The sequence below is a fragment of the Exiguobacterium sp. genome, from assembly GCF_020832205.1.
Lineage (GTDB): Bacteria > Bacillota > Bacilli > Exiguobacteriales > Exiguobacteriaceae > Exiguobacterium.
In genome coordinates this window covers 1-57,671 of record NZ_JAFIFD010000033.1, presented here as the reverse complement: position 1 = coordinate 57,671, position 57,671 = coordinate 1, and the positions used below count along the sequence as shown (strand labels likewise).

57 protein-coding genes (1 of these 57 running past the window's edge) are annotated in these 57,671 nt (G+C 53.2%); 16 read left to right on the top strand and 41 right to left on the bottom strand.

The genetic code is table 11. From position 1 onward, the window contains the following. Together odhB and JJU47_RS07745 are read right to left on the bottom strand one after the other, a co-directional pair. On the bottom strand, positions 1 to 501 hold the 5' end (the start) of the coding sequence (gene odhB / locus JJU47_RS07750; protein WP_228617894.1) for a 2-oxoglutarate dehydrogenase complex dihydrolipoyllysine-residue succinyltransferase. It extends 771 nt beyond the left edge of the window; 501 of the gene's 1,272 nt are visible here — the first part of the coding sequence; it begins with the start codon at positions 499 to 501; the stop codon falls past the left edge of the window. A gap of 18 nt (positions 502 to 519) precedes the next feature. Next, positions 520 to 3,366: a 2-oxoglutarate dehydrogenase E1 component gene (locus JJU47_RS07745; protein ID WP_228617891.1), complete on the bottom strand. Its 2,847-nt coding sequence runs from the start codon at positions 3,364 to 3,366 to the stop codon at positions 520 to 522. Positions 3,367 to 3,703: 337 nt separating this feature from the next. Here JJU47_RS07745 and JJU47_RS07740 point away from each other — a divergent pair, with 337 nt between their 5' ends. The 4 genes from JJU47_RS07740 to JJU47_RS07725 all read left to right on the top strand — a co-directional run bounded on the left by JJU47_RS07740 (position 3,704) and on the right by JJU47_RS07725 (position 6,272). Next, on the top strand, positions 3,704 to 4,642 hold the full coding sequence (locus JJU47_RS07740) for an ABC transporter ATP-binding protein (RefSeq protein WP_228617888.1): 939 nt from the start codon (positions 3,704 to 3,706) through the stop codon (positions 4,640 to 4,642). After that, positions 4,620 to 5,357: an ABC transporter permease gene (locus JJU47_RS07735; RefSeq protein ID WP_228617886.1), complete on the top strand. Its 738-nt coding sequence runs from the start codon at positions 4,620 to 4,622 to the stop codon at positions 5,355 to 5,357. Before JJU47_RS07740 ends, JJU47_RS07735 begins: the two co-directional genes overlap by 23 nt. Before the next feature lie 65 nt (positions 5,358 to 5,422). After that, positions 5,423 to 5,965 (top strand): cysteine hydrolase family protein, encoded by a 543-nt coding sequence (locus JJU47_RS07730; protein ID WP_228617884.1) that lies wholly within the window; start codon positions 5,423 to 5,425, stop codon positions 5,963 to 5,965. A 112-nt stretch (positions 5,966 to 6,077) separates the two neighbouring features. After that, positions 6,078 to 6,272: a hypothetical protein gene (locus JJU47_RS07725; protein WP_228617881.1), complete on the top strand. Its 195-nt coding sequence runs from the start codon at positions 6,078 to 6,080 to the stop codon at positions 6,270 to 6,272. Between the two features lie 24 nt (positions 6,273 to 6,296). Here the strand turns inward: JJU47_RS07725 and JJU47_RS07720 are convergent, their stop codons facing one another. The 5 genes from JJU47_RS07720 to JJU47_RS07695 form a co-directional block, all read right to left on the bottom strand. Further along, positions 6,297 to 6,491 carry a hypothetical protein gene (locus tag JJU47_RS07720; RefSeq protein ID WP_228618251.1) on the bottom strand — a complete coding sequence of 65 codons (195 nt, stop codon included), beginning with the start codon at positions 6,489 to 6,491 and terminating at the stop codon, positions 6,297 to 6,299. 130 nt (positions 6,492 to 6,621) lie between these two features. Next, entirely contained in the window at positions 6,622 to 7,230 is a 609-nt protein-coding gene (locus JJU47_RS07710) for a class I SAM-dependent methyltransferase (RefSeq protein WP_228617878.1), read from the bottom strand. A gap of 101 nt (positions 7,231 to 7,331) precedes the next feature. Next, entirely contained in the window at positions 7,332 to 9,242 is a 1,911-nt protein-coding gene (locus tag JJU47_RS07705) for an LTA synthase family protein (RefSeq protein WP_228617876.1), read from the bottom strand. A 191-nt stretch (positions 9,243 to 9,433) separates the two neighbouring features. Then, entirely contained in the window at positions 9,434 to 10,213 is a 780-nt protein-coding gene (locus JJU47_RS07700; RefSeq protein ID WP_228617873.1) for a sulfite exporter TauE/SafE family protein, read from the bottom strand. Positions 10,214 to 10,251: 38 nt separating this feature from the next. Next, complete coding sequence (locus JJU47_RS07695) at positions 10,252 to 10,623, bottom strand: rhodanese-like domain-containing protein (RefSeq protein ID WP_228617871.1); 372 nt, start codon at positions 10,621 to 10,623, stop codon at positions 10,252 to 10,254. Positions 10,624 to 10,737: 114 nt separating this feature from the next. On the opposite strand from JJU47_RS07695, the gene JJU47_RS07690 reads away from it, so the two are divergent. The 3 genes from JJU47_RS07690 to JJU47_RS07680 all read left to right on the top strand — a co-directional run bounded on the left by JJU47_RS07690 (position 10,738) and on the right by JJU47_RS07680 (position 13,692). Continuing rightward, the gene (locus JJU47_RS07690) at positions 10,738 to 11,034 is read left to right on the top strand and encodes a rhodanese-like domain-containing protein (protein ID WP_228617869.1); all 297 of its coding nucleotides are present in this window, start codon (positions 10,738 to 10,740) and stop codon (positions 11,032 to 11,034) included. Positions 11,035 to 11,103: 69 nt separating this feature from the next. Further along, positions 11,104 to 12,504: an MBL fold metallo-hydrolase gene (locus JJU47_RS07685; protein WP_228617867.1), complete on the top strand. Its 1,401-nt coding sequence runs from the start codon at positions 11,104 to 11,106 to the stop codon at positions 12,502 to 12,504. Between the two features lie 63 nt (positions 12,505 to 12,567). Then, positions 12,568 to 13,692 (top strand): redoxin domain-containing protein, encoded by a 1,125-nt coding sequence (locus JJU47_RS07680; protein WP_228617865.1) that lies wholly within the window; start codon positions 12,568 to 12,570, stop codon positions 13,690 to 13,692. A 24-nt stretch (positions 13,693 to 13,716) separates the two neighbouring features. Here JJU47_RS07680 and nfsA read toward each other — a convergent pair whose 3' ends face one another. The 15 genes from nfsA to JJU47_RS07605 all read right to left on the bottom strand — a co-directional run bounded on the left by nfsA (position 13,717) and on the right by JJU47_RS07605 (position 24,336). After that, the gene (gene nfsA, locus JJU47_RS07675; protein WP_228617862.1) at positions 13,717 to 14,469 is read right to left on the bottom strand and encodes an oxygen-insensitive NADPH nitroreductase; all 753 of its coding nucleotides are present in this window, start codon (positions 14,467 to 14,469) and stop codon (positions 13,717 to 13,719) included. 62 nt (positions 14,470 to 14,531) lie between these two features. After that, positions 14,532 to 15,218, bottom strand: a complete 687-nt coding sequence (locus JJU47_RS07670; RefSeq protein WP_228617860.1) for a hypothetical protein — start codon at positions 15,216 to 15,218, stop codon at positions 14,532 to 14,534. Between the two features lie 65 nt (positions 15,219 to 15,283). Beyond that, positions 15,284 to 16,753 carry a catalase gene (locus JJU47_RS07665; protein ID WP_228617858.1) on the bottom strand — a complete coding sequence of 490 codons (1,470 nt, stop codon included), beginning with the start codon at positions 16,751 to 16,753 and terminating at the stop codon, positions 15,284 to 15,286. Between the two features lie 109 nt (positions 16,754 to 16,862). Beyond that, positions 16,863 to 17,441, bottom strand: a complete 579-nt coding sequence (locus JJU47_RS07660) for a DUF2238 domain-containing protein (RefSeq protein WP_228617856.1) — start codon at positions 17,439 to 17,441, stop codon at positions 16,863 to 16,865. Between the two features lie 154 nt (positions 17,442 to 17,595). Then, on the bottom strand, positions 17,596 to 18,321 hold the full coding sequence (locus tag JJU47_RS07655; RefSeq protein WP_228617853.1) for a class I SAM-dependent DNA methyltransferase: 726 nt from the start codon (positions 18,319 to 18,321) through the stop codon (positions 17,596 to 17,598). After that, positions 18,321 to 18,668: a ribosome silencing factor gene (gene rsfS / locus JJU47_RS07650; RefSeq protein WP_024371856.1), complete on the bottom strand. Its 348-nt coding sequence runs from the start codon at positions 18,666 to 18,668 to the stop codon at positions 18,321 to 18,323. The genes JJU47_RS07655 and rsfS overlap by 1 nt, the downstream gene beginning before the upstream one ends. A 10-nt stretch (positions 18,669 to 18,678) precedes the next feature. Continuing rightward, the gene (yqeK, locus tag JJU47_RS07645) at positions 18,679 to 19,236 is read right to left on the bottom strand and encodes a bis(5'-nucleosyl)-tetraphosphatase (symmetrical) YqeK (RefSeq protein WP_228617851.1); all 558 of its coding nucleotides are present in this window, start codon (positions 19,234 to 19,236) and stop codon (positions 18,679 to 18,681) included. Continuing rightward, positions 19,226 to 19,795, bottom strand: coding sequence for a nicotinate-nucleotide adenylyltransferase (locus JJU47_RS07640; RefSeq protein ID WP_228617849.1), 570 nt, complete (start codon positions 19,793 to 19,795; stop codon positions 19,226 to 19,228). The genes yqeK and JJU47_RS07640 overlap by 11 nt, the downstream gene beginning before the upstream one ends. Beyond that, positions 19,792 to 20,088, bottom strand: coding sequence for a ribosome assembly RNA-binding protein YhbY (yhbY, locus tag JJU47_RS07635; protein WP_228617846.1), 297 nt, complete (start codon positions 20,086 to 20,088; stop codon positions 19,792 to 19,794). The genes JJU47_RS07640 and yhbY overlap by 4 nt, the downstream gene beginning before the upstream one ends. 5 nt (positions 20,089 to 20,093) lie before the next feature. Then, positions 20,094 to 20,879 carry a shikimate dehydrogenase gene (gene aroE, locus JJU47_RS07630; RefSeq protein ID WP_228617843.1) on the bottom strand — a complete coding sequence of 262 codons (786 nt, stop codon included), beginning with the start codon at positions 20,877 to 20,879 and terminating at the stop codon, positions 20,094 to 20,096. Further along, a complete protein-coding gene (gene yqeH / locus JJU47_RS07625) occupies positions 20,876 to 21,988 on the bottom strand; it encodes a ribosome biogenesis GTPase YqeH (protein WP_228618238.1) in 1,113 nt (370 codons plus the stop codon). Before yqeH ends, aroE begins: the two co-directional genes overlap by 4 nt. Before the next feature lie 134 nt (positions 21,989 to 22,122). Further along, the gene (locus JJU47_RS07620; RefSeq protein ID WP_024371850.1) at positions 22,123 to 22,749 is read right to left on the bottom strand and encodes a YqeG family HAD IIIA-type phosphatase; all 627 of its coding nucleotides are present in this window, start codon (positions 22,747 to 22,749) and stop codon (positions 22,123 to 22,125) included. 127 nt (positions 22,750 to 22,876) lie between these two features. Further along, positions 22,877 to 23,659 carry a phosphatidylserine decarboxylase gene (locus tag JJU47_RS07615; RefSeq protein ID WP_228617841.1) on the bottom strand — a complete coding sequence of 261 codons (783 nt, stop codon included), beginning with the start codon at positions 23,657 to 23,659 and terminating at the stop codon, positions 22,877 to 22,879. Continuing rightward, positions 23,656 to 24,075, bottom strand: coding sequence for a thioredoxin family protein (locus JJU47_RS07610; RefSeq protein WP_228617838.1), 420 nt, complete (start codon positions 24,073 to 24,075; stop codon positions 23,656 to 23,658). The genes JJU47_RS07615 and JJU47_RS07610 overlap by 4 nt, the downstream gene beginning before the upstream one ends. A 66-nt stretch (positions 24,076 to 24,141) precedes the next feature. Beyond that, positions 24,142 to 24,336 carry a YjzD family protein gene (locus JJU47_RS07605; RefSeq protein WP_228617836.1) on the bottom strand — a complete coding sequence of 65 codons (195 nt, stop codon included), beginning with the start codon at positions 24,334 to 24,336 and terminating at the stop codon, positions 24,142 to 24,144. Positions 24,337 to 24,499: 163 nt separating this feature from the next. Between JJU47_RS07605 and JJU47_RS07600 the strand changes: the two genes are divergently transcribed. Then, a complete protein-coding gene (locus JJU47_RS07600) occupies positions 24,500 to 25,312 on the top strand; it encodes a Cof-type HAD-IIB family hydrolase (protein WP_228617834.1) in 813 nt (270 codons plus the stop codon). A gap of 35 nt (positions 25,313 to 25,347) precedes the next feature. On the opposite strand, the gene JJU47_RS07595 is transcribed toward JJU47_RS07600, so the two are convergent. The 10 genes from JJU47_RS07595 to JJU47_RS07550 form a co-directional block, all read right to left on the bottom strand. After that, entirely contained in the window at positions 25,348 to 26,196 is an 849-nt protein-coding gene (locus JJU47_RS07595; protein ID WP_228617832.1) for a YitT family protein, read from the bottom strand. Positions 26,197 to 26,342: 146 nt separating this feature from the next. Then, complete coding sequence (locus tag JJU47_RS07590; protein WP_228617830.1) at positions 26,343 to 28,640, bottom strand: glycoside hydrolase family 65 protein; 2,298 nt, start codon at positions 28,638 to 28,640, stop codon at positions 26,343 to 26,345. Between the two features lie 217 nt (positions 28,641 to 28,857). Then, a complete protein-coding gene (locus JJU47_RS07585) occupies positions 28,858 to 29,265 on the bottom strand; it encodes a YflT domain-containing protein (RefSeq protein WP_228617827.1) in 408 nt (135 codons plus the stop codon). Continuing rightward, positions 29,262 to 30,074: a YsnF/AvaK domain-containing protein gene (locus JJU47_RS07580; RefSeq protein ID WP_228617825.1), complete on the bottom strand. Its 813-nt coding sequence runs from the start codon at positions 30,072 to 30,074 to the stop codon at positions 29,262 to 29,264. The genes JJU47_RS07585 and JJU47_RS07580 overlap by 4 nt, the downstream gene beginning before the upstream one ends. Positions 30,075 to 30,155: 81 nt before the next feature. Then, the gene (locus JJU47_RS07575) at positions 30,156 to 31,100 is read right to left on the bottom strand and encodes a YsnF/AvaK domain-containing protein (protein WP_228617823.1); all 945 of its coding nucleotides are present in this window, start codon (positions 31,098 to 31,100) and stop codon (positions 30,156 to 30,158) included. A gap of 224 nt (positions 31,101 to 31,324) precedes the next feature. Next, a complete protein-coding gene (locus JJU47_RS07570) occupies positions 31,325 to 32,368 on the bottom strand; it encodes a LacI family DNA-binding transcriptional regulator (RefSeq protein WP_228617820.1) in 1,044 nt (347 codons plus the stop codon). A gap of 45 nt (positions 32,369 to 32,413) precedes the next feature. After that, entirely contained in the window at positions 32,414 to 33,925 is a 1,512-nt protein-coding gene (locus tag JJU47_RS07565; protein WP_228617817.1) for an alpha-amylase family glycosyl hydrolase, read from the bottom strand. A gap of 23 nt (positions 33,926 to 33,948) precedes the next feature. Next, positions 33,949 to 34,782: a sugar ABC transporter permease gene (locus tag JJU47_RS07560; protein ID WP_228617814.1), complete on the bottom strand. Its 834-nt coding sequence runs from the start codon at positions 34,780 to 34,782 to the stop codon at positions 33,949 to 33,951. Between the two features lies 1 nt (position 34,783). After that, positions 34,784 to 36,136, bottom strand: coding sequence for a carbohydrate ABC transporter permease (locus JJU47_RS07555; RefSeq protein WP_228617811.1), 1,353 nt, complete (start codon positions 36,134 to 36,136; stop codon positions 34,784 to 34,786). Positions 36,137 to 36,241: 105 nt separating this feature from the next. Further along, positions 36,242 to 37,507, bottom strand: coding sequence for an extracellular solute-binding protein (locus JJU47_RS07550; protein WP_228617808.1), 1,266 nt, complete (start codon positions 37,505 to 37,507; stop codon positions 36,242 to 36,244). 372 nt (positions 37,508 to 37,879) lie between these two features. Between JJU47_RS07550 and JJU47_RS07545 the strand changes: the two genes are divergently transcribed. Both JJU47_RS07545 and JJU47_RS07540 read left to right on the top strand, forming a co-directional pair. Then, positions 37,880 to 39,664, top strand: a complete 1,785-nt coding sequence (locus tag JJU47_RS07545) for a glycoside hydrolase family 13 protein (RefSeq protein WP_228617806.1) — start codon at positions 37,880 to 37,882, stop codon at positions 39,662 to 39,664. Between the two features lie 156 nt (positions 39,665 to 39,820). Next, complete coding sequence (locus tag JJU47_RS07540; RefSeq protein WP_228617803.1) at positions 39,821 to 41,179, top strand: MATE family efflux transporter; 1,359 nt, start codon at positions 39,821 to 39,823, stop codon at positions 41,177 to 41,179. Between the two features lie 36 nt (positions 41,180 to 41,215). Here JJU47_RS07540 and JJU47_RS07535 read toward each other — a convergent pair whose 3' ends face one another. Further along, positions 41,216 to 41,953: an enoyl-CoA hydratase/isomerase family protein gene (locus JJU47_RS07535; RefSeq protein WP_228617801.1), complete on the bottom strand. Its 738-nt coding sequence runs from the start codon at positions 41,951 to 41,953 to the stop codon at positions 41,216 to 41,218. Positions 41,954 to 42,106: 153 nt separating this feature from the next. Between JJU47_RS07535 and ybaK the strand changes: the two genes are divergently transcribed. The 6 genes from ybaK (at position 42,107) to JJU47_RS07505 (ending at position 47,348) form a co-directional block, all read left to right on the top strand. After that, on the top strand, positions 42,107 to 42,571 hold the full coding sequence (ybaK, locus tag JJU47_RS07530; protein WP_228617799.1) for a Cys-tRNA(Pro) deacylase: 465 nt from the start codon (positions 42,107 to 42,109) through the stop codon (positions 42,569 to 42,571). A 19-nt stretch (positions 42,572 to 42,590) separates the two neighbouring features. After that, positions 42,591 to 43,289 carry a CDP-diacylglycerol--serine O-phosphatidyltransferase gene (pssA, locus tag JJU47_RS07525; protein ID WP_029335775.1) on the top strand — a complete coding sequence of 233 codons (699 nt, stop codon included), beginning with the start codon at positions 42,591 to 42,593 and terminating at the stop codon, positions 43,287 to 43,289. A 90-nt stretch (positions 43,290 to 43,379) separates the two neighbouring features. Continuing rightward, positions 43,380 to 44,129 (top strand): carotenoid biosynthesis protein, encoded by a 750-nt coding sequence (locus tag JJU47_RS07520; RefSeq protein ID WP_228617797.1) that lies wholly within the window; start codon positions 43,380 to 43,382, stop codon positions 44,127 to 44,129. Next, on the top strand, positions 44,095 to 44,793 hold the full coding sequence (locus JJU47_RS07515; protein WP_228617794.1) for a lysophospholipid acyltransferase family protein: 699 nt from the start codon (positions 44,095 to 44,097) through the stop codon (positions 44,791 to 44,793). The genes JJU47_RS07520 and JJU47_RS07515 overlap by 35 nt, the downstream gene beginning before the upstream one ends. Further along, positions 44,790 to 45,857 carry a glycosyltransferase family 2 protein gene (locus JJU47_RS07510; protein ID WP_228617792.1) on the top strand — a complete coding sequence of 356 codons (1,068 nt, stop codon included), beginning with the start codon at positions 44,790 to 44,792 and terminating at the stop codon, positions 45,855 to 45,857. Before JJU47_RS07515 ends, JJU47_RS07510 begins: the two co-directional genes overlap by 4 nt. A 24-nt stretch (positions 45,858 to 45,881) precedes the next feature. Then, positions 45,882 to 47,348, top strand: a complete 1,467-nt coding sequence (locus tag JJU47_RS07505) for a phytoene desaturase family protein (protein WP_228617790.1) — start codon at positions 45,882 to 45,884, stop codon at positions 47,346 to 47,348. 432 nt (positions 47,349 to 47,780) lie between these two features. Here the strand turns inward: JJU47_RS07505 and JJU47_RS07500 are convergent, their stop codons facing one another. From JJU47_RS07500 to JJU47_RS07465, 8 genes are all read right to left on the bottom strand, one after another. Beyond that, positions 47,781 to 48,620 (bottom strand): phytoene/squalene synthase family protein, encoded by an 840-nt coding sequence (locus JJU47_RS07500; protein ID WP_228617787.1) that lies wholly within the window; start codon positions 48,618 to 48,620, stop codon positions 47,781 to 47,783. After that, entirely contained in the window at positions 48,589 to 50,067 is a 1,479-nt protein-coding gene (locus tag JJU47_RS07495; protein ID WP_228617785.1) for a phytoene desaturase family protein, read from the bottom strand. Before JJU47_RS07495 ends, JJU47_RS07500 begins: the two co-directional genes overlap by 32 nt. Next, positions 50,064 to 51,557, bottom strand: coding sequence for a phytoene desaturase family protein (locus JJU47_RS07490; protein ID WP_228617783.1), 1,494 nt, complete (start codon positions 51,555 to 51,557; stop codon positions 50,064 to 50,066). The genes JJU47_RS07495 and JJU47_RS07490 overlap by 4 nt, the downstream gene beginning before the upstream one ends. A 106-nt stretch (positions 51,558 to 51,663) precedes the next feature. Further along, on the bottom strand, positions 51,664 to 52,665 hold the full coding sequence (locus tag JJU47_RS07485) for a class I SAM-dependent methyltransferase (protein WP_228617781.1): 1,002 nt from the start codon (positions 52,663 to 52,665) through the stop codon (positions 51,664 to 51,666). Positions 52,666 to 52,767: 102 nt separating this feature from the next. After that, complete coding sequence (locus JJU47_RS07480) at positions 52,768 to 53,148, bottom strand: YisL family protein (RefSeq protein ID WP_228617777.1); 381 nt, start codon at positions 53,146 to 53,148, stop codon at positions 52,768 to 52,770. A 118-nt stretch (positions 53,149 to 53,266) separates the two neighbouring features. After that, positions 53,267 to 55,825 (bottom strand): HAMP domain-containing sensor histidine kinase, encoded by a 2,559-nt coding sequence (locus JJU47_RS07475; protein ID WP_228617775.1) that lies wholly within the window; start codon positions 55,823 to 55,825, stop codon positions 53,267 to 53,269. Further along, positions 55,822 to 56,184, bottom strand: a complete 363-nt coding sequence (locus JJU47_RS07470; RefSeq protein WP_021066686.1) for a response regulator — start codon at positions 56,182 to 56,184, stop codon at positions 55,822 to 55,824. Before JJU47_RS07470 ends, JJU47_RS07475 begins: the two co-directional genes overlap by 4 nt. A gap of 113 nt (positions 56,185 to 56,297) precedes the next feature. Continuing rightward, positions 56,298 to 57,671 (bottom strand): 3'-5' exonuclease (locus tag JJU47_RS07465; RefSeq protein ID WP_228617772.1); only part of this gene is annotated, 1,374 nt, incomplete at its 5' end.

Genomic DNA, 57,671 nt, shown 5'->3' with positions numbered 1-57,671 from the left:
GTCGTGGCTTGTCACGTCGTGGACGTTGATGCGGCCGATCGGATCGCTCGTTTGAACGGCCGAGAGGTCGATGCCTTTCTCACGCGCGAGTTTACGGGCGGCCGGTGTCGCGATCGGACCTTTGCCCGGGCTTGCGACGTGTTCTTCCCGACGCTCGACTTTCTTCGCTTCTCCGACCGCCTCGACTTTCGTCTCAGCCGGGGCCGGAGCCGTCTCGGCAGGCGCTTCCGTCTTCGTCTTCGTAGCGACGGCCGTGCCACCGCCTGAACCTGAACTGAGGCGAGCGATGACTTGTCCGACTTGGACCGTATCCCCTTCGGCCGCGAGCTGTTCATCGAGCGTGCCCGACTCATCGGCCGGTACCTCGATATTGACTTTGTCTGTCTCGAGCTCGACGATGGCTTCCCCTTTTTCAACGTGGTCGCCTGGCTGTTTGAGCCACGAGGCGACCGTTCCTTCCGTAATGGACTCTGCTAACTCCGGTACTTTGATTTCGATCACAATGAGTTCCCCCTTAACTTATTTACGATCTTTTTGGTATGTGCTCGTGCCGGCCGCACTTGAGACGGCGTCACGCGATAATGCGTCACGGATGATGCGTGCTTGTTCTTGTTTATGGGCTGTCGGATTTCCTTCAGCCGGGCTTGAACGACGGCGACGGCCGACGTAGCGGACGTTCAGACGGTTCGATACGACCGCTTCGAGGCGAGGCTCGATGTACGTCCACGCACCCATGTTCTTCGGTTCTTCTTGTACCCAGACGATTTCTTTCGCGTTCGGATAACGGCTGATGACGTCGCGAATCTCACGCACCGGGAACGGATAAATCTCTTCGACGCGGATGATGTGCAAGAAGTCGAGTGACTCTTCGGACTTCATCGTCGCCTCTTGGAGATCGATCGCCATCTTCCCTGAACAGAAGACGAGTCGTTCGACTTTATCTGGCGTCTCCCCGAGACCTGGCTGTTCGACGATCGGGCAGAAAGTGCCGTCTGCCAATTCTTCGACCGGCGAGGCTGCGAGCGGATGACGTAGCAGGCTCTTCGGTGTCATGATGATCATCGGACGAATTTGTTCTGTCCCGAGCATCTTCGCTTGGCGGCGTAAGATGTGGAAGTACTGTGCGGCCGTCGAAAGGTTCGCGACCGTCCAGTTTTTCTCTCCGGCGAGCGTCAAATAGCGCTCCATCCGGGCGCTCGAGTGCTCTGGCCCTTGCCCTTCATAACCGTGCGGCAAGAGCATGACGAGACCAGACTTTTGTCCCCACTTGGCACGCCCGGCCGAGATGAACTGGTCGAACATGACTTGTGCGGAGTTGGCGAAGTCACCGTACTGCGCTTCCCATAGGACGAGCGTGTCCTGGGCGAAAACGTTGTACCCGTACTCGAAGCCGAGTACCGATCCTTCTGACAGCGGGCTGTTGAACACCGAGAACGATGCGTTCGCCGTCGACAAGTGGTGGAGCGGCGAGAACTTCTTGCCGGTCTCGACGTCGTTCAACATGATGTTGCGCTGGGCGAACGTGCCGCGCTCCGAGTCTTGGCCGCTCAAACGGATCGGCGTGCCGTCCGAGATAATAGACGCATAGGCGAGCGTCTCGGCATGGCCCCAGTCGACTTTTCCATTTTCCCCGAACGCGTCACGACGACGGTCGAGTACTTTTTGAAGTTTGTGGAACACGCCGAACCCTTCCGGCCATTCGAGGAGATCATCGTTCAATCGTTTGAGCACGTCACGGTCGACGGCCGTCTCGACAGACGGGAATCCTTTATGGACCGCTTCCGGCAAGACGATGTCCGCATCTTCTTCTTCGGCCGGGACGAGGTCGCGGGCCGACTTGAGCCGCTCCTCGATCGACTGCTCGATTTTCGCTTTGTCTTCTTTCGTCATGACGCCCTCGGATTCAAGACGGTCAGCGTAGACGTGACGGACCGATTGGTGGCCTTTGATCGCTTTGTAGAGCACCGGGTTCGTGTTCATCGGTTCGTCCATCTCGTTATGGCCGTAACGGCGGTAGCCGACCAAGTCGACGAGGATGTCTTTATGGAATTTGGCGCGGTATTCGCTGCACAGCTTGGCGACGGCGATGCACGCTTCCGGGTCATCGGCGTTGACGTGGAACACTGGAATCTCATACCCTTTGGCGATGTCACTCGCATATCGTGTCGAGCGCGAATCACTCGGGTCGGTCGTGAAGCCAATCGTATTGTTGGCGATGACGTGAACCGTTCCGGCCGTGCGATACCCTTTCAAGTTCGTCATGTTCAGTGTCTCCGCGACGATGCCTTGGCCTGGGAAGGCAGCGTCCCCGTGAATCAAAATCGAGGCGGCTTTGTCGTCGTGCTGGACGGCCATCCCTTTTTCAGAGCGGTCGTCTTGCGCGGCGCGTGTATACCCTTCGACGACGGCACCGACGAACTCGAGGTGACTCGGGTTGTTGGCGAGGTTCAAACGGACTTCTTTCTTCTCCTCGAGCACTCTCCGGTCGAGACCGAGGTGATACTTGACGTCTCCTGACCAACCGAAGTTGATGCCGATCGAGCCTTCGGATGGGATGAGTTCTTTGTTCGGTGCATGCTGGAACTCAGCAAAGATCATTTCGTACGGTTTCCCGAGCACATGCGCGAGGACGTTCAAGCGTCCCCGGTGCGCCATCCCGATGTTGATATGTTCCGATCCGCTCGAGATGAGTCTTCCGACCATCGCGTCAAGGAGCGGGACCATCGAGTCGAGCCCTTCAATCGAGAATCGTTTCTGACCGACGTACGTTTTATGAAGGAACGACTCGAACAGTTCCGTCTCAGCAAGACGTTCGAACAATTCGATTTTCTCGTTCTTCGACAGTTTCGCTTTGAGCGCCCCTTGCTCGATGCGACGACGAATCCAGCGTTTCTCTTCCATGTCATCTAAATGACGGAGTTCGATGGCGACCGTGTCTGTGTAGACGTCGAGCAAGTGACGGACGAGCTCGAGCGCGTTCGCACCTGGTTTCGGCACGTCTTCTGACAATAAATGGGCCGGCACTTGCTCGAGGTCGGCCTCACTCAATCCGTAGCGGTCAAACGCAAACAAGCCGTGTTCGCGCGGATGGTCTTTGAGCGGATAAATATCGGCCGCTTTGTGGCCGAGTGCCCGAATGTCATTGACCAGCCGTGTCGCTGCCACGACTTTCTCTAAATCAAATGAGGCGACCGGCGCTTCTGGCAATGCCGTTTCCGGTGCACCATGCTCGTCAAAGTAACGACGCGTCTCCACATCGACCGATTCTGGGTCTTCCAAATATTGCTCGTACAATTCAACGATGTAGCCTAAGTTTGGACCATAAAATGATTGCAACGCTTCGTGACCGTTCGACGACTCTCCCATTGAATAAATCCCCCTATCCGTTCCTGTGCGCTCCGATGTGTGAACGCTTTCATTTTAACATTACACACGAAACAGTTCATCCTTCTGATTCATGCCTTGAAAAGAGCCAAATCTTGCCTCTTACTCTCCCCTTCATACTACACCTTTCCAGCTCGAAAGACCCTTTCAAATTCACAATTCGTCCATACTATTTCAATAAGTTTTCCTTATCGGTAAATTGTGAACCGACGGCTCCGTTTCAACAATTTCAAAAAAAGGTGAAACCTTGTTTCAAAACCGTCCGTATGAGAGGTGTAGGCAAGTTGGAACATACACTTTATGAAAGTTAGGTGACACGATGTTAACCGTACAAAACGTACACAAAAAGATGGGCAAGACGAACGTATTAACTAACGTCAGCTTTGAAGTCGTGCCGGGTGAAATCTTCGGGTTCCTCGGTCCGAACGGCGCCGGGAAGACGACGACGATCCGCATCATTACCGGCCTCATGCCGGCGACACATGGCTCCGTGACCGTCGATGGGTTCGACGTCGCGACCGAGCGCCAAGAGGCGCTTAGCCGCATCGGGGCAATCGTTGAGAATCCGGCTTTCTATCCGTACTTGACGGGACGTGAAAACTTGATTCATGCGATGAACTTGATCCCGGGTCTGAAAAAAGTGGACTTGAACGCTCTCGGTGCTTTAGTCGGGCTCGAAACGAAGCTCGATATGAAAGTGAAACAATATTCACTTGGAATGAAACAACGGCTCGGGATCGCCCGGGCGCTCTTACACAATCCGAAAGTGCTTATTTTGGATGAACCGACGAACGGGCTCGACCCGGCCGGCATCGCCGACCTGCGTCAGTACTTACGGCACCTCGCCGACCACCGCGGCATCGCCATCTTGATCTCGAGCCATCTGCTCAGCGAGATGGAAATGATCACGGACCGTTTCGCCATCATCGACCATGGCCAAATCAAATCCGTTCAGGGCGGCGAAGGCGAACCGAAAACGGAAAGCGTCATCCTTTGTAAAGTCGACCGGGCCGATATGTCCGAGGCGCTCGACGTGGCGGCGCTCACTTTCGATGACGTCAAAATCGTCCAACAGTCGGCCGAGACGTTCATCATCCCACGTCCGGAAGCCGATATCCCCCACTTACTGAAACATCTTGTCGACCGGGACATCGGGGTATATCAGATCGGGATGAAGCACGAGACGCTCGAAGAACAGTTCTTGAAATTGACGAAGAAAGAAGGAGGCACGAACCATGCGTTCATTACTAGCCAATGAGTTCATGAAGTGGCGGCGAACGATTAAGCCGCTCATCGCCCTCGGGATGTATACCGGGATTATCATCTTGACGTACTTCATCGTCCGAAGCGGAAATGAACCGGGGGATGCCGCCACGTTCGTCAACTATGCGACGATGGCCGCGATGACGTTCCTCGGCATCTTCACCATCGTGTTCACGGCCGAGATGATCGGGAACGAGTTAAAGTTCGACACGTTGAAGCACCTGCTCATGAGCCCTTACTCACGCGACCGCATCCTGTTGTCAAAACTGATTGCCGCGCTTCTCATCATGCTCGTCCAATTCGTGTTCATCCTCGCCGTTTCGTATGGCTTCGCTTTCACGCTAGACGGGAGCTTGACGTTCGAACAGTTCCGCAACATTCTGCTCAGCGTCTCAAGCGGTGTGTTCGTGATCTTCTTGACGCTCATGTTCTCGGTCGTCTTCAAGTCGACCGGCGTCGTCATCGGTTTTACCGTGCTCGCGAACTTCCTCTCGACGATGATCGGCGGGCTCCTCATCACGTGGAAGCCGGCCATCGCCAAATGGATCGTCTTCTTGCACACGGATTTGTCCGTCTATTACCAGAGCCCCGGGTTCATGGAGACGATGGACGTGACGATTTGGTTCTCGGCGCTATACGTGCTGATCCACATCATCGCGTTTTACGTCATCACGGCGTTCATGTTCCGAAGCAAAACGTTCGCGGAATGACGATTATCGAGCAGTAGAAAGTGGTACCTCCCTAAAGAGAGCATCTTTGTATGGGAGGGATATGTATGCCAAAGACGGCACTGCTCATCATCGACATGTTCAACGACTTTGATTTTGTCGGCGGGGACGACCTGTTGCGTAACACGGAACCGATTGTCGAGCCGATTTTGAAGCTGAAGCGTCACTTTAAAGACGCGGACTTGCCGGTCATTTACTGCAACGACAACTTCGGCCAATGGAAAGACAGTACGGAAGACATCATCCGTCACGTCGACGCTTCGAAAGGCAGCGCCATCGCCGAACGAATCGCGCCGGAAGACAAGGAGTATTTCATCATCAAGCCACGACATTCGACGTTTTACGGGACGCAGCTCGACATCTTGCTGCGGCAACTCGACGTCACGTCACTCGTTTTGACCGGCGTCGCCTCGGACATCTGCATCTTGTTCTCGGCGAACGACGGCTATATGCGGGAGTATGAGCTCCACGTCCCGCGCGACTGTGTCGCCGCCGAGACGGACAAACGCAACGAGAGCGCCTTGACCGTCATCCACGAAGCGCTCGGGATTCCGATTGACGATGCCGACACGTATCTCAAGGATAAATAGGTGTGATAAAAGCCTCTGACCGTTGGACACACAATCCCAACATTTCAGAGGCTTTTTTGTTTGGTTTTCAGCTATGCTAAATATATGAAGAAACAATGAAGGATGTGACAGAATGTACCTCACGATCGGATTATCGTTACTCGTCTGTTTGATTGCCCTCGTCTTCACGATCATGGTCGGCCTCGGCAAAGACAAATCTGAGTATAGCCAGAAGAAGAGTTGGTCGATGGTTTCCTGGATTTATATCATCTTGCTCCCGCTCTCGTTCCTCGGGCTCGGATTACTTTATTATTTCATCACCCGGTGACGTGTTCATCGGGCTTTTTTTGATTTAACTTGCAAGTGTCGGCTTCACCGCCAATGATGCGGCAAGGATGCCAATGACCGGGAAGACGAGCGAGTACCAAATGATCGACTCATAGTTCCCGAACAAGTCGTAGGCGATCCCGAACGGAAGCGGACCGACCGCCGAAACGAGCACCATGACGGACGTCGCGAGCCCGCTGATGCTGCCGAGCGCGACCATCCGAAGTCGGTTATGTACTGATCGATGAACACTGAGATGAAATACGTCTGACCGGGGCCGGAAAAAAATACTCCGAGGCCCGCAATCATCACCATATACCATCCGTAGTAGGATGGTTTTTTCATCTTGTTCATTTCACCGCTACCGCGATCCCGAACGGATAGTGCCGGTTCGGTCGTTTAGGCTCTACGAGGACACCTCGTTGATAGTAGTAGTCGACCGACGTGAAGCGATCGAACAGCGCCTCAAATTCCGTTTCTGTGAACTGGTGGGCGTGGAACGGCTCATTCGTCGGCTGCCCGACCCCTTGCCCGAACGGGGTCGACAAGACGAGCGTCCCGCCAGGTTTCAACATCGCCCAGACGTTATCCATAAAGCACTCGAAATCTACGACGTGCTCAATCGTCTCAAAACTGACGATGCAGTCGAATTGACCGAGTCGTTCCGGTAACGTCCGGTCGAGCACGTCCCCGACGAGGTAGCTGACGCTTGGGTGATGATATCTTCCTTTCGCGTATGCAATCGTGGTCTCGGACACGTCGACCCCAACGACTTCCGTCACAGTGCCTTTCAACGTTTTCGCAATCAACTGTCCTCCATAGCCGCTCCCGGTCGCAAAATCGAGCACGCGACCGTTCAAATACAATAATGAAAACTGATAGCGGGCAATGTGTTCGAGCAACATCCCGTTCATCGGATTCATCTGATCCGGGATGACCCGTTCTCCCGTATACTCCATTCGCTTCACTCTCTCCTGTTATGACTCCTGTCATCTTACCACGTTCGTTCACATCTTGATTCAAGACCACAAAAAAAGAGAGATGGAACTCTCTCTTTTTATCATTCATTCTGTTCTCTGAATCGAAGCAAATCGGAGTAGATGATCGAGTCATTCATCTCGAGCACGCGATTCGCCTCTTCTTCGAGCGGGTTACATGCTTCCGTATCGTCTGCGACTTCACCCGTCTCTGCTTCATAGCACATCGACTGCGTGAAGACGTAATCTTTCGTGATCATCGTCCCGTCCCGGAAGATGGCGCGGTCGTTCCGCTCCGGTGCGAACAAATCGTTCCCGAACCCGATTTGATCCGACGTATCAATTCCGAGGAGATGCTGAATCGTCGGATTCATGTCGATTTGGCTACCGATTCCGTCATGGACGACACCTTCCTCTTGCCCCGGCAAGTGAATCGCGAATGGCACTTGTTGTAGCTTCGCGACGTCATACGGTGTGATTTCATCTTTGCCGAGCAAGTCGGCCATCGCGGCGTTATGGTTCGTCGAGATGCCGTTATGGTCACCATAGACGATAAAGATCGTGTCTTCCCACATGCCGTTCGCCTTCAACTCGTCGATGAACAAGCCGAGCGCATAGTCTTGATAAGCGAGTGCCTGCGGGAAGTTGTTGAGCGTCGTCGAATTCGTCTCGAACTTCGGTACGAGCTCATGCTCCTCGCTCGGCATCGTGAACGGGAAATGGTTCGTGAGCGTGATGAATTTCGCAAAGTACGGTTCCGGGAGCTCCTCGAGCATCGGCACCGATTGCAAGAAGAACTCATCGTCGAGCAGTCCCCACTCCGTCATATCGGCCGGGTCGCCTAAGTCGTAGTAGTCTTGGTCATAGAACGAGTCGACACCGATGTTGGCGTACATTTGGTCACGGTTCCAGAACGACTTGTTGTTGGCATGGAACACAGCTGAATGGTAATCGGCCTGTTTGATTCGCTCAGTCAACGCATCGTACTCGTTATCGGCGTTCGTGAAGTATACCCCACCACGCGGCAAGCCGAAGAGCGAGTTGTCGAGGGCGAACTCAGAGTCCGACGTCTTCCCTTGGCCGGTCGTATGGTAGAAGTTCGGCCAGAAGTGCGACTCTTCAATCAGTTTGTTCAAGTTCGGCGTGATGTACTCGCCGTTCGGCGCTTTCATATGATTCGTGAAGTTTTGGGCCGACTCGAACGATACGGCGATGACGTTTTTGCCTTTATACTTACCGAACATCTCCGGGTCCGGTGCCGCATAGTTCTGACGCGTATACGATTCAATCTCTGCGAGCTCTGACCCGTCCGCCATCGCTTTTTGCGCCGACGTCTTCGTCTGGAGCATCGCGTCATAAATGTGGAAATTGAACGGTCCTAAGTTTTTGACGAGCAGTTCACGATCGAACGAGCGCGTAAGTAGCTCTGGACGTTCTGTCTCGGCGAGCGCCAAATTGAAACCGAACATGGCTGCAGCCGCAACGAACGTGGCGATGACGCGTTTGCGTGACGCCTTGCCCGTCTCGTTCATCTTCCAAAGCAGGAACGGCAAAACGATCAAGTCACCGACGATGAGCAAGTCCTTCCATTGAAGCAGTGAGAAGAACGAAGACGACAACGTCTCCATGTTCGACGATTGGAACAAGACCGGCACGGTCAAGAAATCCGTGAATTCACGATAATACGTCGTATCAGCGAACAAGATGAGCGACGAGACCGCATACAAGATGTAGAGGGCCCATTTACGCTTATTTCCACTGAAGAAAAAGCTGAACGCGAATAAGAACAGCGTCGAGCTAATCGGGTTGATCAACAAAATGAACGACTGCATCGCGTTGTCAATCGGGATGTTGAAAAAGAACTGATACGCAATCGTCGACTTCGTCCACAACAGCAGCGTGAACAGCCAGAACAGACGATGCGTCCGGAACGAGTTCGCCGCCGTCTGACGGAACCGTTCCATCTTTCCTTTCGGTTGATTCAAGTGATTCATTGTCTCAAACACTCCTTACCACTCAATAAATTCATATCAAATCGTGCAAGCACGATGAAACGGACAAACGTATGAATCGTATTTTAACGTTCTTGTGAACGTAAATCAACCGAGGGACTGTGTGAAATCGTTGTACACTGCCGACGCGTATGCAAAAAGGCTACCGAACGGAATCGGTAGCCTGACTTCTTTTATCCGATGATATCCATCCAAATCTTGACCGTGCTCGCTAAAATTAACAGCGCCAAGATGAGTTGGAGCGACTTCGTCTTCATGTTTTTCCCGACGCTCGCTCCGATCGGTGCCGCGATCAAGCTGGCGATAATCATGATGAAGGCCGGCTCCCACACGATTTGGTCGGTGATGATTTTCCCGGCCGTCGATCCGATCGATGAGATGAATGTGATGGCGAGAGAACTCGCAATCGCCATTTTCGTCGGGATGCGTAAGACGACGAGCATGATCGGCATCAAGATGAACGCCCCCGCTGCTCCGACGATCCCTGAGGCGATTCCGACGACAAACGCCGACCCGGCGGCGATGACTTTGTTGAACGTCACTTGATCGAGCGGGACGTTCTCGACGTTCGCTTTCGGCAAGAACATCATGACCGTCGCGATTGTGGCCAGTACGGCGTACACGACGTTAATCAAGTTCTCCGACAAGAGCGTCGATCCGTAACCGCCGAGGAAGCTCCCGATCAACACTGCGACACCCATATAAAGGATGAGCTGTTTGTTCAAGTAGCCGCCTTTCCGGTAAGCGTAGATCCCCCCGATTGTCGCGAAGAACACTTGGATCGCACTGATTCCGGATACCTCGTGCGCGCTGAACGCCGCAAACCCAAGGAGCGGCGGAATGTACAACAACATCGGATATTTGATGATCGAACCACCGATGCCGACCATCCCCGAGATGAACGACCCGATGAATCCGATTAAAAAGATGGTAATGATGAACCCTAACTCCATAAACAATCCTCCAGTTCCCTACTTGCGATAAGTAAGTTCTATTTCTGTTCCCAGGCGATCATGCCGCCGGTCACGTCATAAATTTCAGTATACCCCCGGTCGTTCAACAAGCTTGCAGCTTGGGCGCTCCGGTTTCCGCTTCGGCAGATAATATAGAGAGGTTCGTCTTTCGCATAAGGCAATTCGGTTTCATTTAATGTAGAAAGTGGTGCGTTCACCGCTCCCTCGATATGCCCCCCCTCGTATTCATCCACTTCACGGACATCAATCAAGGTAATATCTTCGTTTTCCAATCTGTTTTGTAATGTTTCAACATCAATTTTAGTAATTTCTCCCTTACTAGATGTGAATAGTACGATTAAAAGGGTACCAACTACTAAAAATGACAACAACATCACGATTTTACGCATTTTATTCGCCTCCAATCTTTCTGCTTGCATCGAGTATACCTTAGGGGGTATATTAAAGCCAACGAAAGATTCTCGTTGCCAAAACTTGATTCAGGAAAAGGAGATTATGACCACATGAAAACCATTTCTACGACTGAACTTGAAACGTTGCTTAACGCTGATGACTCGATCAACTTGATTGACGTTCGTGAAACGGACGAATATGCGGGCGGCCATATTAAACAAGCGAAAAACGTACCGCTCTCTGAATTCGGGGCGAAAGTCGATGAGCTCGACCGTTCAAAACCGATTCACGTCATTTGCGCGGCAGGTGGACGCAGCATGAACGCGTCGGCTTACCTTGACTCGCTCGGCTTCGACGTTGTCAATGTCGATGGTGGCATGATGAGCTGGACGGGTGAAACCGTTTAATCATTTCTTTATATACATTTCAACGAACCAACTGATGTTTACAGTCAACTATTCTAGGGGGTACTTCACATGTTATTACGTTATTTCTATGATGAAAAATTAGCACAAGCTTCATATATGGTCGGTTGCCAAATGACAGGCGAGGCCGTCGTCATCGACCCGGCCCGCAACATCACACCTTACTTGCAAGAAGCTGAAAAAGAAGGCATGACGATCGTCGCGACTGCCGAGACGCACATTCACGCCGACTTCGTCTCAGGATCACTCGAGCTCGCCAAGCGCACGGGTTCAAAAGCGTATTTGTCAGATGAAGGCGACGCTTCATGGAAGTACGCGTTCGCAAAAGACATCGACTCACAACTCGTCAAAGAAGGCGACACGTTCAAAGTCGGTAACGTCACGCTCGAAGTCATGCACACACCAGGTCACACGCCAGAACATATCTCGTTCTTGCTCTACGACCGCAACCAAACGCAACCGATGGGCATCTTCACAGGCGACTTCGTCTTCGTCGGCGACATCGGTCGTCCTGACCTACTCGAAGAAGCAGCCGGTGTGAAAGGCACGACAGCGATCGGCGCCGAGCAAATGTTCGATTCGCTTAAAAAGTTCAAAGCTCTTCCTGACTTCGTCCAAGTTTGGCCTGGCCACGGTGCCGGCAGTGCTTGCGGAAAAGCGCTCGGCGCGATTCCGACATCGACGGTCGGTTACGAGAAAGCGACGAACTGGGCGCTTCAAATGACAGACAAAGATGCGTTCATCAAAGAGTTGACGACGGACCAACCGGAGCCGCCGAACTACTTCGCGATGATGAAGAAAGTGAACAAAGAAGGCATTCAAGTGACGAACGAGATCGCTCGTCCAGAAGTCGTCGGTGCTGAGCGCCTTGACACTCTCGTCGAAGCGACACAAGTGATCGATACGCGTAAAGGCGAAGAGTTTGCCAAAGGCCACGTCCCTGGCACAATCAACATCCCATACAACACGAAGTTCGTCTCATGGGCCGGCTGGCTCGTCAACTTCGACCAAGACATCACGCTCATCGCGAGCGCTGACGATGTCGAGCAAGTCCAAACCGACCTTCAATCGATCGGCATGGACAAGCTTCGCTACATCGTTCCGATTGAAGAGCTCGGTCAAGAGCTGTTGACGGAGACGTACACGGATGTGACGGCCGAACAAGCGATCGATTCAGCTGAAAAAGGCGACGTGTTCGTACTTGACGTCCGCAACGCGACAGAATGGAACGCGAGCCACTATGAGAAAGCCGAACGCATCTTGCTCGGAAAACTCGCACGCGACCATAAAGGTCTCCCGACAGACCAAACGATTGCTGTCCACTGTGCGTCTGGCGTCCGTTCACGCATGGCAGCGAGCGTCCTTCAATCGCTCGGCTACAAGGATATTCAAAACATCCTCGGTGGCTATGGCGCGATGAAGACGGTCCTCAATGCAGAACAGATTCGCTAATGCTATACTAAAAACAAAGAAAGCGCCCACTCGTTTGGGCGCTTTTTCTCTAGGAGGGATTACGTGATCGCCATCGGTCCACTGAACATCCGACTCGACTTGCTCGTTTTCATGGTCAGTCTGCTCATTCTCTACATTGGCTTCAAAAAAATCGGTTTGACGGAAAAAGAGCGTGATGCCGTCCTCGGCACGTGGTTTATTGGCTTCCTCGCATGGAAAGGGAGCGCCATCGTGATCGGTCTGATCACGACCGGCAGTTTATCGCTCGCTTTGTATGCGACCGGCGGAAATTGGTCTGTCGCCATCGCTGTGCTCGCCATCTTCCTATTCGTCTTTCGGCTCAATCAGCAGCTATATGGCTACTGGGCGTTGTCCGGTCTCGTCCTTTGGCTCGGAGTGACGCTCGCCGTCCCGCGTTATGCCTCGCTCCCGCTCATCGCTTCACCCCAGCCGCTCCACTTTTACATGGCCGGGCTCATCGTCTTATTGATCATCACGACGTGGCGTTGGATGCGGACGCCGTCGCTCGGCTTATTGATTTGGACGATGGCCGGGGCATTGGCCATCTGGCTCGCGAGCACGTACGTGACGACGACTCTGAACCTCGCGTGGCTCGTTCTTTTCGCAGGTCTGGTCGGCTTTGCTGTTTACTTCGCTAGACCGTCGCGCCGTGTCGTGCAGTACGGCCTAGGCGTCCTCGTCTTCCTCGCTGTCGTCAATGCGAGTTTGCCGGACGAGACGAAAACGCTCGACTCGAATGCGACAGAGGCGACCGGACTGAATATCGGACAAGTCCCGCCGAACTTTGAGTTGAGACGGACGGACGGCAGTACGTTCCGCTTAGAAGAGTTACGGGGGCAGCGTGTCGTCATCAACTTCTGGGCATCGTGGTGCCCGCCGTGCCGCGCCGAGATGCCCGATATGGCCGCCTTCGCCCGGTCGACGGACGAAGTGACGATTGTCGCTGTGAATACGACGACGAGTGAGCGTGACGTGAACGATGCGCGCGACTTTGTCGCCCCGTACGAAGATGCGTTCGAAGTCGTCTATGATGAGGATGGCGCCGTCGCGAACGGCTATCGCATCCAAGCGATGCCGACGACGTACGTCCTCGACGAGAACGGCGTCATTTTAGCGAAACAGTTCGGTGCCATCGACAAGGCATGGCTCGATGCCCGGACAAAATAAAAACCGCCGAAGTTTTGGCGGTTTTTATTTTTGCTTCAAGTATCCTTGCGTCTTCAAAAAGTCTTTCACGTCGAGCCGTGTCGGTTTCGACAACATCCGTCCCATTTGTCCCGTCCATGTATCATCACGGCGGTTCGAACCTCGTGCCGCATAGTAGTCATGAATTGTCTCGTCGTACCGTGACAGTTGGCGCTTCAGTTCGTCCGGGTCGAGCTCATATGTATTCTCGTGATAAACATGACCGAACGGCAGACGCGGTTTTTGGTCTTCGACGTGGGCTGGCACCCCGACCGCGAGACCGAACAGCGGCAACACCCGCTCCGGCAGACCGAGCAGTTCTTTCACGGCGAACATATCGTTCCGAATCCCGCCGATATAACAAATGCCAAGTCCCATCGATTCAGCGGCGACGACCGCGTTTTGTGAGGCGAGGGCTGCATCGATGACGGCGACGAGCAGTTTTTCATCCGTCTCGAGCGTTTTCGTGACGGCCGCTTCGTGAAGTTCACCGATCAACTCGTGACGGTAAAAATCGGCACAGAAGACGAAGAAGTGCCCGTTCTCGGCAACGTACGCCTGGTTCCCGGCAATCTCGGCAAGTCGCGTCTTCTTCTCGAAATCGGTGACCCCGATGATCGAGTAGGCTTGGATGAAGCTCGATGTCGAAGCACGTTGGGCGCTCTCGACGATGAGCCGGATTTGTTCGGCGGTCAAGCGCTCGTCCGAGAACGAACGGACGGAGCGGTGGTTCAATAACGTTTCGATGACTTGATTCATGAAGCTTCCCCCTTTTCTCTAATCTTGACATAGAGGGAAGACTTCCGACAATTGTAGAGACTTCACTCCACTTTCGAGATGACCCATGGCAACCATAAGACAGGCTCCGTCCCCACGTCTTCTTGATTACTGTATGTACAATAATGTTCCACTTCTGCGAGCGTCGGAATGAAACCGTGCTCGTTCAACTGAAACGTGAATCGTTCGGCGAAATCTCTTTCTAACCCATTACATAAATATGAGTGAAACGTGCCGTACTCATAACCGAGCACTTCGTAACCGAGAAGCTTCCCCATCGGCTCGTCGCGTTCGTGTCGCAAAATGAACCGCTCGACTCCGTATCGCTCAGGGCTGTCTCCGTCTTCCCCTTCTACTAAAAAGTCAGAAACATAAGACTCAGGTAGGCCGATCTCAATGATGTCGAGTTCGATGTGAGAGAAGAAACGGTCCCGAAATTTCTTTGCGAGTTCAATCGTCTGAAACGTTTGAGGGTATCCGAGTTCTCCGCTCTCCTGATAGAACTCCACCCATTCTATGAGGATGAGAAACTCTTCTTCGCTGAGTCGCAGCCGTTCTCGATACTGATTCTTACTACGGTTTGACGTCCCCCAAAGCACATCAAGCGTTGGGTGTTGCTCACAAATGCATGCACTCGCTGACTGGATGAACTCCGGAATCAGGCGCTCGTCCATATAGTCGGCTCGTTCGGTACGTTCGATCAGCAAGTAACCTCCACTTCGCACCTTCAATCTCACCACCTCCACTCTCTAGTATACGAAAAAAGCAGAGCGCAAACGCACTCTGCTTCAACCGGTTATTCTGTCACTTGGCTCAAAAACGGTGTGATGTCGACATTGAGCTCTTTTGAAAGACGCTCGCCGAGGTCACGGTCCGCACGGTAGAAGTTGCAAATCAACAGAAGCACTGTGTTCTCGTGACGGACTTCTTTAATGTGCGCCACCAAGTTGTTCACGAGGGCTGTCTTCTCTTCTTCCGAGTAGCGGCGGTACACTTCACCCGCTTGACCGAAGTCGTTCGTTTTCTCGATCTTTTGACGACCGGCTACGCCTGTGAGCGGCTGTTCCGTCTCGATATAAGCCGCATCCGGTTTCGGTGCGTCCTCATAGCGGTTCGGCTCATAGTTGACCGGGCTCGTCTGTTGCTTGAACGGCATCGCGCCGTCACGCTGGTTGTTCGACACTTGGGCGAACGGGCAGTTGATCGGGAGCTGCAAGTAGTTCGCCCCGATGCGGTAACGTTGCGTGTCCGAGTACGAGAACAAGCGGCCTTGGAGCATCTTGTCTTCAGACGGTTGAATACCAGGCACGAGCACGCCCGGGTTGAAACCGACCGATTCCGTCTCAGCGAAGTAGTTGTCGACGTTTTTGTTCAATGTCATCGTTCCGACGAGTTGATACGGGATGACGTCCTCGAACCAATCTTTCGTCGCGTCGAGCGGATCGAAATCGAAGTTGTCCATATCGGCCGGGTCGAGGATTTGGACGTATAGATCCCACTCTGGGAAGTCGCCTTCTTCGATGGCATTGAACAAGTCACGCGTCGCATGGTTGAAGTCTTCCGCTTGCACTTTAGCCGCTTCGTCCATCGATAAGTTTTTAATCCCTTGTTTCGGAACCCAACGGAGTTTTACGTACACCGTGTTGCCGAATTCGTTGACCCATTTGAACGAGTGGACCGAAGAACCGCGCATATGACGGTATGACGCTGGGATGCCTTCGTCACTGAACAAGTGGATGAGCATGCTCGTCGACTCCGGTGTGAGCGACATGAAGTCGAAGAAACGGTCCGGGTCTTGGAGGTTCGTCCGTGGGTCCGGCTTGAGTGAATGAATCACGTCCGGGAATTTGATGGCATCACGGATGAAGAAGACCGGCAAGTTGTTTCCGACGAAGTCATAGTTGCCTTCCTCTGTGTAGAACTTGACCGAGAATCCGCGCGGGTCACGAAGCGTTTCCGGCGAGCCGAGGCCGTGGATAACTGTCGAGAAGCGAGCAAAAATTGGTGTTTCTTTTCCTTCTTCTTGCAAGAAATTGGCTTTTGTATAACGTTTCATGCTATTTTTAACTTTGAAGACCCCGTGTGCCCCGGCACCACGGGCGTGGACGACCCGCTCCGGTACGCGCTCACGGTCAAAGTGGGCGAGTTTCTCAATTAGCTGATAATCTTCGAGAAGCGTTGGGCCGCGGCGGCCCGCAGTGATGGAGTTGGCGTTATCCCCGATCGGGACGCCTTGGTTAGTAGTTAGACGACGATGTTGATCCATATTGTTGCCTCCTCTTTATAATCATTCTTACAAAGTTAATGATATTAAAAGATAATAATTATTACAAACAAAAGAGCTCGAGATTCTCCAGCTCTTTTTGTAATCGCTATCATTCCCCTTTTTTTTGTTGTTCTTTCCGATGGATCTCTGTCACTAGCAGGGCCGCGATGATCCCGCCGAGTGACCCGGCGACGATGTCGACCATCGTATCGTCGTTGCCGTTCCCTTGCATCGTCGTATTCAAAACGAGATCGGACGTGAACTCATACATTTCCCAAAGCGCAGCCCCCGCCATCGAAAAGACGACGATGTAGACGAAGACGAACCGTTTCGGCATCTCAAGCCGAATGTCGTCATCGAGGCGGCTGAAAAAGTCGTAACCGAGAAATGCTAAAAACACCCCGCTCAAGACGTGTAAAAACGTGTCCCACCATCCGTTCGAGTAAAGTCCGACAATCGACCCTAAATATTGAGAAGCAAATAAAAATAAGATATAGGCGACTTTCATCTTCGCATCGAACTCGGTCTTGAACGCTTTCTCCAATACGAACGGGATCAATCCGGACACCATGCCGGCACCGGCGACGCTCGCATCGAACCACGCCCCTTCGATGACCGACGTGATGAGAATAATCCCCATGAACAAAACGAACCCGAATTCTAACATCCGTCCTCGTGTCAGTTTCATCCCGCATTCCTTCCTTCCGTCCCATGTCTCTTGTTCTCATTCCCGATTCGGACAAGAATGGAACGATTTCTACTAAAAATTCACGCTTTTGTCGGATCACGACACGTCCCGGCATGACAAAAAGACCCCGTCGCTTCCGCGATGGGGTCTCGTCTTATTTCTCGGCGACGAAGAAGATTCGTTCGGCGTCCGGACCCGGTGCTTGATCCGTAAAGTCGGCCGTGACCGATTTCACATGAAAACCCGCACCGATGAGCCACTGCATATACTGACCTGGCTCAAACGTCCGTTGCTCATGTGTCTCTTCGACCCGCTCGTACGTGCCATCTTCCAAGACGACGAAAAACGTCAAATCATGGACGACTGAGAGCGGGGCCTCGCCTGGGTCGGCGAACCAAATGTATGAGCAGTCCTCTTCATTCGACGCGTACGTCTTTGAATTGAACAACGTCTGCATCTTATTTGGCGAGTGCACGTCAAAGATGAACGTGCCGCCCGGTTTGAGCTGCTCATAGACGGCTTCGAACGTATCGATGACGTCGGCCTCGTCCGTTAGATAACATAGCGAATCGCAAAGGATCGTCACGGCGTCAACCGGGTGCGGCAACTCGAGCTCACGCATGTCCTGTTGCCAGAGCGGCAAGTCGACACCTGCCTCGAGCGCCTTCTCTTGCGCGACTTCAAGCATCGACTCTGACAAGTCGAGCCCAATCGTGTCATAGTGCGCGGCGAGTTGAATCGTCGCAGAACCCGTCCCGCATCCGACGTCGGCGAGCGATGCCCCGTCCGGCACATGACGTCGCACGAAGGCGACCCACTCCCCGTACGGCGCACCTTTCATCAACTCATCGTATACGTAGGCGAACCCTTCGTACGCCATTAGCCGACTTCCACTTCGATGTGCGGCGCATCAGCCCACAGCCGCTCAAGGTTGTAGTAGTCGCGGTCGTCGCGATGGAAGATGTGGACGACGACGTTCTCGAGGTCAGCAAGCACCCAACGAGCCGTGTCCATGCCTTCAAACTTGTGAAGCGGGAGATCGTTCTCTCCTGCGACGTCTTTAATCTCGCGAGCGATCGCTTCGACTTGCTTCTCCGAGTTACCGTGGCAGATGACGAAGTAATCGGCGATCGGTGAAATGCCTTCCATGTCGAGGACGACGATATCTTCGGCGCGCTTATCATCCGCAGCCTTCACAATCAATTCAAGTTGTTCTTTTACAGTCATATTGACCCTCCTAAGGTGTGTTCACAAAATAGTTATACGTCTCAATCGTCAGCGGGAAAATCCGCACTGACTTGTTCAATAAATGATGGATCGTCTGGCGCAGTGTGGCGACGACGGCTTCCTCAAGTGAGGCGTCGGCCGTCTCGCGCAACCGTTCAACGCCAGGATAGTTCCGATTCGGTTCAATCGCATCGGCCACGAATATAATCTGGTCGAGCCGCGACATCCCCGGTTCACCCGTCGTGTGATTTTTGATGGCGGATACGACGGCTGCGTCCAGGTCATAAGCGCGGTCCAACAAGACCGCCCCGACCGGCGCATGCAACAACTCGTCATCAAACTCGAGCAACAATGGGTCGAGCGGCTCGTCTACGACGACTCGCCGCATCTCTTCACGGTCAATATATTTCGCATAGTCGTGCAACATCGCTGCCAGACGTGCCTGTTCCACGTTTTCTCCATACTTCAACGCGAGGCGTTCGGCCGTCTCGACGACGCCGAGCGTATGGATGAACCGTTTTTCGGGCAACGTCTGTTCAATCAACGTTCTCGCTTCTTCATACGTCATACAGTCCATGCTCCTTGATATAAGTTTCGACAGCAGCCGGCACGAGGTAGGCGACCGAGCGCTTCCGCTTCGCGCGTTCCCGGATGTCGGTCGATGAGATCTCAAGCTGCGGCATATCGATCGTCCGGACGTCGGCCTGCTTCGGGATGCGGTATCGGCTTCCCGGACGAGCGACGGCACCGAACGTGACGAGCGTCACGAGCGTCTCATAATCGTACCATTTCTCGAGCGATTCAAGCGAATCGGCACCGATCAAGAAAAAGAACGTGTCGTCGGGATAGCGTTCACGCAACCGTTTCATCGTCTCGACCGTGTACGACGGTTCAACACGTTCGAACTCGATCAAACTGAGTTTGAAGACAGGGTTGTCCGCGATCGCCCGTCGTGTCATCTCGATCCGGTCGTCTGCCGGACTGAACCCGGCCTTATGGGGCGGGATGGCCGCTGGCAAAAACCAGATCTCGTCAAGGTCGAGTTGTTCTCGCGCCTGTTCGGCGATGAGCAGATGCCCGACGTGCGGCGGGTCGAACGTCCCTCCCATCAAGCCGATGCGGCTCATGGAAGTTTGATTTGGCGATTTTCTTTCTCCGTCGCCTGTTTATACAAGACGATGACTTTCCCGATGACTTGAACGACTTCGGCTTTCGTACCTTCAGCGAGTTCTCCGGCCACGTCTTTCGGCGTGTCGGCGCAGTTTTGGAGCACTTGCACTTTCAACAGTTCTCGCTTCTCGAGCGCGTCACTAATATCTTTGCACATCGTTTCGCTGACACCATTTTTACCGACTTGATAAATCGGCGAGAGGTGATGGGCCTCTGAACGTAAAAAACGTTTTTGTTTACCTGATAACATTATTTCTATTCCTCCAATAAGCTCTCAATTAACTTCATTCCAACAAGTTGATCCGGTTTCACACCTGTAAAACGTTCAAACGCCAAGGCGCCTTGTCCGACGAACATGGCGATTCCGTTGACGGTTTTTCCACCGCGCTCAGCGGCTTCGCTTAAAAATGGTGTGACGAGTGGACGATATATGATATCACAAACGACGGTGTTTTGTCGTAATCGATTTAATGATAATGGGGATGACACCCCGTCCATCCCGACCGATGTCGTCTGGATGATGACGTCATAGCGTGAGACGTCGACGTCGGAAAGAGCTTTCGCTTCAACGTCGAAACGTTGTGCGAGACGCTCCGCCCGCGCGATCGTCCGGTTCGTGACCGTTACGTTTCGTGTCGGCAGCGCACTGATGATGCCACGCGCCGCGCCGCCTGCTCCGACGACGAGCACATGTCCAGACCAGTCTGTCTCTAGAGAAAGTGCGGTGACGAGACCCGCGCCATCCGTATTCGTCCCGATCATCTTGCCGTCTCGTCTATAAACCGTGTTGACGGCACCTGCTTCACGTGCCGGGTCGTCGAGTTCGTCTAAAAATGGGATGACCGCTTCTTTATACGGGATTGTCACGTTGAACCCGTCCCATACACCGTCCCGCATCGATTGAAACAGCGGTCCGATCTCGTCTTCTAGGACGTCTAGCGCCTCATAGCGCCCGAAAAGCCCAGACGCCCTCAGCCACTGCTCGTGCAGGACGGGAGAGAGCGAATGAGCAATCGGGTGACCGATGACGGCCAGTCTCATACGAGCGCCTCACGCAACGTGACGGCAACTCCTTTTGGGGCCCAAGCGGCGATCCGGCCGCCCTTGCCGTGAATAGCGACCCAACCGAGTCCGCTGAAGACGATGTCCGTCTTGACGCCGTCACGGAGACTGAACTCGTGACGAACGAGCGGCGGCAATTTTTCGAGCGTCTTCTCGTTCGGCGGGTTGAGCATCTTGCCGATATGGTTCTCGTACAACTCGTCCGCTTTGTCGAGTTTCGTACGGTGTGTCTTCAATTCGTTCGACATGTACACGACGAACGATCGTTTGTTGCCTTCCATGTAGTCGAGACGGGCGAGTCCGCCGAAGAAGAGCGTCTGCTGCGGGTTCAATTGGAACACGTGCGGCTTGATCTCTTTTTTCGGGGTGATCGTCTTCAAGTCTTTCGCATCGACGTAATGGGCCATCTGGTGGCGGTTGATGATCCCCGGCGTATCGTACAGGTTCGCATCATCATCGAGCGGGACGTCAATCAAATCGAGCGTCGTTCCCGGGAAATGGCTGACTGTGATGATCGCCTCATCTTCTTCGCCGAAGCGCTTGATGATTTGGTTGATGAGCGTCGACTTTCCGACGTTCGTGCAACCGACGACGTAAACGTCTTTGCCTTTACGGTAATACTCGATCTTCTCGGCGAGTTCATCGATGCCGTGCCCTTTTTTGGCACTGATCAAATGAACGTCGACCGGGTTCAAGCCGAGTTCTTTCGCCTCGCTCTTCATCCAGTTGGCCATCCGGTTCGGGTTGACCGATTTCGGCAACAAGTCGACTTTGTTCCCGACCAAGAGGACCGGGTTCGATCCGACCGACCGTTGAAGTCCCGGGAGCCAGCTCCCGTTGAAGTCGAAAATGTCGACGATTTTGATGACGAGCGCCTCGCGCGAGCCAATCCCGTTCAAGATGCGCAAGAAGTCGTCATCCGTCAGTTCGACGTCTTGAATTTGGTTGTAATGTTTCAATTTGAAGCATCGTTGGCAAATGACGATCTCGCGATCGAGTGCCGATTTTGGGGCATATCCGACACCAGCCGGGTCTTCCGTTTGAATGAGAACGCCGCAACCGGCGCAATAACGTTTTGTTTCTTCCATAGCGTTGTCTGCTGTCATTTAAGTTTCCTCTTCTTCACTCTTCGTAGCGCCTCGCCGCTACTCCTGAAGCGTTAATTCCGACGCCTTGCGCGCCGTACAAGGACAGCCTCCTTCTTCCTGTGCGTTCGAGGTCCTTATTCATCTTTTTTATGTGAATCTTCGGAACGCGAGTGCATCGCTTCCCCGATCTTCTCAGCGACAGCCACTTTGGCGCGCTTCGCATCGACGGCGATTTCCTCGACTTTCTTCGTGATCAATACGTACTTCCCGCGGCGTTTCATATGCGCGAACACGACTTTCTCGAGCATACGGTTGAACTTCGTGACGAGACCGTCCGTCTTGACGACAGGTTCGACGTGGATGACGTGGATGCCGGCCATGTTGGCCCCAAGCACGTCCGTGAACAGTTGGTCCCCTAGGAAGATCGCTTCTTTCGTCGAGTAGCCATATTTGGCGAGCGCTTGCTTGAAGCCCGACGGCAATGGTTTTTTCGCGCGTGACACGTAGTGAAGACCGAGCGGTTCCGTGAACGTACGTACGCGGTTCTCGTTATTATTCGACACGACGATGACATCGAGTCCGTGTGATTTCACTTTTTCTAACCACAGCAAAAGAAGCTCCGGTGCGTGCGGGACGTCCCAGGCCACGAGTGTATTATCAAGGTCCGTCAAGATGACGCGGACACCACGGTCTTTCAATTCTTCAAGGTCGATGTCAAATACTGACGCGACGAACTGTTTCGGATAAAGTCGATTAAACACGTTTGAATTCCTCCAATTATCTAAAGCGATTCAACTACTTATACAAGTATTGATATCCCTTCTATGGTAAACGAAAACCGACCAAACGACTAGTGTATCGTTTGGCCGGAATGAAAAAGTTTGTGAATTAGCCGTTTTGAATCGTTCCGATGGCTTCACCGAGCCGGACTGGACCGATTTTTGACGAGTCGATGGCGACGCGTCCTTTCTCGAAACAAAGGACGACCGTCGAGCCGAACGAGAAGTACCCGACTTCCTCACCTTTCGCCACTTCAGAACCGTCATGCGTCCACTCGATCGTGTTGACGTTCAAGGCGCCGACCATGACGTGCTCATACACTCCGGCTGCACTGTCAAAGCGCGTGACCCGGCGATAGTTGCGCGAGAGCGGACGTACCGTCTCCGTCAAGCCGATCTCGTTGACCGGTGCCGAGCGGTCGCCGAGTTCATAATGGCTGAGCACACGTCCAGCGAGCGGCACGTGGACGCGGTGATAGTCACGCGGGCTCAAGTAGAGCACACATACCGTACCGCCTGCGTAGCGACGCGCCTCTTGCTGAGAGCCAAGCAACTCAGCGAGCGTATACGACTGGCCCTTCACCTCGAAGCGGCTATCGTCCGTGATGTCCGTGACGATCGACAGCTTCCCGTCGCACGGGGAAACGATACGGTCGGCACGTTCATCGATGGGACGGACACCGTCTTTCAAATGACGCGTGAAGAAGGCGTGCAAACTCGGATACGTCGCGATCGGGTCTTTCGCTTCCTCGAGATTGATCGCGTACAGTTTCGCGAACGATGGGACGAGCGGACGGCTCATCGGTGACTCAGCGAACGACCGGAGCCGTTTGGCGATGAACGGCGAGGCGTTCAGTTCAAACAACGTCTGGTAGAAACGACTTTTGATCACTGTTCGCCCTCCTCATTTTTGAAGAACGTCTCGTATTGTTGCTCAGAGACGGCCCCTTCGATGCGTCCTGTCTCTTGCCCGTCCTCGAATCGAATGACGGTCGGCGTACCGTTGATGCCGTATGCCGTCCAGACGTTATGGTCGGCCAAGTTGATCGAGACGGCATCGTACTCTTCGACGAGCGGCTCGACGTATGGTTTCACTTGCTCACAATATTCACAACCGGTCTGCCAGAAGTAAACGACGACTTCTTCTTCTTCCGAAATCTTCGTCTCCAGCTCTTCTGCCGATACGGCGTTGACGCCTTCTTCTTCATTCGCATTGTTCAAAAAGAACAACAGCCCGATCCCGATAACGATGATGGCACCGATGATGGCGAACGTGATAAAATTCGCGCGTTTTGCATCATTTTTCATAGTTGATTCCTCCTTCAGATATAAAAAGAACTGACTCAGATGTGAGTCAGTTTGATTGTGAACGTCTTACTTCTCTTGAGCGACGTCGCTGATCCCCATATCACGGTTAAGCGTATCCAAGAGCACGATAAAGATTGTGATGACCACGCCAAAACCTGTCGCGAGCATCGCATTGAATGGCACGCCATCGACAGCAGAAATGATAAAGATCGCTGTGTTCGAAAGCAAGATTGCCCAGAACAATGTGACTAAATAACGCATCGAAAGTCCCCTCCATCTCACAGATGATTCATGAAAAATCCATACGACCTTAGTATAGCACTGTTACCGTAGAATGTGCGACCTCGATTGTATATTCTTTCCGTTGAAACCGGAAATATGATACCGTCAGAGAAACAGCACATCGAAGAAAAGAGGATGACTTATGTCACGTTATTTAATCGCAGTTGATTTAGACGGTACGTTGTTACGAGACGACAAGACGATCAGCGACCGGAACATCCGCGCGCTACAGGCAGCACGGGAAGCGGGTCATGAAGTCATGATCGCGACGGGACGTCCCCATCGCCACTCGATCATGTATTACGAACAGCTCGGCTTGACGACGCCTTTGATCAACTTCAACGGAGCGCTCGTCCACCATCCAAAAGATACATCTTACGCCGTGACGCACCGGCCGATCCCGCTCAAGACGGCGCACGACATCATCGAAGAAGTGTCGGAGACGAAAGCGCATAACATCGTCGTCGAAGTGACCGACCACGTCTATTTCCATAAAGACCCGCAAGAGTTTTACAGCCCTTATGCCGAACGGGCACTCAGCGTCACTTCCGGCGACTTGCTCAAACATTTACAGGATGAGCCGACATCGCTCCTCATCCATGCGACGAAAGAGCACGTCGACCACGTCCGTTCGCGCTTGAACAAAGTTCACGCCGAGGCCGTGTTGAACCGTCAATGGCGGATGCCGGAGCACATGATTGAAGTCATGAGCCAAAACACATCGAAAGCACTCGGCCTTCGCGAAGTGTCCAAACTCTTGAACATCAACCGGAAGAACATTATCGCCTTCGGTGACGAGGAGAACGACCTCGAGATGCTCGACTACGTCGGCACCGGTGTCGCGATGGGCAACGCCATCAGCCAGTTGAAAGCTGTCGCGAACGAAGTGACCGCCTCGAACATGGACGACGGGATCGCCATCTACCTTGAAGAAAAACTTGGCATTAAAGCATAAACAAACCCCCGCTGAACGCTCAGCGGGGGTTTTATTTAGCGCCGAAACGCGCCTTCGACATCTTCAGTTGGAACATTGTTTATAAAGACGGCCGGGTCGGCATCTTTACAAATCCGTGTGATTTCACGCACCTCGTGGCGTTGGGCGACCATCATGAGCGTCGCTTTCTCGACTTTTGAGTATGTGCCGATCGCCGGCATGAGCGTGATGCCGCGGAAGACGTGCTGATGCAACTCTTTCGTCACTTCGTCCGGGTGGCTCGTGACGATGAAGAGCGTCTGCCGCTGCGTGTTCGTGTAAATCTCATCGATGACTTTCGACGTCACATACAAGAAGACGATCGTATACAGCGCCGTCTGCCATCCGAACAATGCGCCGGCCCATAGCGCGATCATCATGTTCATCAAGAACAAGTAGACGCCGACCGAGTTGTTCGTGAACTTCGCCAAAATGAGGGCGACGATATCAAATCCGCCCGTCGAGGCCCCGAAGCGAATCGTGATCCCTGATCCGATGGCGAGCAATACCCCGCCGAACACGGCGTTCAAGAGCGGATCGTCCGAGAGGAGCTGCGATTGCGGAAGCACGCGAATGAACACGGTGACCGCGGCGACGCTGATCAACGTATGGATCATCATGTTACGCCCGAGCATGAAATAACTGACGACGAGGAGCGGCGCGTTCAAGATGAAGAACCACAGCCCTTCCCCGAGTTCGAACGGCGTATCCGCAAACAACTGAGTGAAGATTTGGGCAAGCCCCGTGAAGCCGGTCGAATAGACCCCGGCTGGAATTAAAAATAATGTCATGGATAACGCGACGAACAGTCCCCCGATAATCGAGACGACGCCAATACGCGCATGTTCTTTTACGACTTCCGTCAAGTGATGGTCTCTCCCCCCTGAAATTTCTAAGAATCAAGATAACATAGTTTTCTGGCGGTGCCTATCATTAAAATAAGCCAATCTGCAAACACCGCCGAATAAAAAACAAGCCGGCCGGAGCCGACTTGTTGCGAACACACATTTGATTACGCTTTCACCGTTTCAACAGTCACCGCTTCGTTCGCCGGTACCGTGACGACATTTCCGTAGACGCGGATGTCGACGGCCGACCCGCCGTTCTGCTTGATCGTCACATGGTCACGTGTCGACGAGATCGTCAAATGATGGCCGCGCCAGAGCATGTTGAACGAGTAGCCGTTCCAGTCTTTCGGGATCATCGGGCTGAACGTGAGCTCGTTTTCGAGCGCGCGCATTCCGGCGAAGCCATGGACGATTGACATCCACGAACCGACCATCGACGTGATGTGTAACCCGTCTTCTGTGTCGTTGTTGTAGTTGTCGAGGTCCAGTCGGGCTGAACGTTGGTAAAGTTCGACCGCCTTGTCCTCATAACCGACTTCTGCCGCGATGATCGAGTAGACACAAGGCGAGAGGCTCGATTCGTGCACCGTGCGCGGTTCGTAGAAGTCGAAGTTCGCCTGCTTCTGTTCGAGCGTGAAGCGGTCGCTGAACGTGTAGAGACCTTGAAGCACGTCCGCCTGCTTGATAAAGTTTGAACGCAGGATGCGGTCCCACGACCAATTTTGGTTGAGCGGCAAGTGTTTCGGATCAAGGTCTTTCACTAAGATCTGCTCTTTGTCCATGAAGCCGTCCTGTTGCATGAACACGTCAGGAACGAGATCGTCTTTTGGATAGTACATCTTCGTTTGGATGTCGTTCCACTTCGCGATCTCTTCATCCGAGAGACCAAGCGTCGCCACGAGTTCGTCAAGACGAGCCGGCTCCGCTTCTTTCAAGTAGTTGTATACTTCTTGCGTGTATTCGAGCGTCCACGCGGCGATCAAGTTCGTGTACCAGTTGTTGTTGACGTTGTTGTCGTATTCGTTCGGACCTGTGACGCCTAGGATCATATACACGTCTTTGTGCGGCACAAAGTTGACGCGACTCGCCCAGTAACGCGAGATCTCGACCAATACTTCAAGCCCGTATTTTCCTAAGTAAGACTTGTCGCCGGTGAAGTTCGTATAGTTGAAGATGGCATGGGCGATCGCACCGTTCCGGTGAATCTCTTCGTGCGTGATTTCCCACTCGTTGTGACACTCTTCCCCGTTCATCGTCACCATCGGGTAGAGGGCACCTTCCATCCCGACGTTTTTGACCGAGTTCTCTTTCGCTTGCGGCAATTGGTTGTGGCGGTATTTCAATAAGTTCCACGACACTTCCGGTTTAGCTGTCGCCAAATAGAAGTGGAGGCAATACGCTTCCGTGTCCCAATACGTCGCACCGCCATATTTTTCACCGGTGAACCCTTTCGGTCCGATGTTGAGGCGTGAGTCTTCACCCGTATACGTTTGGTACATGTTGAAAATGTTGAAGCGGATCCCTTGCTGCGCTTCCGCGTCGCCGTCGATGCGGACGTCAGCATCTTCCCAACGAGCGAGCCATGCTTCGGTCTGCTCGGCGAGGAGTGTCTCGAATCCTTTTTCAAACGCCGTCTCGACACGTTGCATCCCTGCCGATTGGAGTCCGTCGATCTCGTAGTCACGGTTCGTGACGACCGAGACGTACTTGTACGCCGTTGCCGTTTCACCGGCCGGCGCCGTCACCGTGAACTTGTTGGCAACAAACAAATCGGTCGCTTCGAGCACTTCACAACGCGCCCCTTCAACGTCCGCGATCATCGAAGCCGTCACGTGCCAATCGAGCTTTTTCGTCTTCGTCGTGACAAATCCAAAACGCTCCTCAACACCGTGTTCTACCGGCAACCAGAACTTCTCGTCGTAGTTCGAATCCTCGTTGACGACGTCCCCGTCCAAGTATGGCGTGAACTCGATTTTCGCCTCGTAGTTGACCGGCGTGACGTTATAACGGATCGCTAAAATTTCTTTATCGACGATCGAGAAGAAACGGACGACTTCTACTTTCGTCTCTTCCGTCCCGTTCAACAAGGTGAACGTCCGCGTAAGGACGCCGCGCTGCATATCGAGCTCGCGCGTGAAGTCTTTCACGTCCCATTTCGCCAAGTCGACCGCTGTCCCGTTAATGGCAACACGAAGTCCGATGACGTTTGTCGCGTTCAACACTTTTGCGAAGTATTCCGGATAGCCGTTCTTCCACCAACCGACACGCGTTTTGTCCGGGTAATAGACGCCTGCGACGTAAAACCCTTGGTGCGTGTCATTCGAGTAATCTTCCTCGAAGTTCCCGCGCATCCCCATGTGCCCGTTACCGAGCGAGGTGATCGATTCGGCGAGACGGTTCTCTTTCGGGTGAAGCCCTTCTTCCGTTACTTTCCATTCATCGACTGCAAACAATCGTTTCATCTGTCTGCCACTCCTTTTTCTCTACAAGGCTACTCCTCGATAGACAACGGAATTATGCAACCGTTTGTCTATGAAAGCGCTGTATTTCAATCTCACCTCTCATTTTACACGACTGAACGGAGAATGCAATCGTTTGCATAGAACTTTTTCTTTCTTTTTTTCGTCACAGTTTACGGCAGACAAAAACGGCTCCGAGTTTCCCCGAAGCCGCTTCAAATTAAACGTCGCGATCGCGACCGAACGCCGCGTTGCCTTCATGCCCTTCGAACGCCGGGTTGTCCCCATCGTTGAAGCCGGTATCCGGTTCGTCGAGGATGAGTGCATATCCGCCGCTCATGATGTCTCCGTACGCCTTGTTCACGTCATTGTCAGCGAGTCCGAGGTCAAGGAGCGCCCGTTTCACTTCTTGCTCTCCTTCAGCGACGCCAGCAAACTTTTGCAGCCATGAAGCTGACGCCTCTTCCACTTTCGCGTCGGTGTTTCGTTTCACGAGGGATACGTTATCTTCGTCTCGCACGACGACGAACAAGTCTTTCTCGTCATAGCCATCATGGTTCAACTGGTCAATCTTCGAGACGAGGGCCGCCTCGTCTTGGTACGTGTCAACAAATCGTCTTCTGCTCATGATGTTTCATCCTTTCGTTCTGGAAGTGGTGAATCGATGTCGATGCGGGCTTCGCCTTCCTCCCGGACCTCGATCTCTTCTTTGCGCAACGTCTCCGTGACCGTTTCGACGTCTTCTCGCACGTGCTTATGCACGATAATCTCTTCGACGACGACAGGTCGCTTGACGATGAACGCTCGCTCCTCGATGACTTGAATCCGAAGATGATCCCCTTCGTCAATCGTCCGGATGCCCGGACGGTCAAAATCATAGTCTTCAAGCTCTTCTAGCGATCCGTCCTTGCGCTCTACGTGTAACTGTTCCCTCCGAATCGGGATTTCAATCTCTTGATCGGTCTCGGTGACACGTTTGTTCACGACGAGCTCACCGGTTTGGACCGCTCGCTTCTTCACATCGAGTCGCTCCTCGTGCAAGGCGAGCGTTTGTTCTTCGGCGTCTGTCACTTGATTTCGGCTGGTCGCGCTTTCCGCTTCGAGCCGTTCGCCTTGTTCCGCGTCGACATAGAGAAACAACTTCCCTTGCTCGATCGCCTGAGCGAACGTCTCTTGTCTTTCAGGCGTCAAGCGCATACTGCCGAGCCATCGCTCGATCGGTCGCTCACTCGACGTGACGAGTGAAGCGATCGCCTGCGGGTCATCGGCGACGAGAACGTATAAATTGGATTGCCGTTTCACGGCCTCCCCCGTCTCTTTTCGTTTGACGAGCACGAACATGTCACCTTCGTCATAGCCTTCTCGTTTCAAGTCGACCGTCCGTGTGAGCAACGCTGTCGCATCATCGAACAGTTCGGAAATGATCGCTTGTCTCATGTCTCATTCCTCCTATGCGTATCGATAGAAAAAAGGATGGCCCCTCAGAGAGAGCCATCCTTCTTCAGGTACTTGGTCAAATTAGATGCGGTCGCGGTCGTCACGGCGTGTGTGATTGCCGTCGCGTTTACGGAGGTCATCCTCACCCTCGATATGGGCTTCTTCTTTCCGGACTGTCTCACGTACTGTTTCAGTATCCTTCACTTTTTCCTTACCGACGACAATCTCTTCAGCGACGACATCTTTCTTCGTCACGTCCACGCGTTCTTCCGTCACCGGTACACGAATCTCATCGCGGTCCGTTGTCGCATCGAACGAGTGGTCTGTCGCGGCGCGGTCTCCATCGACCGGACGTCGTTCCACGTATACTTCGTCACGTTCGACTTCGACGTCGACGCGCTCTTCACGTTCGACAACATCTTTCTCGACGCGAACTTCACCAGTTTGGACGCGTTCTTTGTTCACTTGCAGACGCTCTTCATGCAACTGCAACTTCTGCTCGTCCGTCAAGTCCGTGCGGTTACGGATATCCTCGTCCATGTCGTGGTGACGCGTCGAATCATGATGCGACCCCGTCGCGTCAAGACCTGTACCGGCTGCTCCGACACCTGTACCTAGCGGGTCACGAGCCGTCATGTTGCCAGCCTCGTTTCCTTCTGAGCCGTAGCCTGCTGACGTACGTCCGTTATCAAGGACACCGCCGTCCGTATCGAGCAAGAGGACGAAACCGCCGTTTTCGATATCTGAGTGGTGGCGTGCCGTCTCTTCTTCTGAGAACCCGAGCTTGTCGAACGTATGTCGGACTTCGTCCGCCCCGTCTGCGACTCCGAAGAAGCGATCGAGCCACGATGCTTTCGTTTCTTTTACTTCTGCGCCCGTCTCGCCGCGAACCATCGAAAGGTTCGATTTATCTTTCACAACGACGTACAAGTCTTCTTCACGATGACCTTGAGCACGGAGCTCATCAATTTTTGACACGAGTTCTGACTCCTGGTAGTAAGTTCCTACGTAACGTTTGTTATCCATGATTGTATCTCCCTTTCAAATTCTATATTTTTTTGGTTATTGGCTGGGCTGATTCGTTATGATCTGCCATCCGGCCGGTAGTGGTAATGTTCCCTCGCACCCTGTTTTCAACCTATCCTTTCACATTTGTAACCTGTTTGTAACATCAGGACTTTCGGTGGATTGCAACGTCTTCTATTATATGCATGAAAAAACCTCTCATCCGAAGACGAGAGGTTTACAAATTACTCAGCCGGCTGACCGGCATTTTTTTGTCCGCACGACTGTCTGACGACGAGATAGTGCGGCACGATGACGCGTTTTCCATACGGCGGCGCACTGTCTCCGATCTGTTCGATCAAGCAGTTCGTCGCTTCGAAGCCGAGGCCGAAAATGTTGATTTCGACCGATGTGAGCGGCGGGTTCGAATGTTCGGCGATGTAAACGTTGTTGAAGCTGACGACGGCGACGTCTTCAGGAATTTTCAGCCCCATCTCGCTGAGCGTACTGATGACGCCGAGCGCCATCATGTCATCACTGACGACGACAGCAGTCGGCGGCTCTTCGATGTGCAGCAACTCACGGACGGCCTTCGCGCCGCCTTTTGTCATAAACTCAGCGCGGGCGATATAGTCTTCACGCACCGGGATACCGGCTTCCATGAGCGCGGTCGCGTAGCCGTTCCGGCGGTCCTGGGTGACGGCAAGTTTATCCGATCCGCCGATGAACGCGATCCGGCGATGGCCGAGATTGTACAAATGTTTCGTCACTTCCCGGCCAGCCAAGTAATTGTCCGTATCGACGTACGTGATCGATGAAGCATCCCCGAACGGCTTTCCGACCACGACGAACGGGAATTTCGTTTGACGCAAATACTGAACGACTTTGTCGTCTTCGCGGGAATAGAGAACGATGACGCCGTCGACCCGACGACCTTGCACCATCTCGATCACACCCGACAACACTTCTTCTTCGGTGACGCCGGTCGTCATATAGAGTGAATACCCGTTTTGATGCGCTTTCGTGCTGATCCCCCGGAGCACTTCCGGGAAGAACGGGTTTTGCAGCGTTTTCGTCGCCGCGCTCGGCATGACGAGACCAATCGACTGCGTCGAGCGGTTGGCAAGACTTCTCGCGTGAATGTTCGGATGATACCCGAGTTCCTCCATCGAACTGCGCACGCGCTCTTTCGTTTTTTGACTGATCCGTGGACTGTTCGCGATGACGCGAGACACCGTCGACGGAGCGACGTTGGCGTGTTTCGCGACGTCTTTAATCGTGATTTGCATGGTGCTCCCCCTTGCTTCCGTTAGTTCTAACTTCCCTGACATCGGTCAGTTCGCGCCGCGGCGCCGCTTCCACATCACAAGTCCCGTCAAAAAGATCGGGATGGCGATGACGAGCAAGCCAATCGTCCACATGTTCACTTCCGATTCCTCGACGATGTAGGCGTTGGCGCTCTCGCCGGAAAGTTTGATCGTGAACGTACCGCGTTTTTCAGTGACGAGTTGTGAGAACAGGAGACCGCGAAGGCGTGTGTCTTCACCGACTTCGCTTACCTCGAATTGAATCTCTCTGTCTTCTTCGTTCATATTGATGGCATACAAGGCGACGTCATCGCCGTCCCGGCGCTCGAATACGGCCATCCCGTCCTCGGACGCGATAAGTCGCTGTTCGCCGGTTGCGAACACAGGATATTCGGCACGCATTCGATTCATCGTCGCGACGTATCCTTGCAAGTCTTCATTTCCAGGGAAATCGGTCATCTCCCGGTTCGCCGGATCGGCGCCGCCTGGCTGCGCGTTCTCCGTCCCTTGAAAGACGATCGGCATACCCGGCGACGCGTATAAAGCGAACAATCCGAGTCGCAAGCGGCGTTCAGCCGACTCGGCACCGCCGCGTTCGGCGACGTGCATGAACCGTTCCACGTCGTGGTTGTCGAGGAACGTCGCCATTTGGTTCGGGTCGTTAAAGAACGTCTGGGCGTAGCTCGCGGCCACGTCGATTTCATCGACGTTCGCCTGTTTTTGAGCCATCGTCTTGGCGACGCGGTCATAAAACGTGAAGTTCGTGATGCTGTTAAAGCCTAGGTCATCGTATTCGGCCACATATTGAGGGTTAGGATCGAACACCTCTGCGAGCAAATAAAAGTCAGAGTCGACTTCTCGGACCGCTTGCACAAACTCTTCCCAAAACGGCTTGTCGACGTGACGGACCGTATCGAGACGATAGCCGTCGATGCCGGTCTCTTCAATCCAGTACGTCGCCGCCTCGATCAAATAGTCCTTCACTTCCGGGTCTTCCGTTTTAAAGTCCGGCAAGTCAAAGAGCCAATGGGTCTCGACTTGTTCTTGATCGTTCCATAAAACGATCGGTAACTCGTCATGGAACCAGTCTGGCTTCTCTTCGACCCAAGGATGACCCGGGCCGACGTGGTTGACTACGAAATCGAGGATGACTTTCATGTCCCGTTTATGTGCCTCGTCCACGAGTTCCTGTAAATCTTCTTTCGTCCCGAACTGCGGGTCGATTTCATAAAAATCTTTAATCCAATAGCCGTGGTAGCCGTCCGGCATGTTTTCAAATACCGGCGTCAACCAAATGGACGTGAAACCGAGCGACTCGATGTAATCGAGCTTTTCAATGACGCCTCGAATGTCTCCGCCATGGAAGGCTTTCGGGTCATCTTTGTCGACTTGGTCGTTGTTATCGGAATTCCCGTCAACGAACCGGTCGACCATAATAAAGTACATGCGTTCCTGTTCCCATGTTGCTGCTTCTTTCGCTCCGACGACTGTAGGAAACAAAAGAAGCGACAGGAGAACGAGCACGACGCCTCGCCTCATATCGCTTCCCCCTTAAGTGAGTATTATCCTTTCGTACCACCTGCAGTGAGACCCGAGACGAAGTAGCGCTGGAACACGAAGAACAAGAGCACGATTGGAAGGGCCGAAAGGACGGCGCCTGCCGCGAACAACGTGAAGTTGTTGTCGAACTGTCGAGAAATCATGTTGTAAAGACCAACCGCAAGCGTCTGTTTCTCCGGTGTACGAAGGACGAGCGATGCCAAGATGAAGTCGTTGAACGGGCCCATGAAGTTGAAGAGGGCGATCGTTGCGACAATCGGCTTCGCGAGCGGCAAAATAATTTGCCAGAAGATACGAAGGTGACCGGCACCATCCATCCGAGCGGCTTCATCGAGCTCTTTCGGAATCGTATCGAAGTAACCTTTGGCGAGATACGTGTTCATTGGAATCGCCCCGCCGGCGTACAGCAGGATGAGCGCCGTATGCGTGTCAAGAAGACCGAGCATGTTCAAAAGCACGTAAATCGCGATGATCGCCACGAATTGCGGGACCATTTGCAAGACGAGGAACAAGATGAGCGAGTTCTTCCGTCCGACGAAACGGTAACGCGAGAATACATAGCCGGTGATCGTGACGAGAATGACCGCGAGCGCCATCGTGATGAAGGCAATCTTCAATGTATTCACATACCATAAACTATAATCCGAAATCGTTAGATCAAACAAGTTTTTATAGTGAATGAGCGTCGGGTTGTCCGGAATGATTTTCGATGTAATCGTACGACCCGGGTTAAACGACGTCCCCACTACCCAAAGCATCGGATAGAGTATGATGATCGACGCAAGCGTCAAGATGACATACGAGAGCGCTAGATTGATTCGTCTTTGTTTTTTCATATCAAATCATATCCTCGTCTTTGAAAGATTTTGTCCGACGGAACTGGATGACGGCAAGTGTCATGATGAAGAATGACAAGATGAGCGTGATCGCAGCCGCAAGTCCGTATTGCGGGTTGGCACCGAGAGACAATTTGTAAATCCATGAGATCAAGATGTCGGTACCGCCGGCCGTCTGTCCTGGCACAGCTGGTCCCCCACCGTTGAAGAGATAAATCAAGTTGAAGTTGTTAAAGTTGAACGTGAACTGCGTGATGAGAATCGGTGCTGTTGCGAACAAGAGCATCGGTAATGTGATCAAGCGGAACTTGTCGAAGATCGTCGCGCCGTCAATCGTCGCGGCTTCATACAAGTCACCCGGGATCGACTGCAACACACCGGTCATGAGCGTCATGATGAACGGGAAGCCGAGCCACCACTGAATCAAGATGAGCGCGCTTCGCGTCGCCGTCGGATCGGTCATCCAACTGATCGGATCAAGCCCGAACGCCGGAAGGATCGTCGTGTTGAACACGCCGAACGATTCGTTGAACATCGAGCGGAAAATCAAGATCGTGATGAACGCCGGTACGGCCCACGACAAAATCAAAATCGAACGGAACAAACGACGGAACTTGAGCCCTTCTTGGTTCAAGAGAACCGCGAGGAAAATCCCGATCGCGATGACACCGACCGTTGAAGCGACCGTCCAGACGAGCGTCCAACCGAGAACGCTGACGAACGTATCACGCCAGATGTCGATTTGGAAGATGCTCGTGAAGTTGCTGAACCCGACCCACTCGACGAGTTTCGCCGGTGGTGCGTTGTTATAGCGGTAGTTCGTGAAAGCGATCAAGAACGTGAAGATAAGCGGTAAGACGACAGTGAAGACGAGCAAGATGAGTGACGGGATCAACATCAAGTATGGGAATCCGTGGTCACGCAAGTTGCGAAGCTGCACTTGGAACGATGGCACGTTTAGGTGCTGATCACGAATGCGACCGACTCGGTAAGCGTCACGAATGTTCCAGATATAAAACGCAATCCCGAAGAACAGTAAGATTAATGCGACAATACCTTCTACCATCAAGAAGATGGAGTGGTCGTTACGAGGTCCTGCTACTTCGCCAAGCGTGATCAATCCCCAAAGGCCACCACGGTCGCCAGGTCCTGCGCCCGCGCCTTTGAAAAATAGATCGTAGTTTACTGCGAAATAAGACATGATGACGATAAAGAAAGCGATCGCTTTCGCACGTTGATTATTATAGAACTGTCCGGCTCCCGGAATGATCGAGAGTAATGCGGCGTTCCGAGCATGGTTGGTCGGTTTGTCCGGGCGTTGCTCCGGCGTTTTAGGGTTCGCAATTGAAGCCATCCTCAATTTCTCCTTTCAATTTGAGCAAATCAATCGAGCAAGCGTTTGCTCAATTCTAGAAAATGAGGGGGAACGCCAGTCGGCGTACCCCATCATTTCAGTTCCTTATTGGTTGTTCGCTTGGATTTGTTGCTCGATGACTTTTACAGCATCGTCAGCTGATTTTTGTGCATCTTGCTTGCCAGTTGCCACGAGCTGAAGTGCTTGTGCCATTGGCTCCCAAACTTGTCCCATTTCAGGAATGTTAGGCATTGGGATCGCGTTTGTTGCTTGATCGAATACCGCTTTCGCTACTTCGTTCGACGTGATTGTCTCGTTCGACTCAAGAGCAGCTACTGGTGGGATCTCGTTGTAAGCTTCAAACATTTTCAATGCGTTCTCTTCGTTCGTAAGTTCTGCGAGGAACATTTCAGCCCACTCTTGGTTCTCTGTGTAAGCTGAGAGCGCGTACGTCTTCACGCCCATGAACGTCTTGATTGGCTCACCGTTCGGAAGTGTTGGCATTGCAGCCGCTCCGAGGTTGACGCCGGCATCTTGGTAACCAGCTACGGCCCATGGTCCGTTCATGACTGTGTGTGCTTTCTTCTCAGTGAAGAGTTGGTCCATCGCTTGGCCGCCAGACTCGCCGATCAACCCTTTAGGGAAGAGGCCTTCTTGGTACCATTTGCCGATGTAGTCAAATCCTTCAACTGCGCCTTCGTTGTTCAAGCCGATGTCGTTAGGGTCGAGCGCGCCGCCATCTTCTTTGAACACGTAACCGCCGAAGCCAGCGATGACGCCGTGTGCGAAGTAGAAGTTATCCCAAAGACCGAGGAAACCGTACTCGCCATCACCTTTTACGTCGTTCGACAATTCGTACAATTCATCCATTGTCGCAGGTGCTTCAGACACTAAGTCCTTGTTGAACATGAGGACTGGTGTTTCAACTGATTTCGGGTAACCGTAAGCTTGACCGTCGAACATGACAGCTGACTTCGAAGCGTCTGTGAACGCGTCAAGTGCGCCTTCGTCAGCGAGCGGGTTCAAGTGACCTTGGTCAGCGATCGTTCCGATTTGGTCGTGTGGGACGAGGACGATGTCTGGACCTTTACCGGCCGGACCGTCAAGCGCGAGTTTGTCTTTTTGGTCTGTCATTTGTACTTCGACAACTTCGACTTTCACGCCATGCTCTTCTTCAAACGCCTTCGCAACTTCTTTCGTCGTTTCCGACTTTTCAATATCTTCCCAGATTACGATTTTTTCTGGCTTGTTCTCGCTAGAAGAACCGCCTTCGTTCGTCGAACCGTTATCCGTACCGCCACCACATGCAGCAAGTGCACCGAATGCGAATACTGCTGTTGAAAGTCCTGCTACCATCTTTTTCATCTTCATGATGAAAAACCTCCCCAAGGAAATTAGTATGGTCAGATTTGCGCAATCGTACCGAACGACTGATTTTATTCAACTCCGCTACGAAATCAGTCGTTCAGTGAAAACGTTTGCATCCTCACCTCAATTTTTATTATACAGTTGTGTAAGCGTTTTACAAGTCTTTTTTTTAGGATTTTTTATTGCCATTAACCCATTTATCTCTTTTTTAATTTTTTGCCGCCGTTTCTTCAATAATTATCGAAATGTACGATTGACAAAATGTAAACGCTTTATTAACCTTTGCTTGAGCAAACGTTTTCGCAACTGTTGTTTCATTTCAGAACCGACAGTGTAAAATGGTTATATCCCCAATAGAGAAAGGAACGATTTCACTTGATCAAAGAAGCTATTTATCATCGCGCCATGTCCCCTTTCGTTTATAAGTATGACCGGGAGACGATTCACATTCGTTTTCATACAAAAAGAAATGATATCCAATCAGTTGACTTAATTTGGAACGACCCTTACGACTGGCACTCGGAAGATCCAGCCATGTGGAACTTCGACCCGGACAAGCCAAGCTACTGGCGCACGTTCGAGACACCGATGGAGAAAATCGGCCACGATGACCAATACGACTATTGGTTCATCGCAATCAAGCCTCCGTTCCGCCGTCTCCGCTACGGCTTCCGTCTTCATGACGGCAACGAAACGGCCGTCTTCACAGAGAAAGGCTGGTTCGAGGATAAACCGCTCGACGATACCGGGTACTACTTCTGTATCCCGTTCATCAACCCGATCGATATTTTCCACGCACCTTCTTGGGTGAAAGACACGGTATGGTATCAAATCTTCCCGGACCGGTTCGCAAACGGTGATCCGTCGCTCAATCCAGAAGAGACGCTTCCGTGGAACAGTACCGAGCCGACGATCACAAACTTCTTCGGAGGGGATTTCCAAGGGGTCATCGACCACATCGACCATCTCGTCGACCTTGGGATTACCGGCATTTATTTCTGCCCGATCTTCAAAGCGACGACGAACCATAAATACGACACGCTCGATTATATGGAGATTGATCCGCAGTTCGGGACGAAAGAGAAATTTAAAGAACTCGTCGATTTGCTTCATGCGAACGGGATCAAAGTCATGCTCGACGCCGTGTTCAACCACGTCGGGTACCACCATCCGTGGTTCCAAGACGTCGTCGAGAACGGTCCCCACTCTGAGTATCGAGATTGGTTCTACTTGCGTGACTTCCCAATTGAGACGACGCCGAAGCCGAACTACGACACGTTCGCGTTCGAAAAGAACATGCCGAAAATTAACACCGAGCACCCTGCGCTCAAAGCTTACTTATTAGAAGTTGCGCGTTATTGGATCGAGGAGTTCGGCATCGATGGGTGGCGCCTAGACGTCGCTAACGAAGTCGACCATGCGTTCTGGCGAGACTTCCGCAGTACCGTGAAACAAGCGAACCCGGACGCCTACATCCTCGGCGAGATTTGGCATGACGCCCAACCATGGCTTAAAGGCGATCAGTTGGATGCAGTCATGAACTACCCGTTCACGAACGCGAGCTTGAACTATTTCGCGCTCGACCGGACAACGGCGTCCCAGTTCCGAGACGAACTGACGCGCGTCGAGATGATGAACACGATGAACGTGAACGAAGTGACGTTCAACTTGATTGACTCCCACGACACACCACGTGCCTTGACGAGAACGAAAGGTCATAAAGGCAAGTTCAAACTCCTCATGACATCGATGCTCACGTATACAGGCAGCCCATGTATTTATTATGGGGATGAGATTGGACTCGAAGGAGAACAAGATCCAGGCTGCCGACGCTGCATGCCATGGGACGAGGAACAAGAAGACCGCGAGTTGTTCCACTTCACGAAGAAGTTGATCCAACTGCGCAAAGACCATCCGGTACTCGCCAATTCCGGCACGTATCGCTTTAACCTCGTCGATGACGAAGACAATGCACTTATCATCGAACGGTGCACGAAAGACGAGACGTATTTGATATACTTCAATAACTCAGACACGACATCAATCCTCAACCCGCTCGGCCACACAGGAAGCGCTTACGACTTGCTCAACGACCGCGATTTGGAGTCGCTTGAAGTCGAACTTGCTCCTTACGGAACGACGATTTTGAAGATGAAATGATTTTCTACAAACACCTGCTTCGGCAGGTGTTTTTTTTGTTGAAAATAATTTACCAAATCCCTTTCTTTTTCATTTCAAAAGGAGTAACATGACATTTGTGAATTTTAAATCGTAAATATTTCATAGAGAGAATTGTAGAAACAAGGGAGAATACACATGCCGAACAAAGACACCGAACAGCTCAGCTTATTCAAAATATCGTGGCCGATTTTCATCGAGCTCGCGCTCCATATGGGGACAGGGATCATCGCCACGCTCATGCTCGCCCATTACTCCGATGCCGCCGCCTCAGCGGTCGGGGTCGCCAACCAATTGTTGAACGTCTTCTTGATCGTCTTCAGCGTCACCTCAGTCGGTGCGACCATCTTGATCGGTCAGGCGATCGGTGCCGGTCGGATGAAGAAGAGCCGCGATTTCGCTCGTTCCGCCGTCAGCCTGAACATGTGGCTCGGCGTCGTCATGGTCGCCGTCGTCTTCTTGTTCGGTGAGACGTTCCTTCGTCTTTTCGGCTTATCCGATGAGCTGTTCGCCCACGGTCTGTTGTTCTTGCAAATCGTCGGCCTGTCCCTCTTCACCGAAGCGCTCATCATGGCACTGAGCGCCGTCCTTCGCAGCCACGGCATGACGAAACACGCCATGCTTGCGACGCTCCTCATCGACATCATCACGGCCATCGGGGCGATGCTTGCCGTCACCGGATGGTTCGGTTTGCCGGTGACAGGCGTCGCCGGTGTCGCATGGGCTATCGTCATCGCACGTTTTGCGGCGATGGTACTCTTGTTCTGGATCGTCAAACGGCGTCTCATGCTCCGTTTCCCGATCAAAGAGTTGATTCGCCCGCAAGGTGATGACATCAAGGCGCTCCTTCAAATTGGGGTACCATCCGCCGGTGAGAACTTGTCGTATCAGTTCTCTCAAATCATCATCACCGGGTTCATCGCCACGATGGGAGAAGCGTCACTGGCCGCCCGTGTGTACGTCATGAACTTGTCGATGCTCGCGTTCCTGTTCACTGTCGCCATCGCGCAAGGGACACAATTGCTCATCGCCCGGGATATCGGCGGGAAACGGTTCAAGGAAGCCTACACCCGCGCCGTCCGGACGCTGAAGATCGCCATGTTCTCGTCACTCGTCGCATCGCTCGGTCTCGCCGTGTTCGGAAAGTCGCTGCTCGGCTTGTTCACGTCGAACCCGGATATTATCGCCGTCGGCATCCCAATCCTGTGGGCGACACTCATCCTCGAGCCTGGTCGTGCCATGAACATCGTCTTGATGGGATCGCTTAAATCGGTCGGTGACGTCCGCTTCCCGGTCATGATCGGAATCGCCTCGATGTGGGGCGTCGCCGTCGTCTTCAGCTACGTGTTCGGTCTCCAAATGGGGCTCGGCATTCTCGGTATTTGGCTCGCCTTCTCACTCGATGAGTGGTTCCGCGGCTTCTTCGCCTTCCGTCGCTGGAAGTATGGGACGTGGCAACAGAAAGGGTTCCAATTCGAACCGAAACCAGCTTCATAATCAAAATAAGAGAAGCGGTCGTGTTGACCGCTTCTCTTATTTTTTGCTTAAAAACGCTTGCATCGCCTGTTGATGGACTTCGGTCTTGCCGCACTCGCGTTGCCAGTGGATTTCTTCTTCAAGACTTTGTTCGAACGATGTCGTACGAAGGAGCGCCTTCATCCCTTGCACGGCCGGCGGCGACTTCGCTGCGAGCGATTCGGCGTAATCCGTGAGACGTGTTGGATACGCCTCATCCTCGACGAGTTCGGTGACGAGTCCGTACCGTTCCGCTTGTTCCGCATCGATCGTCCGACCGCTCCACATCCAATCGAGGGCGAGATCCGGACGCATCAGCCGGCTCAAATGATATGGCCCGCCGGCATCGGCGACGAGACCGATTTTGATGAACGCTGAGCTGAACTTCGTCGAGCGGGCGACGATGCGGACATCGGCCGCAAGCGCTAGACTGAGTCCCGCCCCTGCGACGACACCGTGAATGCCCGCGATCAAGGGCTTCTTGCATCCTTCGAGTGCCCGCACGAGCGGATGGTACACGTCTTCTAAATACGTTCCGTAGTCGGCATCGCTCTCGATCGTCAAGTCTTGCCCGGACGAGAAGGCGCGTCCTTCCCCGACGAGCACGATAACACGCACTTCATCGTCAGACTCGAGCGCGAGGAGCCCCTCGGCCGCTTCTCGTAAAAGTGTCGCGTTCAAGGCGTTCAATTTTTCAGGACGATTCCATTTGAGCCACCCTACCCTGTTGCGCCGTTCGACTTGAATCGTTTCCATATCGTCATTTCCCCCTTTATAAATGAATCACTATTCATTTCGCTATCTTCCATTCTGTCTCCTTCCTGTCACGAAAACTTTGCGAGTTCGATTGCCCGACACTGCCACTATTTGCTATTCTTAGAGGAGTCATTCATGGAAAGGGTGGGCTTGATGCAACTGACGAACGCCGCTCGGCAATTGAAGCAACGAAAGATTCCGTTCACGTTCCACACGTACGACGTGGACCCGTCTGACGTCTCAGCCAGTCACGTCGCAGCGTCGATGGGCAAGCCGCTCGACCAATTATATAAAACGATTTGCCTCGAGAATGAACAGAAGCGCCACGCCTTCTTCCTCATCCCGGGAGACCTAGACGTCGACTTGAAAGCGGCGGCGAAAGCATGGGGCGCCAAGAAAGCCTCCCCGGTCCCGATGAAGGAACTCGAGGCACTCACTGGATACATCCGCGGGGGCGTGTCACCGATCGGCTCGAAAAAAGCGTTCCCGGTCTTCGTGCACGAAAGTGCCAAACAGAAAGACACGATCATCATCTCAGCCGGAAAACGCGGCGCCCAACTTGAACTCACGCCAGACGACCTGCTCCGTTTCATTAACGGCCGCTGGTTCACTCAATGAAAAAGATGGAGGCAATATTATGTGGAAAGAAAGAATCCGGTCCTGGGTTCCTAACTCGTTTACGTTCGGTAACTTATTTTGCGGCGTCATCGCCATCGTTTACGCCGCACGAGGCGATTTCTCGAATGCGACGCTCCTGATCATCATCGCGATGATGCTCGACAGCCTCGATGGCCGGCTCGCCCGCATGCTCGGGGTGGCAGGTGACTTCGGGAAAGAGCTCGACTCACTCGCCGACGTCGTCACGTTCGGCGTGGCTCCGGCCTTGCTCGCCTACTACACGTTCTTCATCGACTACGGCAACTACGGCCTCTTTTTCGCCGCCTTGTTCCCGTTGTTCGGTGCGTACCGTTTGGCCCGCTTCAACTTGTCGGCGACAAACGTGACCGCAAGCTATTTCTCAGGTGTCCCGATCACGGCCGCCGGTGGCTTGCTCGCTGTCGTTACGACGTTCGGCGACCGCGTCAGTGAACTGCTCACCCCGATTTTCTTCACGGGGCTCGCTTTGCTCATGGTCAGCCGCGTGCGGATCCCAAGTTTCAAAGACGTCCCGCTACCGCGCCACTCGTTCATTATCACGGTCAGCCTCGTCTACTTGACGTATATGATTTTCGCAAGATGGAAGGAATGGCCATCGTTCTGGTTCATCGCCGTTACGTTCTACGTTCTGTTCATCGCCTTCTCGTTCGTCAAAAAACGAAAAAGTATGGCTAACTGACGAGCTCCTACAACAGGAGCTCGTTTTTTGTGCACGCATTCATTAGACGCCCGCTGAAAACCTCTTTAGAATGGTAAGAGAGGTGATGAAATGAAAGTTTATCCATGGATTTGGAAATGGTTTGTCGTTTGGTATGGAATCGGCCTCATCTTGGTCGGTTTCGATTTACTCCCGAGTTGGCTCGAATGGGCGAACCCGGTGTTTTTATGGCTTGCCGGCGCTATCGGGGGCTGGGTCATCGCGGACGGGGTCCGTCATGCCCGCTATATCGTCCCGTTCATCTTTTTCGGGTCGATCGCCGTCGAGACGCTCGGTGTCAAAACGGGATTCCCGTTCAGTGAATATTTGTACGCGGAGGCGTTCGGGCCGACCGTGTTCGGCGTCCCGGTCACGATTGGGGCGGCTTGGCTCGCCGTCATCGGTGCGAGCTTCGCCGTCGCTCGGTCGTTCAACTTCAAACGCCGCACGCTTTGGCTCGTCCCGTTCCTTGCTGTCTGGCTCGACATGGCGATCGATCCGGTCGCCGCGAACGTGAAAGGTTACTGGGAATGGGCGAACGACGGGTTCTATTATGATATCCCGACCCAAAACTTTGTCGGCTGGTTCGGTTTGTCGCTCATCTTCTCTTGGCTCCTTGACCGATACGAGGTCGAGGCCGAACCGCTCTTGTTGACGCACGGACGCTATTTGTTCGTGATGTTGCACGCCTTGTTCGGCGTCACGGCGGTGAACGCCGGGTTGTACGGCATCGGCGTGCTCAGCATCGTGACGGCCGGCGTCATCTTTATCGAACGGAGGGTACGACATGATCGAAGCGAACAAAAAGAAATGGTTCAATGATGTCTTTTCCGTTTTCGTCAAAGAACGGCAAATCCGCCCGTTCTTCCATACGATCTACGTCCGGGCCGACGACGTCCCGACACCCGGTCTATTTTTAGCGACCCATAGTTCGTGGTGGGACGGGCTCATCTTATTGATGTTGAACGAACATTACTTACGGCATGACGTCCACGTGTTGATGGACGAAGACGGTTTACGGCGTTTTCCGTTCTTTCGCCATTTAGGGGCGTTCTCAATCAAGAAAGGAAAGCTCTCTGACGTCCGGGCGTCGCTCGCTTACGCGGCGTCCTTGTTAGACGATGGGAAATCCGTGTGGATGTTCCCGCAAGGACGCGAGTACCCACAAGAGCATCGCCCCGTCGAAATCGGTACGGGGGCGACGATGTTGCTGTCAAAATCTGACGTGAAACTGTGCGCGATTTATTATGCGTTCGAGTCTCACGCTTCTCCGGTCGTCTACGTCCGCTTCCGAAACCATACGGTCGTCTCGGAGACGCGACGGCTTCAAAAACAAGAACTCGCCGAAGCACTCGAACGGTTGTATGACGATACACGAGATGACGTGATTTCGAAGTCAGACCGTTACGTCGCACTCTTCCCGCCAAAACGCAGTCTTAGCGATTGGACGGAGCGCCTGCTTCAGATTGTGAGGGGTGGCCGATGATCATTTTTTCGCTCACCTTGCTCATGCTCGTCTTCACGCTCGTTAACTTATTTTTCTTACGGCCGCTCACCACACCGGTCTCAGCTCCACCGACCGCCGTCTGCATCCCGCTTCGTAACGAAGAGCGGAACGTGCCGAAGTTGATCGCGAGCCTGAAGTCGGCCCTGCCGGCAAGGTGTCACGTCTACCTGTATGAAGATCGTTCGGAAGACAAGACATACGACGCGCTCATCCGCGAAATCGATGGCGATGAACGCTTCACCATCTTCCGAGGCGTCCCGCTCCCCCAAGGTTGGGCCGGTAAAGTGCACGCCTGTCACCAGCTCGCGTCACGGACGGCCGAACCGTATCTTCTCTTCCTTGACGCCGACGTGACAATCGACCCCACGTTCATCGGGCGTATGCACGGGACACTCATCCGCGAACATGCCGTCTTCTTGTCAGGCTTCCCCCGCTTCCCGACACCGACATGGCTCGGCAAGTTGCTCATTCCGATGCAACACGTCTTGATCGCCCAACATTTGCCGTTGTTTTGGCGGAAAGTCCGTCACCCTGCCTTCGCCGCCGCGAACGGGATGAACGTTCTCGTCGAACGAAAGAGTTATGATGACGTCGGCGGCCACGCCTCGATTCACGACTCGTTGATTGATGACATCGATTTATGCCGGGAGTTCAAACGCCGGAAGAAAGTGACATCGCTCGTCCAAGTGTCTCCTTACATCACGTGTGACATGTATGCGACGAACGAAGAAGTGTGGAACGGGTTTTCAAAAAACGTATTCAAGGGAATGAATGAATCAGTGGGCATCGCCCTTTATTTCTTTATGTATTACGGTCTCCAATTGTCAGCGTTTGTCGCGCTCCTCTTCCGACCCGACTTGATGTCGCTCGGGGCAGTGCTATTTGTGCTCCTCGCAAGACTCGCCATCGACTTGAAATCCGGCGGACGATTCTTTTGGCTCCATCCGTTCAGCCTCGTCGCTTACTTGGCTTTATTATCGAGCGCGGTCATCCGAAAATGGAGACGACAACCGATCACATGGAAGGGCCGGATGTACCCTTAGAAAAACGTCAGGAGGCAGAAAGCCATGAAACAGATTGCCATTATCGGAGCCGGTCTCGGCGGCCTTAGCGCCGCCGTCACGCTTGCGGCTCGCGGTTACGATGTGACCGTCATTGAGAAAAATGAACACGTCGGCGGAAAGCTCATGCCCGTCATCACGGACAGCCACCGCTTTGACTTCGGCCCGAACACGATCACGATGCCAGATGTGTTCCGTTCCGTCATCCGAAACAGCGGGGCCAGCCCGGAAGACTACTTCGAACTCGTCAAACTCGATGCGCATACGGTCAATCATTTCCCCGACGGGTCGACGCTTACGTTCCACTCGGGCCGCGAACAGATGGAAGAAGAGATTCGGCGTTTGACCGGGGACAAAGCCGACAAGAACCAACTCGCCGAATACTTAGATGAGGCCGAGAAACTGTTCGATATCGCGAACAACCGCTTCTTCACCCGAATGGAAACGAAGATGGATACGGGTCTCTGGGCGGACATGATGAAAGTCCATCCGTTGAAGAGCTTACACTCGCTCCATAAAAAGTACTTCAAAGACCCGCGTATCATCCAAGCGCTCGACCGCTATGCGACGTATATCGGCAGCAGCCCGTATGTGACGCCGGGCACGTTCGCGCTCATCTCGCACCTCGAATTGAACGACGGCGTCTACTATGCGAAAGGCGGCAACTGGACGATCGCGAAAGGGTTCGCCAAACGGGCGAGCGAGCTCGGGGTCGAATTCAAGCTCGGTCACGAAGTCACAAAAATCGAAGTGTTAGACGGCAAGGCCCATGCCGTCGTCATCGATGACGAGGAAGTGCTGTCGTGTGACGCGGTACTATTGAACGGTGAACTGCTCACCCAATATCCACGACTCGTCGAAACAAAACACCGACCGTCGTTCCCGGTACCGACACGCGATACGGTCGAACCGTCCGTTTCGGCGTTCGTCATCATGGTCGGACTGAACAAGCGTTTGAACTTGGCGCACCATAACGTCTATTTCTCAGACGACTATGAGGCCGAGTTCCAAGCATTATTCGAAGAAGAGCGCTATGCTGACGAACCGACGATTTACATCTCGAACTCGTCTTACACGGACCCGGCGATGGGCGAGGCCGGTGACAACTTGTTCATCCTCGTCAACGCCCCGGCCAACTTGACGGACATCGATGCCGAGACGTATGAACACTTGATCCGCCGACGCCTCCGAAAGTTCGGGGTCGAGTGGGACGATGCGGACGTCATGTTCCACCGCCGCGTCACCCCGCACGATTTAACGCGTGACTTTTATGCGTATTACGGTGCACTCTACGGAACGTCGGCCAATTCTAAAAAAGGTGCTTTCTTCCGCCCGTCGGCCCGGTCCGAAGACGTCTCGAACATCTGGTTCGCAGGGGGTTCGACCCATCCTGGCGGCGGCAGCCCGATGGTCACGCTTTCAGGACAGTTGGCGGCCCGCTCGATGTTGGAGGACATACCTCTGACAATTTGAACATTTTGTGAACAGAAGATTCGACACTTGTCGACAAGTTGCAGACGTGATAATATCATATTCGAGTTCAAGCAGTTTTGTAACGTCTGTTACACCTGTAGCGATCGAATGGCTTCCCCGAGCCAATCGCGTTTTGAACTTGTCACACCCGAGAAAAAGTGATGAGCGAGTTTCCCCACTCGTATACCGCAGCTGGATCAGCATGCATCTGATGTTCCCCCTTAGTCCATCAAGCATCCTGTTTCAGCGAAGATGCCCCATCGTGTCATTCCCCATGAGACGAGGCACATCTTTAGGTGTTCATCACAAACCGATCCGTTCGTTTCCCCGATGAACGGGTCAACATAACGCTTACGCCACTTTTGGTCCCCCGCCAAAAGTGGTTTTTTTGTGCACAAAAAAAGCGACCGCCAAAGCAATCACTTTTCTCGTTCATAACTTGGCCAACAACTTTCCTTTTTGAAGCGTCGACACGTAGGCCCGTTTCGTGAAGACGTCGTAATCGTTTCGACGGGCCGCATCTAATATCCCTTCGTACAACAACGCCGCGGCCTGAACGGGCTTTCGGCTGGCCGGCGGATAGAGGCGGTGCGTCTTCCGGGCGCTCGCGTAGAGCGCTTCAGCCCGCTCTGCTAGCGTCTCCCAGACGTTGATGAATGCAGGCGAGACCGTGCGCGCCAACAAATCCGCTTCGGTCATACCATGTCGTTCGAGTACGTCACGGGGCACATAAATACGGTCCCGGTTCAAGTCCTCACCGACGTCACGCAAAATGTTCGTCAATTGCATGGCGATGCCGAGGTCAATCGCCCCTTGTTTCAGTTCAGCCTTCATCGCCTCTTCTGGATGCGGCACGAGGATTGGCAACAGCATCAAGCCGACGGTGCTCGCCGCGTAGTAACCGTATTGCTCCGTCTCTTCTAGCGTCGCGTAGCGCGACTTATGTAAGTCCCACTTCATGCCTTCGGCGAGTTCAAAGAACGGTTCGACGTCCATGTCATACCGCCCCCATACGTCGCGGAGCGCCACCCATAAGGCATCCGTTTGTTCGTCCCCGGCCAAAAAGCGGTCGAACGCCTGCAAAAACTCCGCCAAGCTTTCTTCTGGTCGATCTGATTCATCCACCGCATCATCTAACGTTCGACAAAACGCATAGACGGCTGTCACTGCTTGGCGGTCAGGCTTTGAGAGCAACGAGAAGGCCCGATAAAACGTCAACGAGCCTTTCTTCATGATTTCCTCACATTGACGATACGCTTCTTGTGTCGTCATGATACGATGCCCCCATTTCTTCTTCCATTCTCTTTACTAACAGCTGCGACCCGATCATGACGATCGGTACCCCGCCGCACGGATGGACCGATGCACCGACGGCGTAGAGCCGATCGATATGCGCATACGGACGCGCTTGCGGTTTAAATGCGGCCGATTGGGAAAGTTTCGGGGCGATGCCAAAGCTACCGCCTTCAAACAACCCAAACCGTTCCGCGTCCATCGGTGTGCGAACTTTCATCTCGAGGACACGGTCCGCAAAGTCCGGCACCATCGCTTCGATTCGCGAGACGAGATGATCGATCGTCCCACTCGCTTCAACATGTTCGCGCTCTAACTTGCGCGGCACCGGTACGAGCACATAAAGCACACTCGTCCCGTCCGGCGCGAGCGTCGCATCGATGCGTGACGGATTGAACGTATACATCGCCGGATACTCGCTTAGTTTACCATCTTCGAAGATCGTCTGCATCGAACCGGCGAAATCATTCGGCAAATCAAATTGATGCACGGGAAGGTCGATCTCCCCGGCTACGGTGAAATACAAGAGCAACGTGCCGCTCGACGGTTCATACGCCTTCGGTTTGACGCCGTCAATGAGTCGTTCCATGAGCGGGAAATCGCCGTTGACGACGACCGCGTCATACGTTTCGCGCACGCCGTTGACGATGAGTTGTTTAGCTCGACCGTCCTCGACGACGACACGCTCGACGGCCGCGTTCATGCGGAACGTGACGCCCCGTTTTTTCAACTCACGTTCTAGTTTCGTCGCCAAAGAGAAATATCCTCCTTTAACGTACCAGATGCCTTCTTCTTGCTCCCGATACGGGATGAGTCCGTACAGCGATGGTGTGGCATACGGGTTCCCGCCGATATAGAGGGTCTGGAGGCTATAGGCGACACGCAGACGTTCATCTTTGAAGAAGCGTTTCATGTTCTCATGGGCGGTCTCATACGCTTTCAAGCGCATGAGGAGGAGCAACAACTTCGGTTCGAATAAATCCGACTTCGCCTTGTAGCCGCGGTCGAGGAACGTCTCGAATCCGATCGCGTACTCTTCCCGCTTCTGCCCCATGTAGCGGCGGAACCCGTCCCCTTCGCCGAACATGCGCTCCACTTCCTCGGCCTGACGCTCGATGTCGCGATACTTGTAAAACGTCGTCCCGTCTTCGTAGCGGAGACGATAAAGCGGGTCGACTTCGAGCAGTTCGAGCTCGTGCTCCGGAAAGCCCGCTTCTCTCAACTGGCTCTTCAGTTTGCTCGGCAACAGCACAATCGTCGGACCTTCATCGACGCGGGCGCCGTTTTCAAACTCGACGTAGTTGAGACGGCCCCCGACTCGATCTTCCTTCTCATAAATCGTGATGTCGAGCGACGGATGCTTATGGGTCAGCAAGAGAGCCGCGTAGAGCGACCCGATGCCGGCCCCGACGAAACCGATCTTCATTGGCCGACACCTGCCCGGTCCCTAAGCAAGTTAGCTGTGATGCGCGCCGACTCAAAAATCGTCGGCAATCCGCTTCCGGGATGCGTGCCGCCGCCGACGAGCCAAACGTGGTCAAGCTCTTCGAATTGGTTGTGCGGACGGAAGTACATCATTTGCGACAAGTTATGCCCTAAGTTGAACGTCGCGCCTTCATACACGCCGAACGCTTCCCAATCGTGCGGCGTGAGCGCCTGCATCACTTCGATATGGTTGCGGACGTTTCGATACGGTGAACGCGTCTCGAGCGCATCGAGCACGCGCTCGGTCATCTTCGCCTCAAGCGTCTCCCATGGCAAGTTGGACAAGTTGTTCGGTACCGGGACGAGGACGTACAATGACGATTTACCGGCCGGTGCGAGCGTCGGGTCGATTCTAGACGCGTTTTGAACGTAGAACGAGAAATCGTCGCTCAATTTTAAGTCTTGCGTCATCTCTTTTACGTTCCGTTCGTAGTCGTCGGCGAAATGGATCGTATGGTGACCGACGTCATCATACAACCGGTCGAGACCGAGGTAGAGCATGAACGTCGAGCACGAATAGCGCTTCTTCTGCAACTGTTGCGGGCTCCAACGCGTGAGCGTTCCTTCCGGGACGAGCGACGTCATCGCTTGGGCAAAATCGGCGCCGATGATGACTTCATCAAACGCATAATGGACGTTGTTCGCGACGAGCCCGTTCACACGTTTCCCGTCGAGCAACAACCGGTCGACCGATTCGCCGAGGCGAATCGAACCGCCTTCTTCTTCGATGACACGGGCCATCGCCGTACAAAGCTGGTTCACGCCGCCAATCGGATGATGCACGCCATACGCGTGCTCCATGTACGATAAGATCGAGAACCCGCCCGGACAGTCCCACGCCGACATGCCGAGGTATTTAGCCTGGAACGTGAACGCGTACTTCAGTTCTTCGCTCGTGAAATAGTCCGACAACACATCGTAAAGTGATTTGCCGATTGATAGAAACGGTAACGCCTTCAACACGCGTGTCGAGACGTAGTCCGTCAACTTGTCATGCGCCGTCTGCAGGACCGGCATCAATTTCGAAAGTTTGATCGCCTGTTCGGCCATGAACCGTTCGTACCCTTCACCGTTTCCAGGGAACTGTTCCTCGATCGCCTGGTGCATCTCGTCGCGATCGGTCGTCATCGATAAGACGCGTCGTCCTCGGTCAAAATAAAGGTCATACATCGGCTCTAGCCGTCTCATGTCGACGTAGTCGTGGAGGTTTCGACCCGTCTCTTCAAAGATCTCTTCTAAAATGTAAGGCATATTCAAAAAAGTCGGGCCACGATCAAACGCGAACTCCCCGACTTGTAGACGTGACGTCCGTCCACCGACGAACGGCTGTTTCTCGAACACGGTCACTTCCACACCGCGGCTCGCCAACATCATGGCGGCGGCGAGACCTCCTGGCCCGGCACCGATGACTGCAACTCTTTTATCCGACACGTTGAACAACTCCCTATGTGAATAGTCTCTTATGCTTCTACTCCATTATAGAAATGAGTCGAGACAAGTTCAAATCTGAATCGGCTCGCCATGTGTCCGCGATGTGTCAAACGCCTCGCTCGGCGATGACGATGTACCAAGAACCTTCCGGGATGAACGGGATGAAGCGGACGTTCTCGAAGCCGACTTGTTGCATTTGGCGACGGAGCGCACGAATCGTCGGGAGTGGATATAAATTGTCATGAAGCGTCATGAACGCGTTGAACGCCGAGGCGAACCGAGCACCGAGCGGCGTCTCGGCGAGCGGGGTGACGAGGACAGCCACGCCTTGCTCGTCCAAGTTTTCGAGCATGCGTCCGAGCAACTCGATCCGTTGTTCAGGAGAAAAGTAATAGAGCATGTTGTTCATCATGACAGCATCGAATCGCTCGTCATGGTCCCATTCCATAAAGTCGGCCACTTCGTATCGAATCTCGCCCGTATCCTCTTGTTCCCGCGCTTCTTCGATGACGTCTTCCTCTAAGTCAATGCCGGTCAACTTCCAATCCGGCTCGAGGCCATGGAGCTTACGCAAATAGCCGCCGTGACCACAACCGATATCGAGCATCGTCTTGACGTCGGCTTGACGCAACAATTGTTGGACGATCGGGAACGCGACCGTCTCGACGAGTGTCGACGTCTGGGCGACGACTTGGCCGTGCGTCGCTCCATCGAACGTTTTTTGCTTGCCCGACTCTAAAAAGTCCGGATAGGCGATCAAGGCTGGAATATGAAGTTCCATCATTTCTTGCAGCATGAACCCGATGCTGCGCTCGTCTTCATGGGACAGTTGGTACTTCAGACTGCGCGTCGGGTAGTAGCGCCATCCTTTCTTCTTCAAATGACGGACGGCGACACCGACATCGAGCCAACGCTCGAGCGCGAGTTTCGTCAACGGCTGCTTCAAGCGGAGCGTCATTTCCGCATAGCTCGCCCCGCCTTGGAGCGCATCAAATAAACCGTACTTATATCCGATATAGCCGTGCCATAACGGCAAGAACGACTCGGTTTGCTTCATCCATCTCCGCGCATGGAGCACGCGCGACCATTCATTCATCTGTTGATCCATCGTTTCACCTCATCATCGTTATCACTGATTTTTTTATTTTCCCCTAATAATTTGAGGACAAACAAAAAAATCCCACTTCGATGTGCGAAGCGGGACTTTGACTTAAATAAAGTTGCTGAAAAACGACTGGCCGTACGGCAGCGCGTAACCGATGAAAATCGTCACGAGCGAGAGTACCACGAAACCGCCAAACATGGCAGTTGTAGGTTTTCTTTTTTTCAGACGGATGAGTGTCATCTCCCCGAAGATGAGCGTCAACAAACCGACCGTGATCTTCACGTGGTAGAACATACCGCCGCCGTTCAATTGCAAGTACAAGTAAAGACCTGTACCGAACGCGACGAGGAGCATGAGGCGAAACGCCATATGCGCGATCTTACCGCTCTTGTTGCCATTCTTGTAGCCGATGTAGGCGACAGCGAACAAGACGAGAAGTAAGATCCAGCTCGTCACGTGTGTGTGTAGGAATGCAGTCAATGGCATTCATGAATCCCCCTTTTAGTCATATACAATTCTTATTGTACACGAATAAACCGGTGACCGGTCAAGCCGAGACATAAAAAGAGAGGTATGCGGCCGCATACCTCTCAAATATTTTCGATCAAGCCGTCGTCTGCGCTTCTTCGCGGACGGCGTGCTCGTAGCTCGGGATGACGACGGTGAACGTCGATCCTTGGTGTTGGACCGACTCGACGTGAATCTGACCGGCGTGGCCGCGGACGATTTCCTGGCAAATCGGGAGTCCGAGACCTGTGCCGCCGATTTCACGGCTGTCCGAGTTGTCGACACGATAAAACTTATCAAATAGGCGATCGAGCGCATCGCTCGGGATGCCGATTCCTTCGTCTTTCACTTTGATTGATACCGACTGGTCATGATGTGCTAGCTCAACCGTGATTTTTCCACCATGTGGTGAATACTTCACAGCGTTCGAGAGCAAGTTGCTCATCAACTGTTTGAACTTCTGACAGTCGGCGAACAATTCATATGGCCGGTCGTCGACCGTGACGAGCTCGAACTTGTGTTTTAGCGATGACGCCTCATAGAACGTCATCATATCGCGGATGACCGGCTCGATGTCGAGCTGTTCCCGGTCGTACATCTGGCTGCCGGCTTCCATGCGCTGAACGTCGAGGAAATCGTTGACGAGGTGCGTCAACCGCTCCGTCTCAGCGTGGATCGTCTGCAAATATTTCGCTTGTTTCTCGTTTGGCAACTGCTTCTTGACCATGAGCTCCGTGAATCCATAGATCGACGAAAGCGGAGTGCGCAACTCGTGCGAGATCGTCGAGATGAACTCGCTCTTCAAGCGTTCCGCCTCGGTCTCACTCGTGATGTCACGGAAGACGAGAAGCGTCCCTTTCGAGAGACCGCCGACGACGATGCGCTCGGCGTACATCTGTAAGTTCATCTCTCCTTTGCGGATCGAGAAGCTGACGCTGTCATGCGGGAAGTCGTCCGTGAACAGACGGTCCGTATACGTCATGAAATCATCTTCTTGGTCGACCGTCGTGGCGATCGTCTCACGCCACTCGTTCCATGATAGTTCGGCGAGCTCACTTGACGTGATGTCGTCAAGCTCCGGGAACATCTCATAGAGCGGCCGGTTGACGAACACGTCGTCGGTCGAATGCTCGACGTAAATGACCGCCTCGCGGATCGAATCGAGGATTCGTTCCGTCTTCCCTTTTTCCCGCGTCATCTCTTCGAAGAGACGCATCCGCAGAAGCGAGAGCGAAAGCTGACGCGCGAACGACATGATGTCGCCCATCTGCGTCTGCGTGAAACGGTCTTTGTAGCGGACGAGATAGATGAACGCGATGATCGAGTCGTCCGTCGGGTCGTGGACCGGGACGGCCGTCTCATACATGTAGTACGGATACGGCAGCGGGTGGTCGCTCGCGACTTGTTTCGACGAATGGACCGTCGTTCGGAGCGTCATCGCCCGTGTCAACACCGAGTTCTCACTGTCAAGCAACTGACGTGTGAGCGTCTCGTTCAAACCGTGGCTCGTGACCGAGAACGACCCCGTCGCATCGACGAAGACGAGCGCCCCGACTTCGGAGTCGGTGATGGCGACGAGCTTCTCGATGATTTCCGGATAAGCCGTCAACGAGTCGCGCGCTGCGAGCGTCTCCGTCAACTCGTTCCGGTACGCCAAGTGCTGCTCGTTCTGTTGGGTCTGCTCCAAAATCTCTTCGAGTTCTTGCTGTTGCGCCTGGAGCTCTTCTTGTTGGGCGATCAACTCTTCTTGTTGTGCCTGTAACTCGTGGTTCTTTTCAATCAAGTGACGCTCGTTGTCACGAAGCGTCTCGGCCATCTTATTGAACGAGCGGGCCATCGTCCCGATTTCGTCTTCCCGATCCATCTGGTCGCTTAAATCGACGATTTCTCCTTTGAGCAAACGGTCGGATGCGACCGAGAGCCTTGAAATTAAACGGGATTGGCGTCGTAAGAACGGTTGGACGAACAAGAGGATCAAGACGGCGAACGAGACGATGCTCGCAATCCATAAGAACTGTAAAATATTATTGTTTTGTCGCCATTCGGCGTATACTTTTTCTTTCTCGCTGTTCATGAGCGTCTTGTAATCCGTCAGCGACGTCTCGATCTGATTGATCGGTCCGAGCGTGTCGATACCACGTTCCGGACTGAACTGGACGACTCCTTGATCAATTAAGCGCTGGGCTGTCGGGAGGGAGGCGATCGTGTCCGGATCGATGAATATCTCACTCACTTCCCCTTCCGTCCGTGACTCGCCATACTCATACGTCACAGGCAGAATCACATCAAAGTAAAAGTCGTGGAAGTTTTGCAAGTCTTCCGCGAACAGTTCTCCTTGGCGCGTTTGAACGACGCTCTTGAACCAATTGATTTCTTGTTGGAACTCATTCTCTTTGGAACGTGCCCGCTCAAAGGCTGTTATGTCGCCAAACAACAAATACCCACGCGAATCGTACTGCGCTCCTTGCCATTCATCCCAAAGCACATTCAATCGGTTAATGCGCTCGTCGACTTCACGAAGACGGGCCTCGTTCGCTTCAAGACGATCCTCGACGTACCAGTAGGCAATCCCCGAGCCGATTAAAGCGACCGTGAGGAACGTATAGAGGACGACCATGATGTCACGTCCGAGTTTTTGTTTAAACCATCTGTTCAATTCACGATGCCTCCTATGATCTTCACAAGTTCGAGTGGACTAAACGGCTTTGAGATAAAGTAATCGACTCCAATCTCGTTCGCGCAATCACGATCAGATTGTTGACTCTTCGCCGTCAACATCATCACTTTCGTATGTTGGCGTCCCGGCAACTTTCTTACTTTTTCAATGACTTCAAGTCCGGTCATCCCAGGCATCATATGGTCAACGATTACGAGGTCGTATTCGTTTTGTTCAATCAAGCGATATGCTTCAAGACCGTCTGGCGCCTCATCGATGTCGTAGCCTTCGTCTTCTAACGTATCTAGTACGAGCATGCGTAATACTTCTTCATCTTCTGCGAGTAGAATTTTTACCATGACGATTCCTCCATTTTCATTCCATTTCATTATTTTAACGGATTTATTTCATAAGCACAAAACAAAAGGCGTACGGTTTATAACCGTACACCTTCCAACGTATCACGTCTACATTATAGTACAACAACATCTTGTAAGTCTAATGAGTAAATGAGCGTCTGGCCGACGGTGATGCCCCAAATCGACTCGATGGCCTCACGGTACAGCGACAACTGCACCGTGTACCGGTCGACGAGCTTTCGGGCTGCCTCTTCGCGTGACGCGCTCATCGCCAATACCGAATCCGATTTGTAGTCAAGGAGGACGTACGTGTCCCCGTCATTGTACAGACAGTCGATGATCCCTTGGATGAGCACACGCTCATCTGAGAACGTCTCGTTCGGATTGACGCGGTCTGCCGGGACCGTGTATGTGAACGGCAACTCGCGCCAAGCACGGCCTGCGCGAAGCGCCTCTGTCAGCGCTTGACCGACCGGAGCGTCAAAGAACGTTTCGATATCCGGGATGGCGAGTCGTGCCGTCTCTGCTTCGATCGGGCTCAACATGTTATGCGTCTCGAGCCGGTCGATTTGCGGGGCGATCGGCACGTTCGGGTCGAGCAATTGGAACAAGAGGTGCAACGTCGTCCCGCGTTCAGCACCGCTCTGTTTTGTCTGTTTCCATTTTGGCTCCCGATACGGTGTGTCGGTCGGACGGAACGTCTCTTCAAACGCCGCTTGTTCAAGTTGCATCGCCCGCTTCAACTCGGTGACGGTCTGCTTCGCTGCCGTCTCCGTCGCCACTTGGGCCGGATAGATGTAGTCGAACGCCCGGCGGACAGTCTCTTTCACTTCTGCTTCTCGTTTGACCGGGAAGTCGATTGCTTCGAACCGCTTCACGTGATGGAGTTGAGCCATCATCTCTTGCAGTGTCGCGACCTCGGCCAAATCATCTTCCCCGATGACACGATACGTCCATCTCGCCGCTTCCGGTGTTCCGGACAAGACCGGCAGTCCGAACCGTTCAAGGAACGGCGCCGCTCCTTCTAATTTCAATAGCGCCGGGGCGACCCAGTCTAAATACGTCTTCGCCTCGCGGCGTGCGTCGGCCGCAAGTGTCGCACCGGTCTGTTCGACATGGAGCCATTCGTTTATTTGTTTCGCCGGATCGGCGACGGTGCCGACCAATATCAGTTTTTCTTTTGCCCTCGTCAACGCGACGTACAGGACACGCATCTCTTCGGCTTTCATCGTCCGGTCGAGGTCGCGGCGAATCATTTCTTTCACGAACGTCTCGGTGCGCGTCCGCGTGACGACATCAATCGCATCGAGTGAGATGCCGTACTGTTTATGGAAGATGACACGTTGCATTTGATCGCGTTTGTTGAACTGTTTCCCGAGCTGGGCGACGATCGTCACCGGGAACTCGAGCCCTTTTGATTTATGCACCGTCATGATGCGGACGACGTTCTCTTCCTCTCCGAGCGAACGGGCTTCCGATAAATCCTC

Coding starts and splice junctions, on each gene's coding strand:
- JJU47_RS07745 (WP_228617891.1), bottom strand. CDS start 3,366: ATGGGAGAGTCGTCGAACGGTCACGAAGCGTTGCAATCATTTTATGGT.
- JJU47_RS07740 (WP_228617888.1), top strand. CDS start 3,704: ATGTTAACCGTACAAAACGTACACAAAAAGATGGGCAAGACGAACGTA.
- JJU47_RS07735 (WP_228617886.1), top strand. CDS start 4,620: ATGCGTTCATTACTAGCCAATGAGTTCATGAAGTGGCGGCGAACGATT.
- JJU47_RS07730 (WP_228617884.1), top strand. CDS start 5,423: ATGCCAAAGACGGCACTGCTCATCATCGACATGTTCAACGACTTTGAT.
- JJU47_RS07725 (WP_228617881.1), top strand. CDS start 6,078: ATGTACCTCACGATCGGATTATCGTTACTCGTCTGTTTGATTGCCCTC.
- JJU47_RS07720 (WP_228618251.1), bottom strand. CDS start 6,491: ATGGTCGCGCTCGGCAGCATCAGCGGGCTCGCGACGTCCGTCATGGTG.
- JJU47_RS07710 (WP_228617878.1), bottom strand. CDS start 7,230: ATGGAGTATACGGGAGAACGGGTCATCCCGGATCAGATGAATCCGATG.
- JJU47_RS07705 (WP_228617876.1), bottom strand. CDS start 9,242: ATGAATCACTTGAATCAACCGAAAGGAAAGATGGAACGGTTCCGTCAG.
- JJU47_RS07700 (WP_228617873.1), bottom strand. CDS start 10,213: ATGGAGTTAGGGTTCATCATTACCATCTTTTTAATCGGATTCATCGGG.
- JJU47_RS07695 (WP_228617871.1), bottom strand. CDS start 10,623: ATGCGTAAAATCGTGATGTTGTTGTCATTTTTAGTAGTTGGTACCCTT.
- JJU47_RS07690 (WP_228617869.1), top strand. CDS start 10,738: ATGAAAACCATTTCTACGACTGAACTTGAAACGTTGCTTAACGCTGAT.
- JJU47_RS07685 (WP_228617867.1), top strand. CDS start 11,104: ATGTTATTACGTTATTTCTATGATGAAAAATTAGCACAAGCTTCATAT.
- nfsA (WP_228617862.1), bottom strand. CDS start 14,469: ATGAATCAAGTCATCGAAACGTTATTGAACCACCGCTCCGTCCGTTCG.
- JJU47_RS07665 (WP_228617858.1), bottom strand. CDS start 16,753: ATGGATCAACATCGTCGTCTAACTACTAACCAAGGCGTCCCGATCGGG.
- JJU47_RS07660 (WP_228617856.1), bottom strand. CDS start 17,441: ATGAAACTGACACGAGGACGGATGTTAGAATTCGGGTTCGTTTTGTTC.
- JJU47_RS07655 (WP_228617853.1), bottom strand. CDS start 18,321: ATGGCGTACGAAGGGTTCGCCTACGTATACGATGAGTTGATGAAAGGT.
- rsfS (WP_024371856.1), bottom strand. CDS start 18,668: ATGACTGTAAAAGAACAACTTGAATTGATTGTGAAGGCTGCGGATGAT.
- yqeK (WP_228617851.1), bottom strand. CDS start 19,236: ATGACGTATGAAGAAGCGAGAACGTTGATTGAACAGACGTTGCCCGAA.
- JJU47_RS07640 (WP_228617849.1), bottom strand. CDS start 19,795: ATGAGCCGCATCGGCTTGATGGGAGGGACGTTCGACCCGCCGCACGTC.
- yhbY (WP_228617846.1), bottom strand. CDS start 20,088: ATGTTATCAGGTAAACAAAAACGTTTTTTACGTTCAGAGGCCCATCAC.
- aroE (WP_228617843.1), bottom strand. CDS start 20,879: ATGAGACTGGCCGTCATCGGTCACCCGATTGCTCATTCGCTCTCTCCC.
- yqeH (WP_228618238.1), bottom strand. CDS start 21,988: ATGGAAGAAACAAAACGTTATTGCGCCGGTTGCGGCGTTCTCATTCAA.
- JJU47_RS07610 (WP_228617838.1), bottom strand. CDS start 24,075: ATGAAAAATGATGCAAAACGCGCGAATTTTATCACGTTCGCCATCATC.
- JJU47_RS07605 (WP_228617836.1), bottom strand. CDS start 24,336: ATGCGTTATTTAGTCACATTGTTCTGGGCAATCTTGCTTTCGAACACA.
- JJU47_RS07600 (WP_228617834.1), top strand. CDS start 24,500: ATGTCACGTTATTTAATCGCAGTTGATTTAGACGGTACGTTGTTACGA.
- JJU47_RS07590 (WP_228617830.1), bottom strand. CDS start 28,640: ATGAAACGATTGTTTGCAGTCGATGAATGGAAAGTAACGGAAGAAGGG.
- JJU47_RS07585 (WP_228617827.1), bottom strand. CDS start 29,265: ATGAGCAGAAGACGATTTGTTGACACGTACCAAGACGAGGCGGCCCTC.
- JJU47_RS07580 (WP_228617825.1), bottom strand. CDS start 30,074: ATGAGACAAGCGATCATTTCCGAACTGTTCGATGATGCGACAGCGTTG.
- JJU47_RS07575 (WP_228617823.1), bottom strand. CDS start 31,100: ATGGATAACAAACGTTACGTAGGAACTTACTACCAGGAGTCAGAACTC.
- JJU47_RS07570 (WP_228617820.1), bottom strand. CDS start 32,368: ATGCAAATCACGATTAAAGACGTCGCGAAACACGCCAACGTCGCTCCG.
- JJU47_RS07565 (WP_228617817.1), bottom strand. CDS start 33,925: ATGAGGCGAGGCGTCGTGCTCGTTCTCCTGTCGCTTCTTTTGTTTCCT.
- JJU47_RS07560 (WP_228617814.1), bottom strand. CDS start 34,782: ATGAAAAAACAAAGACGAATCAATCTAGCGCTCTCGTATGTCATCTTG.
- JJU47_RS07555 (WP_228617811.1), bottom strand. CDS start 36,136: ATGGCTTCAATTGCGAACCCTAAAACGCCGGAGCAACGCCCGGACAAA.
- JJU47_RS07550 (WP_228617808.1), bottom strand. CDS start 37,507: ATGAAGATGAAAAAGATGGTAGCAGGACTTTCAACAGCAGTATTCGCA.
- JJU47_RS07540 (WP_228617803.1), top strand. CDS start 39,821: ATGCCGAACAAAGACACCGAACAGCTCAGCTTATTCAAAATATCGTGG.
- JJU47_RS07535 (WP_228617801.1), bottom strand. CDS start 41,953: ATGGAAACGATTCAAGTCGAACGGCGCAACAGGGTAGGGTGGCTCAAA.
- ybaK (WP_228617799.1), top strand. CDS start 42,107: ATGCAACTGACGAACGCCGCTCGGCAATTGAAGCAACGAAAGATTCCG.
- pssA (WP_029335775.1), top strand. CDS start 42,591: ATGTGGAAAGAAAGAATCCGGTCCTGGGTTCCTAACTCGTTTACGTTC.
- JJU47_RS07520 (WP_228617797.1), top strand. CDS start 43,380: ATGAAAGTTTATCCATGGATTTGGAAATGGTTTGTCGTTTGGTATGGA.
- JJU47_RS07515 (WP_228617794.1), top strand. CDS start 44,095: ATGATCGAAGCGAACAAAAAGAAATGGTTCAATGATGTCTTTTCCGTT.
- JJU47_RS07510 (WP_228617792.1), top strand. CDS start 44,790: ATGATCATTTTTTCGCTCACCTTGCTCATGCTCGTCTTCACGCTCGTT.
- JJU47_RS07505 (WP_228617790.1), top strand. CDS start 45,882: ATGAAACAGATTGCCATTATCGGAGCCGGTCTCGGCGGCCTTAGCGCC.
- JJU47_RS07500 (WP_228617787.1), bottom strand. CDS start 48,620: ATGACGACACAAGAAGCGTATCGTCAATGTGAGGAAATCATGAAGAAA.
- JJU47_RS07495 (WP_228617785.1), bottom strand. CDS start 50,067: ATGAAGATCGGTTTCGTCGGGGCCGGCATCGGGTCGCTCTACGCGGCT.
- JJU47_RS07485 (WP_228617781.1), bottom strand. CDS start 52,665: ATGGATCAACAGATGAATGAATGGTCGCGCGTGCTCCATGCGCGGAGA.
- JJU47_RS07480 (WP_228617777.1), bottom strand. CDS start 53,148: ATGCCATTGACTGCATTCCTACACACACACGTGACGAGCTGGATCTTA.
- JJU47_RS07470 (WP_021066686.1), bottom strand. CDS start 56,184: ATGGTAAAAATTCTACTCGCAGAAGATGAAGAAGTATTACGCATGCTC.